This window comes from Pelagibaculum spongiae (assembly GCF_003097315.1).
GTDB classification, from domain to species: domain Bacteria; phylum Pseudomonadota; class Gammaproteobacteria; order Enterobacterales; family Pelagibaculaceae; genus Pelagibaculum; species Pelagibaculum spongiae.
This window is the reverse complement of sequence record NZ_QDDL01000012.1, coordinates 1-57,671: the sequence shown is the minus strand read 5'-3', so window position 1 is coordinate 57,671 and position 57,671 is coordinate 1. Positions and strand designations below refer to the sequence as shown.

Genomic DNA, 57,671 nt, shown 5'->3' with positions numbered 1-57,671 from the left:
AAGAAGTACCAGAGCAGAAGAGGGCATGGCTATGATCTTCTGTTCTACATTGAAGTGAGTGCATTCTCGCTCGGAGAATCTTTGCAGTGTAAATTGCCTTGCATCTGTAGCAAGCTCAACAGCATAGCCAACAATAAACCACTAACTAAAAAAGGGAGTTATAAGAATAGATTACAGGATGTCACATAGCCCCAGTCTCTCCTGGCGTCACACCACTTCCGGCAGGTGTCGCAGCTTGCTGGGCAATCGCATCCATGCGAGCAAGCTTCATTAAGGTATCCAGTACACTAGCCATCTGTCAATGCAATCTAGCTAAACATTTGAAAACAGGCAGTTCTTTGCCCAGTTGCACAAGGCTTTTCCAACTAAAAAGAGGTCTGAAGACCAACGGGGGGTCAAATTATACGCCGAGACCTAAAAGCTAATATTTTTCAATACACTAAAAGCAATTTCGCCGCCTTGTCATTATTTGATATTCAAACCAGTCTGCGATTGGATCCGGTTGCTTGAGTGGCCGGAGCGCGCCATTAGCTACCTGTTCTGACAAGGTAAAACTGTATTGACGTGTTGATGGCACAGTGGCGACAACCTGGTCAGGTCTTCATCGTTGAAGGATTGCCCCTGTTGTTTGAGGTGATCCACCAATGCTTGCATATAAATGGTGTTCCATAGCACCAGGGCATTGGTCACCAGCCCCAGTGCGCCTAACTGATCTTCCTGCCTTCGCGATAGCGTTTTCGGATTCTCCACACTGGCCATAGCAAATAGCTCTTGCTACGGCATGGCGTCCTTCACCTCGATTTAATTGGGTTAATATGCGCCGCCAATAGTCTTCATTATCGATATAATTCAATAAATAAAGGGTTTTATTAATTCTACCCATTTCAATGATTGCCTTGGCCAAACTGGAAGGCCTCAGAATTTTTGCTCAAGATTTGAGCGTTTAGAATTTTTTCGATGACCCCCAGCATTCTGCAACCGGTCATTGAGGGCGCTCTGTTTTTGATCTGCTGCCGGGGTTAGCCTTCCGTTGTGTTTCATCAACAGGATGTTTTCCATGTCAGTTGCCCGCCAACCTCGCCGCTCCCGCAAACAATGGCAAGCATTAATTGCTGCTTTTAAAAAATCTGATTTACCCATCGAGCAATTCTGTCAGCAGCACAATCTTTCAGTGCCACTGTTTAATAAATGGCATCCGTTTTTTACCAGCAATCAAAATGATTCAACTCCCGAGCAATTTGCTTCAGAACAAAATAGCGCGTCCGCATTTATCGATCTGGCATCATTGGCGTAACCGGTCATTGAGGGCACATTATTGAAGTTTTGAGCGCCATATTGGTCAAAACTCTAACCAGCAACACCTTTTTAGATAAGAAATGCCACTGTTCACTGATACACTCTCCAATAACCTTGGGCACAGTAGTATCCAAAGTAGTAATTTTTGCCCTACAATAGATACTATGGTATCCATTACTGACTGATGATCAATGCGCATTCAACTGCTTGATGACACAGATATCCAGCAGGCCTTTGCTGGTCACCTGCGACGCCTACGCGAGCAGGAAAAGATGTCCCGCGAGGCGCTGGCTCAACGCAGCAGTGTGCCAGCTGCGACCATAAAAAAGTTTGAATTGACGGGTCAGATTTCATTTCGGCAATTGCTATTGCTCTGGCAATCACTGGATAACTTGCAACGACTGTTCGATTTAACCGTGGCTGAAAAAACTGGCCAACGCATACCCGCATCTATTGATGAGGTTTTAAACGATGAGCTTTAAGCCGATTCAGAAACTATCTGTGCATCGAACACTCAGCACAGGAGAAAAGGTAGCGGTGGGGACTTTGGCGCAGAACCGTCAAGGGGTATTTTTTCAGTACCATCCAGAATATCTAAGTCAATTTGGTAACTTATCACCCTTTCTACTGCCAGGTAATGATCAACTTCATCTGGCAGATCGCGATATTCACCAAGGCTTACATGGCGTTTTCGCAGACAGTTTGCCTGATGGCTGGGGGTTATTATTACAAGATCGCGTTTTCCGTCAGCACGGCATCTTGCCTGCTCAAGTGACCGCTATGGATCGCTTGGCATTTGTTGGCCAACAAGCCATTGGAGCCCTTAGTTATAGCCCTGTTGTAGATTTCGATACGACGGGCCAAGAAACAACAGACCTCGCCTCACTAGGCTTGCAAGCACAGGCCGTATTTGATGGGCAAACAGATAAAGTGCTTGCAGCACTGGTTGCAGCCGGTAGCTCGGGTGGTGCCAGACCCAAAGCACAAATTTATACCAATGCAGCAGACCCCGGCCAATCTCGAACTCGCTCTATAACCGGTGATGATGGTTGGTTGATCAAATTTACATCGGCTAACCTAGCGCTGGGCCACGAAGAAGGATTATGCGAAGCGGCATATCTTGATCTAGCCGCCCAAGCAGATCTGCAACCACCTCAATGGAAATTATTGGATGCGCCCAAGCAAAGTGGTGCCAAAGCCTGGTTAGCAGTGAAGCGCTTTGACTGGATCAATCAAGGGCCACAAAAAACAGCAGGTAGATTGCATATGCATAGTGCATGCGGCCTGTTAAATGCTGACTTTCGTATGCCAAGTCTCGATTACTCTGATCTGATCAAAGCCAGTCGGCAGTTGTGCAAGTCACCTGCAACTGGGCGGCTCATCTTTCGCCGCGCCATATTTAACCTTTTTGCCGCCAACCAGGACGACCACAGCAAAAACTGGGCTTTCCTTCAAGATGATCAAGGCCGGTGGCAACCAGCCCCTTTTTTTGACGTCACTTATAGCCCACATCCATTTAATCAGCATGCCACTGCATTTTCAGGATTTGGTAAAGCACCACCCTTAAAATCGATTCAAAAACTGGCCTCCAGCGCCGGTTTTTCTAACTGGAAGGCTGCACAGCAAGAGATTCTTCACATTGTTGATACCGTTGCCAATTTCCAAAAAACAGCTCAACAATATGAGGTCAAAAAAAGCACCATAAAATTGATTCATAAAACGCTGGAGAGTCGTCGATCAGAAAATAAAGTGCTGCTGCAGTAATAGGAAGAATACAGTGCCCTGGAAATAAATATCAGGCTGTGCAAACAGCCCAAATTGACCTGAATTTTGAAGCAAAAAGCCCAGCAAAAAATCAGTGACTTGCTGGTCAGGAATCCGTTAAATGAAATCCACTTTTGATATTGATGCTTTGAAACCATATGCAGCGAACATTGATATAGTGCATGACTATGAGCGCATCTCAAGCATACCTGACAGCTGGAAGGAAATACTTAACCATGCAAAGAATGGTAAACCGGATATGGTTGCCAGCTACTGGAAAAAAATCATCCCAGAGCTATCAGGCGTCTACGAATACTTTAAAGATAATTTGATTGATATACAGTTAGTGTCTGTCGAAAAAGGAGAATACAAAAATTATTCTTTAATTTATTGCCTCTGGAGCAAGGATAAAGACGAAGTCCTGTATTACGAAGCACGGAATCCAGCAGCCAGTCTAATCAACGACAGTCTCCGCCCTTATATTGATTATTTACCTGAAAATCTTTTGTCTTTTTACTCATTCCACGATGGATGGCGAGAGGTGGTAACCATGGCCATGGGACTGGAACCCCTGTCAGAAATCCATCCTCTGTCAGATGACGATTGGGGTATATTGGATGAGTTGGAAAATATTAATATTGATTTATCAAGGGCATTTTCGTTTTTCAGCGATGCAACAGGTGACTACCTATGCATTGAGTTCAAACCATCTGAAGATCATGATAGCGCTCATATCTGGTCTGCCCATAATAAGCCCCGAGAAAATGTCAACTTTTGGGGGTACCTGGATGCTTGGACTGTTATTGGCTTTGAATAGGCGCTTTACGATTTAATTTTACTCGTACCACAGATTCCTGGGTGGCACGGTCACAAAACATGTAAACCCAACCTTGTTGTTGCAGCCACCATTCATACCTCAGTTTTACTGACAGTGCTGCTGTATTAGTTCGCACAACTCTGTTTTTAGCTTTTACGCTACCGGAAACAATTGCCGGACAGAATAACAACAAAGCGGCAAAATCGATTTTATTTTATTGAATACAGGTGACTTTTAGGCCTTAGCGTATGATTTGACCCCATTGGGCTTCAAACCCCTAAGTTAACAGAAACTGCTTATAGCCTATAGACCTGCACCAACTCCTTTACTTCATTTGTTTTAAAACAGATACATTCACAATCTATATTTTTTAAAATATAACTTACCATAATAACTCTGATTTTATGTGTTTTAAAATATAGATTCTTGCCTGCAACCACTAAAGCACATAGAATTACTGCATTAATGTATTTTTCATTGCTGTAGACACGATCAGCCAGATTGCAGCCAACAGGGGGTCAGTACAATGACAACGAACAAGCTTGCCGAGATCCCAACAGGGTTGCTTCTGGAAGCCCTAAAAGATCGTATAGAAAACCAGCAGCGCCAACTCGCAACATCAGATAAATTAGCAAATGCCGTACCCATTGAAGAAGCCGCGAAACTCATAAGTGGCCGACGAAATCAGCTGGGCATGTCACAACAGGATGTCAGTGACATCACTGGTGTTTCCTGCACAACCATCAGCAAAGCCGAAAACAGCAGCATGAAAGTTCAGCTGGATAATTTCATTGCCATTGCCAAAGCCACTGGCCTCAAGGTGTGGGTGGCGTAATGAAGAAAAAGCTTCGAGTGGCTGCTGTGTATCACCACAATCAATTGGCTGGCATCTTGCTAGAGACACCCTCAGGTTTCTCATTTCAGTACCAAAAAGCATACCTAGTGGAAGGCAGACCTATCGCATTCCGCTTTCCACTAAGGGAAGTAGCCTTTTTGTATGACTCGCTCCCTCCATTTTTCGACAATCTGGTGAGCGAGGGTTGGTTACGAAAAATTCAATCCTGCTCCCAACATATCGATGAGAAGGATCATTTCGGCCTACTGCTTCGAAATGGTCGCGATTTGATTGGTGCCGTATCCGTTCTGCCAGCCGATGAACCATTGCAAGATATGAGCGTTAATTATGAGTAAATACTGCCAAATCAGCCTAAAACCGCTCACCAGTAGCGCAACAGAGGGGAGCAACGCATCTCCGCTGAAGTCGTTTTGCGATGGGAAAAAAGCCACATTAGATCTGCCTTTTTATCGATCCGATTTTTTTGAAGCCAGTCGAACCTACGCTGCTGGTATGTCAATTTCCGGTGCCCAGGAGAAGCTCTCACTGGTCATTGAGAGCGGTGTATTCAAAAAAACATCACAGAATGGTCGGTACATCCTAAAGCCAAGTCCAGAAGGCATTCCCCATGCTGCAGAAAACGAGCACCTCGTCATGCTTATTAGCAAGCACTTGGGCATAGACACTGCCGATTGCGCCCTAGGCCGATTTAATGATGGTGAGTACGCTTATATCTGCAAACGCTTTGATCGCAACAAAAACGGCAAGCTGGAGCAGGAAGAGCTACTGCAATGCATGGATCTTGCCCCGGACCGCAAATACGACAGCTCCTATGAAGCTGCTGGTAAAGCTTTGCTTGAAGCAACGAACGACAACATCAGCGCTGCTAGTGAGCTCATCAAGCGCGTCATTCTCGCTTACCTGGTTGGTAATAATGACCTGCACTTAAAAAACTTTAGCTTGGTGAGAATCCCAGGCAGCACACATATCCATTATGATCAGCTGTCACCCAACTACGATTTTTTGTGCTGTGACTTCTACCCCGGGCTGGACAGTAACTATCTGGCCATGGATCTGCTGGCTAATGACGACGATGCTGAGCTGGTTAACTTAAGCGAGTACGGTTTTTACACCGGTCACGACTTCATTATCCTTACCGAGCGACTGGGCGTGAACAAAAAGCTGGTGATTAAGTTTATTGGCCTCATCAAAACCCGACTCAAGAAAATATTCGACCTTATTTCAATCAGCTTTTTACCAGAAGACAAAAAAGCTCATCTAAAGAATTTAATTAAACAGCGATTAAAAGCACTGTTAATTATTGATAAAATTAAATAGCCGACTGGCATTATTACTTTTTAATGACAAAGCAGTTAAAGCAATTTTAGTCGATTGAAGTTGCTTTAACTTCAGGGTCTGCAATGGATTCTTTGCGCTAGCTTTTTACCTGCCAAGCCTACCGCCCCTGCCAACACTCTATCTATAAAACCTGAAAAACGGACATCTCTTTGCCCGAAAATGTCAGGCTTTACAAACGTAAAACTTTTGATTAATGATATATTTTGTCGTCAATCTAGCCCACGAAATAAAAGACGACACCAAGAACCTAATCATATCGTAGCAAAAAAACCAAGATACTGGAGACCGCTAAACGTGACTCAAGCATCATCAACGCCAACTCATCCCGCCAGCATAAACTACGGTAAGCATTGGGCCGCTCTAAGAGGTGTAACAATAACCGGACTGATCTCAATGAGAGCACCAAGAGATGTGGACTTCGAAGAATACCGCCTTCGAGCCTTGGCGTGCCTTGAATTACTTGGTGAGGTCAAAGCAGGAGAGATCATTGAGTTACCAGACGGTCGTTATTTTATTCAACGAAACAATCATGCTAACCGTAGCAAAACCCCAGCCGAACAAAAAAAATTCAAACTTTACCAACCGCTGCCATGTTCATAAAAAGAACGGGGGAGCATACAAACATTAATTCTTGCCAAAAAATCATAAAGAATACCCATAATATAAACACCGCAATTAAAGATAAAATCCTTGCTCATAGTAAAAAATTCGTTGTCCTTGAGTAGCGCAAGTGTGGGTAAGCACTTGCCCTAGCCTGTGTTTTACCAAATAACTTACTTGCAAACGCTGCTTTTCAATTCCCTGAATTTTTCGCTTTCGCTGGCTGTGAACTGAAGACGATATGCTTTCATGATTCGATTGAACCTAACAACATACTGGCAGTGAAATGACCGAGCAGGCGGCATCCATTCAAAAGGACCAAGAGCACCTTTTTGCCTGTTCACACGTGCTTTTACAGCGAACAAGTTAGCTTCATCATTGGCGAATGCTATCCGCTTATCTTTGCTCCATTTATCTGCCCCATGATCCCATGCCCACTTCAACGGAACGAGGTGATCGATGTCGAGTTGCTTTGCTTCATAGAAAATCTGGCCCGTGTACGGATCAAGCCATCGCCCTCGACTCACCGTACACCTATTGGAGCCCGTATTTACTGTACCTGTAGATAATTTCATTAGTAGTTCGTGACGAGTGTTCAGACAGTCCTTATCTTCATCAATCCAGCTACCAAAGTAAGAACGCTGATACTTTGAAGAAGTGACGGGCGTGGGTTTTGTTTTTGATCCCTTCGGGAGTCGGCCGCCACGGTCCAGGCACTCTTGCAAATTATCAAAAGCTGTATATTTTTTGGTTCGTTCATAATATCGGCTAGACGTATCGTGACAGATGCCAGATTTACTTTTCTTGACTAGATCGGCTTGAACCCCAGTAGATAGCAGCAGTACAGCTAGTACTAGTGTAATTAGTCGCGTCATTGTTTCTCTCTGTGATTTGTTCCGTATGAAGGGGATGATATGGCTACTTATGGCCTATCCACAAAAATCCTACAGAAATTTTTACATCCCCATAGAAATGGGAATACTAACCATAACTAGAATGTGCTCCATCCAAATTTCGATCCTCAGGCACAAATGATGAAGATCGGCATAGCTACCCTGGCTCTTATTGAGAAACCCTTAGGGTTTCGGCCATGCATGCTCGCAGCTCCAAATTAAGCCACCGTCCTGATCGCGATTCACTTGATCGACATCCCGCATTTCATCCAAATACAACAACTTCACCACCATGCCGCAGTTGCGACAAGCTCGCCGCATGCGAAATCTCCATAGGTCAATAATTAGCATTGATGACATAAAAGCAAATAGATGAAGTGACTTGGAAAAGCGAGGGGCTGTGCCACAATTGAGATCTATTATTGTTTAGTTGGGATGTCTCATGAATAAACTTATTATATTCATATCAATTGGTCTTGCGATGTTTTCTACTGCTTCCAGTGCAGACCAATATGTAAATGGTTACTACAAAAGCAATGGAACATATGTCCCAGGTCATTACCGTTCAAGCCCAAATAATACAGTTAGAGACAACTATTCTTATCGAAACAACACCAATCCATATACGGGGCAAAAAGGCACTAAAAAATACAGAAACAACTCTACATCAGGATATTATAAAGAAAACAGCAGAAAAAATTCTTATTTGAATAGAGGAGGTAGTTACAAATCACCATTAAATGCAAACCCATATTCAAATCAACCCAATAGATATTTATTGCAACCATAGAATTCATGGCAGGCAGGTTTTTTTACAGTCGTTTGTAAGAAGTATTAATGGATTATATTTTTGAATAAAGTAGTTGTCATTGTGGTCATAGCTCTCAGCCTGTTATCTTGTGCGACGGCTATTCCTCAAGCCTACCAGTTAGGGAATGGTGTATTTGAAACTTATTGTAATGGTGTATTAAATAATTGGAGTAATTGCCATAAATCAGCGAACCAAGAATGTGGGGGCTACTACATTGTAATCGACAAAGAACAAATTCTATATCCACCAGAATATTATCCTGTTTTCGAAACAACAATCTACCCTATTGATAGAAGGTTGGTTTTTTCCTGTAATTAAATGCCTTCTAGTCGCTCTAAAAGGCCCAATCCCTATGTGCTTGTTGTACTATCAAGCTATTTCCTCAGCCTTTATCCAGCCGCTTGGCGCTTGAGCTATCCAAGAAAGCACCCGTTTGAATTTTTCTCTCGATAATCTTGCTTGGGAGTGATGATTTTCCGTCGAGGTAGCGCATCGCAGTCCTGGTATCACTCCAGCCAATCCATTCTTTAAGCTCCGCAACCGATGCACCAGAATCAATAATCCAGTTGGCGATCCCACGACGCATGCTGTGAGTGCTGTACTCATCCGGATCAACGCTACCTGACTCCAGTAACTTCTTAAACATTTTATTAATCGAGTTAGGGTGGATGTGTGATTCAGATATTCCTCCCCAACGATTAACCCCTGAAAACAGTGGTAGCTCGCTGTCTCGGAAAGACTTAATATCCACGCCGCTACATCTGGCCTCGACCCAGTCCCTCAGCGCCAACATGGGACATAAGTTAGCCAATGCATTCATTTTTTTCGTCATTCCCAGTCCTTCTTTATCCGTTTTTGATTTCGGAAGAAAAAGCTCGAAATAAGGCTGGTCGCCATCCCAGAAAAACTTTACATCACAGGCTCGAATATTAATAAGTTCATCAGAGCGCAATCCAAACCAAAAAGCCGTCAAAAGCATTGCCTTGTCTCTGAAGCAACTCAGGCTGCGCTGACTCTGATCTTCACCTAACGTTGCTTGGACGGAGTCCAAATGAACACACACCTTTTCAATCACTTTGAGAGGAGCTGGCTTTGCTTGCTTCGGCTTTTTGCCATACTTTCGCCGAATCCCCCTCATGATTTTTCTAACCAATTCGGAATCATTAGGGTTATGTTCAAACCCATTTTCTTTATGCCAGCGGCCAATCAAAACCCTGCGCTGTTCTAAAGTAGACACGCTTAATTGACCAGCATACTTCACCAAGTAATTTTTTAGATCTTCATCGCGACAGGGGAGCCGCCCGCCAAAAACGCTGGTAAAATGTTTAACGGCATTATCAAAAGCCCTTGTGGTATTAGCATTTTCAGAAGCTTCCAGAATTGATGCTTCTTTCGCCAAAATATCAAGTTCTACAGATTTTCCTAACAACTCCGGACCATTATCCTTTTCGACTGTCATAGTGATTTGCCTAGTGCAGTAAATTGCCAACCTGCATAAACTTCTATTATTTTGCGGCTCACTTGGAGCCATCCAGTAACTTGGTGTTTTTCAGTTTGATACCACTGCGCAACTCTATAATTCAGCTTCGTCATTATTCTCACAATTTTCCTATACACTAGGCTCGAAAAAAGAAAAACCTACTCCCCAGCATCAGCTAGCAGCTGGACTAATTCAGTGTTGATGTAGTAATTGCTTTTTCCTTCTTTATTCTTCTGTAAAAACCCCTTTTCACAAAGCAGATTTAAATACCTTGTTGCTGTTACCCTTGATACTGACAGGTCATTTTCAAGATAATCGATTTTTGTATATGGATGACAAAAAATATTATTCAAAAGATCTTGGCTGTATATTTTGGGGAGCTCCGAGCGTAATCGGTGCTTCATGTCCAGCATTAGGCCGCTAATCCGTTTTACCAGAAGCGCTGTTTCTAGTGCAGTTTCCTCGATCGCGGTCAGCATAAACAGTAACCAGCTTTCCCACTCGGATTTATCTCGTACAGCCTGAAGACAATTATAATAGTCGGATTTATGCTTGATGATGTATCGGCTAAGGTACAGGATTGGCAGATCGAGCAACCCCTGCAATACAAGATAAAGAATATTGATAATACGGCCAGTTCTACCATTACCATCGTAAAATGGATGAATGCTCTCGAACTGAAAGTGAATTACGGCCATTTTTATCAGTGGGTCATTATCCGATAGTGCATCATCATTTATGTAGGCTACTAGGTTGCTCATTAAAGTGGATACAGCTTCAGCATTTTGCGGCGGAGTGTAAACAACCTCTCCAGTGACAGCGTTTTTTAACTCTGTCCCTGGCAGCTTTCTCAACCCAGCATTATTCGATTCCATGCTTTGTTGAATATCAAGAATATCTTGCAAGCGAAGTAGCTCACTTTTACGAACTCTATCAAATGCGTAGTTGAGCGCCTTCGCATAACAGGAAACCTCTTTAACTGCAGCATTGTATGGGTTTGAAGATGCATTACTGCGAAACAATTCATCGTGTGTCGTGACAATATTCTCGACTTCAGAGCTATCTTTCGCTTCTTGCAACGTTAGTGTTGAAATCAAAATGTTTTCATTTGGAATTGATCCAGCAACACCTTTCAATTCAGCAAGTCGGCGATGTGTTGCTGCCAGCTTTTTAAGGACAGGTATGCTTTCCAATTGGTTTTCATTGGCAAGCGGTAATTCTGTTGGATGGCATGACACTGGCTTTTCTCTCCAATATATAGAAAGCAGCAAATATCTATACATGATATCAAAACATGCATAGAAAACCGTGATATCTATACATAACGGCACCTACATGCAAAGAAAATAGCACTTTCTTTGCATGTAGGTAAAAACTTGCACCACGACCCACCTCTGATCACCCGCTGAGGCGTGCTCCTCTATCGAACTCTCAATCAAGCGCACACCCGCCTTTGACAACAGCACAGCAGACTCGATAGCACCCTTTTCCCTTCATAAGGCGTGATAATGTTCTATTATCACGCCTTATGAAGGGGGTAGCAAAAGCTTAAAATAAATTAGTTTCTTTATATGTTTCTTGTGACAAGAAACATATAAAGCTATAATCGGTGACAAGATAGTAGTTACACCTTGCTAGGGAGCACACCATGGGCCGACCTTCCGTAATCAGCTATGAAGACGTGGCAGAAGCCGTTCGCATCCTTCAAGGGAAAGGTAAGCCCATCAATCCTTACCAGGTCAGATCTATCCTAGGCAAAGGCTCAGAATCGAAGATTCTTTACTACTTAAAAGGCATGGGGCTTCAGGTGGAATACCAGGATGACGATCCGCTAACCAAGCGCATTGTGAATATCATCCGTCCCGCAATGGTTGAGCTGAATGAGCAATATGAGCAGCAGATTCAGCGCGAAAAAGCAGATTTGGTTGAGCAGCTGACTCTAGAAAGAGAAAAGAACAAATCACTGCAAAGTGAGCTCAAGGAAATAGCAACCAAGTTTGAGAATGAGCATGAGCGTGCGGAAGATGCCCTTGGTCAAGTTACCGAGCTGCAGGCTGAGGTGGATTCAACTCAACAGCAACTGGTTAGCCAACAACAGCGCTCAGAATCACTTGAAGAGAAACTGGCTGCAGCCGTCGCCAGCCAGGACGATCTAAAACAGCAGCTGATTGCTGCTAAAGCAGAACACAAGGAGTTGGTGATCTTGCTCAAAAATGAGCATGCCAGCACGGTTCAGGGATACAAGGAAGCCATTCAACAGTCGAATAGTGCTGTTGACCAGGTGAAAAGTCAGCTTGAAGCCGCTCAAAACGCCAACAAGCAACAAGCTCTAGAAATAAGCGGGCTGAAAGAACAACGTTTCGAAACCAACAAAGAAATCCAGAGCTTCAATACCTTGGTCAGCGAGAAGGATCAGATCATTTCCAGCCAAGCTGTCGAGGTTTCAGAGCTATCTGCTTTGCTCGAAGCTAAGGAATCTGAGCTTCAGAAAACAGTCGAGATCATTTCTGAGCTGGAAAAACCAGATATGGAAATGCAAAAAATTGAAAGCAAAAATACTGGGCTAATAAAAGAAAATGAGAAGCTTTCGGTTGAACTGGCCCTGCTTCAAAAAGTCATTGATAAAATCTCGCTGACTTTCAAATAGCAGTACAAATAAATAAGTAGCCCCTGTAAATATCAGCAACAAGTACAATTGTATAACGATCATTTATGTTTTGTTTTTGAACCATCAGTCCAAAGCTTACATGCATATGCGAATGTAGTTGGGGCTGGCATCAGGTTTTGCCATAATGAAAAGTTAGCCTCTGTGTCATCTTTCAACTATCGATAAAATACTCAGAGCGCCAGCCTACAGATCATAATTCCTTGCTAATCAGTGTTTACACAGAAGCCGCTGCGAGAACACTCCATTCTGAATGCCTAACCACCAATCGAGGATGAACGAGATCATTCCTGAACAGCAGTTACGTTAAAGTTCTTTCCTAGGCACTTTAACTTCTAAAATAGTGTTAATGTAACTCAATAGGGACCTTAAGAAGTGTAGTGATTTAATTGTTGGCCACTACATGTGCACTAACTATATGTGTTGAGTGAGAGGACTATCATGAAGTTGGATCGCTTATCGAGCATTGATGAAATCACGGCAGAGTTGGGCTGTCGCTTGAAGCAAGCCCGGTTAAATAAAAATGCTTCACAAGCCGAAGTAGCCTCGCATTGCGGTTTGTCTCGTAAAACTGTAATGAATGCTGAAAAGGGCCAGGCTTCACTGAAGGCTTTTGTTTCAATCATGCATAGCTTGCAATTAATTGATCAGCTGGAATGCTTTTTACCAGAGCCAGGAATTTCACCGATTCAAATGTTAAAACTCCGTGGCAAGCAGCGTCAGCGCGCTTCCGGACTTCGTCAGCCGGACCAAGAGCCAGATCTGGATTGGTAAATTACTATCCGGTTATTTAGCCCCCATATCAAATGGGTTGTCTGATGCATTTTGCAACAATGATTCAACTAAAGAAGTGACTTCTGACTGCACGTAGCCCCAATAGTCCTGATCATCCAGAGTGCGATGTTTGATATGAGATGGAACAAATCGACTGAGTTCATTGCAAAAAGATCTTTTAACTTGGTCTTCATTTTGTAACTTCAGCAGCTTATCTGACATTGCATGGTCAAAATCGGCTTTCGACTTACCGCGTAGTTCAAGTTTTTGTTCAAGTAATCGCATGGATACTGGCGTACCACGTTGACTGATCCAAGTAAGATCCCAAATATCTCGGGGGACGATACGTTTTGCTCGATATGCCAAAGCAATAAACTTATCTGTCATGATCTCTGCAAGGGATTGAACAGGAATTAATATTCCACTTGTTGGTGCAACAATATTGTAATGATTGATTAACGGTTTTTTTTCAGTTGTCAAAGATGGTAAGGCACAGATATCCAAATGAATATTTAATTTCGGTATATCTGGGCGATTAGCTTTGCGCGCCATACTGATTTTCCAGGTAGCTGTATCTCCTTGCTTTTTTTCTGGCGGACATTTCACAGTCACTTCTGTTTCATATTTTCTTTCAATATACTGCTGTAGCTGTAAATCCAGACCATTTAAATCTGATGGTTTAAAGCTGCTACCTGCCGTGAAATCTAGGTCCTCTGAGAGCCTGACGCTGTTGTAGCATAAGCGAAGCGATGTGCCGCCAATAAATGTTAATGACTGCATCACTCCTTGCTGGATCAGTACATCAAAAATATCATGGTGAAGTATTTCTTTCTCAATAGCTTGCTGCAGACCTGCGTATTGCGGGTTGGATTGAATAATTCGATTTATATGCTGCTCTAGCATTTTATTTCTCCAGCAGATGCAAATTTCTGTTACATGCTTTTAAATCAGCCACCGCTTGCTCGACACTTGCTCTATACATATTGATATCCGGATCGAAATACAGCTCAGTGCTAATTTGATCGAGAGCCTTCCTGGTATGAGTAAATTCAATCGCCCCATAAAATGTCTGAAAAGTTCCGCTACGGCCTTTGGTTATCACCGTTATTTGATCAAATGGCACTTGGGAAATTTCACCAGCATAACTCAGCTGGCTTTCTAAACTGATGTAATTTAACACGCCGCGCCGCAGCTTTTTTAAAGTTTGATAGATAGCGGTTGCGGGGTCTGGTGGAGTAAGCGCACTTTGATAAATGCCTTGAGCTACACGCAGTAATACGCCTTTTTTAACACAGTCAGCAAGGAATTTGGTGAATGCAGCAGAATAAGGCTGCCCGATTAAAAATGCCAATTCCTGGTTGCTATAAACGCCGCCCCCAGCCTGAACAGATTGAGAGATGGCCAACAATAAGCGTTCTGTTTTGGTCATCCAGGTCAACAATTTATAACGAATACTGTAAGAAATTGTAAGTCTGTTGGTGAGTATGTTCAATAGTTTGAGGGAACTGTCATCCCTTTAAAGCTAAGTTTGTGGGTAAATCTACGCTGATTTAAGGCTAAGTTTGTGAAAAATTTGGAAATACACCCATTTCCCACCGCCGGTGGCTGGTGATGGAGTTTGAAGCCCAACGGAGTCAAAACATACGCTAAGATCTAAAAGTTGCCTTCTTTCAGTTAAAATAAAAATCCCCGGGGCAAGCCCTCTCGCCTGTGGCTCGCCTCCTCCGGAGCGGGGTATTTCGATTACAAGTTTAATTTATACGCCGCAAGCGGCGGGGAATTAGACCCAAAGAGATTAAAGGTGCTTTTGCCGCGAAGCCTCTATTTCGTTTTTTAGCAGTCAGTAGCTTAAACTGTCAGATAAATAAGAAAAGCAGTCTAATCTGACACCTTTTACAGATAAAGCCTGGTGTCAGATTGGGGTATACCTCAAATGGTCAGTAATTAAGTATGCTAAATCACTGAATGACAAAAACACCACCATTTCAAGCCATTGAATTTAAGCTGTTTTTTTGGCTTTAGTTTACAATTCCGTTCCGTTGGACTTCAAATCCCGACCTCTGCCTGCCTCGAGCAATGTTTATCTGCTGGCCAACATTGGTGGGTTTAATTTACCGGGCAGACCTCTGCCCGCCCCGAGCAATGCTTATCTGCTGGCCAACATTGGTGGGTTTAATTTACCGGGCAGACCTCTGCCCGCCCCGAGCAATGTTTATCTGCTGGCCAATTTCGCCTTGTACACCAACTGAAAATAAACAACTATCACCATAAAAACAGAAGCTTAAATCTAATGTCATTAGAGTTATTTAAATAAATATATATTTTCGTGTTGCACAATTCATCCTTGAAATTAAAACTTTTAAGGGATTCAACCTGTTTGCATAATTAACTACTGAAAAATACGCTCAATTTTTCACATTAACTTGCTGATTTAAATAAAATTTAATTTAGTTTAAAAAGAACTTGTTTTTATTTCTGTGGCTGGTAAAACTAGAGGAAATAGAGAAAGAATATCAATGTGCTTTATTTTAATTTTTCAGGAGTTGGGAATGATAGTGATTACAGTCAAGCGTGATAATGATAAGGATATTAAATTTACAGGGGAGTTGTTGGCTAGTGTAGCAGCTAGAGAATGTCCAAAATATTCAGATTACAGCCCTCATACTTGGCTTAATTTATATATTAATCAAAGTGGTAGTTATATCTGTGAAAAAATTGAAGAACTGGCCCATGAAGACTATAAGCGTTCTTTCACTGCAACTAGTTGTAATGATCAATCTGAAATCTTTGATTTTTTTGGAAATGACGATCAGGCAAAAATGTTGTACGAAAAAGCTGGGTTGGAGAACGTCGAAAGAATTGCATGAGTAACGTCATATTTCGATTGAAATAACGCTCATTAACGAAGTACTTCATGATTGTCGAGTGCCTGTGCTTACCCAGCTACTTTAGCTGGGTAAGCACAGGCACTCGAGGCAGCGCAGAACACCATCAGCAATTATAGGGCGAACTGCCCAGTAAAAATCCTATATGTGAGTATTGGTTAGTTATCTTGATCCGCCAGATTAAAAGAAAAAACTGATTCTGTTTCATTATGATCCATCACGGTCAAGCAAAGTGGTGCGCGAATTACTGGCTGGTTATCACGGCTGGCTGCAGAGTGATTACTATATGCGGCCTACCATCAATTTGATCACAGTAGTGATTTACTTAGCGAATAATTTAACGTTTTTGGCTAAAGTGCTGCATTGCTTGCTGCATGTTCAGCATATTCCAGTCAGATTTTTTCTTGGGCTCTTCGATAAAGACTCCAAATTTTACCTCAGGCCAAGCCAACTCTAACTCTGCAATGATCTCACCATTATTATCTTGGACTGGATAACCAATTTCTGGAGGTGCAATATTTCGCTTTTGCGCATGATTCAAAATTCCATGAACCGCAGGGTCGGCAAATTCATAAGTTTTGCTCCAATCATTGGGGTTTTCTCTGATGACGCTTTGTTCTCGCCGTAATTGGTTGATCAGCTGTGTATCATGATGTTTAATAAACATATGCTGATGGTGCGGCTCTTTACGATGGCAATCAATACAGAGAACAGCTAAGTTGCTGCGGGAATTGTTGTGCTTGACACCATCTTTATGATGAACATGTAGCAACCGTTTGTGCTGCGAGAGGTTCAAATTACAGCTTTCGCATACATAACTTGCAGATCTACGGACTTCAGCAGAGATTTCTTTCCAGTCTTCACTGTAACCTTTTTCGGCCTGCTGAGCCTGCTTGGGCATAAACTTGAACAATGAGCTGTAACAGGAGAAGAACTCGCCGACATCAAATTCTTGCACAAGGCGATTTCTTTCTGGTACTGCAAGGTTAGCTGATCGCTTGTAATTAAGCTGGTTCAGGCAATTCTTACATACATTGAGCTTTGCTTTTCCTTCCATTTTTCCTTTGAACTGATCGGTTCCAAAAACCTCAAACTCACCACTCAAGTTATTGGTGACATGATAGCGTTCAAAGCGATTCCCTCGACGCATCTCCTGCAAAGTACTGCAATCAGCAATATGGAATCTGTTCCCTTTAGCCGAGTCAGCGAGAATACTAGCAACACGATGCCCATGATCTGAAATAAAAAGCAGTACTTGGCGCCCTTTAACACTCAGTACACCTGCTAGGGTAATATCAAGATCTTTGATATCAATTTCAATACCACTGCTTAGCTCAGCATCAATATCAATCCCATTGTCATGAGAGATATCCATATCTACTGAAACTGTCTTTGCACCCATTCGATGAACATTAGACCAAAGAGCATCCAAGCTTACGTTCAGCTTCATCAGGCTTCTTCCAGAATGCGTTTGATTTGAATATCCGAGTTGGTAATCACACGAAAACTGACTCTACGCGAGCGAACCTTGTCTTCATTTCCCTGTAAACTAAGAACAGGTTTCGACGATGACAAGCCAACAGCCGCTAAGTGGAATTTTATCCATTGACGGAAAGGAGCACTGGAAGGAAGGCGGTAAACATAATCCAAGACCGCACGGGTTCTTCCCTGGGACAACTTCATATTTTTGAAATATGCCTCTTCTTCGCTGGAGCCAATATTCCAGTCACTACTGGTATGGCCTTCAATGCGAACCTCATTGATAGAGCTTTGGAAAGGTTTAAGTACTTCCATATAGCGTGGAAAGAATTCATCCAGCAATGCCTGATAAGTCGGGCTTAAATCAATTTGTCCTGTTTCGAATAACACCTCAGGGGCATTAAAGGTAAATGTCAGCGTATTTTCATCGATGCCGGCATCCCACTGGGACAAGTCCTCTTTGAATTCGCTTGTAAGTGCATCATAAATAGCAACCTGATTTTCCTGGTAGGCAATTGCGATCTGCTTGATTTTGTCTCGTTCAATAAATGCGTTACGCATTAGTGCAATGGATATAAACAAAAAAACCATCATAAGTCCGGCCATTAAATCTGAAACAGATAGCCAGTGATTTTCTTCTTGCTCGTCAGCACCGGTTAGAAGCAACTTGTTCATTACTTCTCCTGGGATGCCAAAGCAAGGTCATGCATTTGCCGAACCAGTTTTTTGTAGTCATTGGTAAATTGACCACTAATGCTAGCTAGTGCACCACCCATGGACTGCATTACTTGTCCGAGTTCATGCTCCAATGCTTGATCAATCATCTTGACCTGTTTCTCTACCGATTCACCAGTGTTAGAAAGTGCCTGCTGGATGCTACCTTCAAGTCCGGCAAAAACTCGATCAGCCTGTTTTTTATGCTCGTGGGCCTGCTCTTCGATGGTATTTGCCAAACGGTTTTGAATATCACTGAGTTCTTTTGAGAGTTGGTTGCTGCTTTCTTTATAGCTTTCATTCAGTTGCTTTCCGCCATCCTGAAGCTCCGCAACTAGGTTTCGCATGGTTGCGTTAATATCTTCCAGAGCAATAGAAAACTGCTCTTTTATCTCCTGACTGGAGTTTGCTGTAGTGGTTGCCGCATCATCTAAAGCACCACGTGTTCGATCGACGGTGTCCCTGTAATTTTCAGCACTTTCTACTACAACCAGCTTTAAAGCTTCAGTGCTGTCTTGCACACCTTTGGCCATTTCCTCGTTAGCCAAGCGGGCACCTGCAATAGCACTATCTATTTGGCTGCGAATTTCTGGCACGGCTTCAACGGCTTTGTCTCTGACTTGCTCGAATGCACCCAAATGACGAGAAAGCTCTTCAATCTGGTGTTGATTAACTTCCATTACTTTACCAAGGTGATCCATCGCTAATGGGATGGCCTGTGCCTGTTCTCTTATGTGGGCAACTGAAATTTCTGTTTGAGAAATTGCTTGAACACCATGACTATATTGATTTCTCATATCAGCTAGCTGCAGTTTGTAGTTTTCTTGCCAGGTTACCAGCTCAATAACTGCCGCATTAAGCTGCTTAAAGTTTTCACCAAATTGCTCCGTGAGGTTTTGGTTAAAATCCTGAATCACAGTTTTTAGAGCTTCAACAACTTGCTCTGTAGCCGATTTGGAAAGCATATCGGCAAAATCTTGCAGCTTGATCCACAAGCGATCTTCAAACTGTTGGAAATTCTGTTGTTGGCTTTGTATCGAGGCTTCAATTTTTGACAGTAATTCTGTTGAAGTTTTCAGGTACTTTTGACTTTGCTTGTTCTGGTCGGCGACATCCGAACGCATTAGCTTGAACTGGCCTATTAGACTGGAGTCGCTATCATCACCAATAGTTTTTTGTAGCTGCTCGACCCCTTTAGCCTGCTGCATCATAACCGCATAAAGGTCGCTTGCCGTTATTTCATCAACATTAGTCGAAGTTCCTTCAACTACCTTCTTGGTTAAAAAACCAGTGGCGACCAGACCTTTATAAAGAATAGATGACAGCATGCCAGATAGGCTGGTAATAAATGCCGTTTTCAAACCTTCCAAAAGAGGGCCAATACTGTTGTCAATATTTGCAGTATCAAACTCCAGCAAACCGGCAACAATCCCCATAAAAGTACCGAGAATGCCTAGTGACGTAAGTAAAGTTGGTGTGTACTGGGTAAATGCATGATGTTTATCTTGTTTCTTCCAAGCAATGGATAAAACAAAAACTATAATAATAAGAATTAAAAAAATGTCCGTCAGGTTTGGTGCACCAACGTTACTTATAATGTTTTCAAGGGGTTGTGATAACACTGTGTATCTCGATATTGATGAAAAAAACAAATATGCCACAATGGCATCAAAGTAAGAATTTTAGATTAATTTAGTCAAATTTTCAGCACCTGCAATGCTATTAAGTAATTTGTAATTATAAGGCAAAGAGGACTGAGTAAAATTCCAACCCTATTGAGATGTGATATTTACAGAAAGAAAGCTAACTAGTTAGAGCTGGCTCCGCTTCGAAGACCAGCAATCCTTCAACAGAGGTGAAGTTATCGCATTTAAGTGCGTATTGATCTTTCAAATACTCTAGCATTTGTGGAGCACTTTTTTGTAGCGTAACAACTTGAGAAGCCGCTAGCTTGGCTTGTTCGGGTAAATGTGCCAGCCACACAGGCTTGTTATACGCAGGAGCCATAAATTTCTCAGAAACATCTTGCTGCCACTGCATGATATCTTGAATGACAATACTACTTTCTTCATGTTGCCCGAGCTGGGAATAAGCGCTTGCAATTGCTAATCCCGAGGTTATTGCGATTTTAAAACAAGTTTCAAAAAATGCTGGCTGCTGATAGGTCCTTTGTACATCATCTAACAGACGCTCTGTTAAGCGTTTATATAAAACATAAGATTCTCTCAAACTTTTGATAGCACTCATGCTTGTAATGGAGTCGTTCACGCGCAGTGCCGCGGCAAGAGTCTGCATATTGGCTTCAAATTTTGTTTCTTGCACCAGAGCCTGGTATTGCTGAATCTCATCAGTATTCGCTAGTAAGTGATCTAGTTTTACATTCATGTTATGAAGCTGAGATTGCATTTTATTTAGCTTGTTAATCACAATTGCAAAACCAATTGCGGATACTGCCAAATTTGCACCTTGCATTAGCATTGTCGCTTGCTGCATTGCCTGAATCCCGTTGAGCAAATGCTGGCTTTGTCCAACGGTTTCACCAACCTTAGCAAGAGCTTGCTGATTGTTTATTGCTACCGCTTTGATTTGTTCAAGAACTTGGGTGGTGGCCTGCTGGCTTTCTGGAAAGCGCAAGTGTTTAACAATTGAGCCTGCTTTTGGCAGTCCTGATGCGACACGAAGTGTACCGCCGCTTAATATTAATTCAGTGCCAATTTTACTTAAAAACTCTAAGGGGATAATTCTTTCAACTGAGATCATAAATCACCAAAAATTTCTGCTGCGACACTATTTGCATTAATACGGGCGCGAATTGCCCCAAGATATGCTGTGCACGGAATGGTCACCGAATAAGCTGTACCAGCCATAGATTGAAAAATACTACCAATCGCAAGCCCCCAGCCAACAACTGGTATTGCTGCCGCGGCTGCGCGACCACCAATAAAGCCTACAGCAGCAGTAATTCCGAGCGCTCTCAATATTTGTGGTATGGCGATTTCTGCTAATGCAAGGTAGATACCAGCAGCTCCTGGTACACCAATTTTGAATAATTGATCCATGGCTACATTTTTCCAGTTAAAAGCCTGCCCTGTAGACTCTTCAAGTTCCGCAAAAAACTGCTCCTTGTCCTGCTCGTTCATCTTCTCAACCGCTTTTTTTACTAAAGTCGTAAGCAGTTCCCACTCAATTGTTTCGATTGAATCATTACTTTTAACCTTGGCTCTAACCTTCTTGGCAGCATCGTAAGCGAGCTCTTTGTATTTAACACCATCGCCTCTGAAAAGATTAACGGCTGAATTGCCCCCCATCAGTTGTAGCTCTCGTCCAATTTTCATACTATTTGTACAGGAACTTTCAATGTTACTGGAAATTTTTTCAGCGATAACTGTCGAGATTAATTTTTTTTCTTTTGTGGTTGCCTGCTCCAGCATTGGAAACAGATCGTGGTCATCCAAAACTGACTGATATTTTTTATGATCGGTGCTCATCGTTATTTTTGTCCGTGACTAAGCTAGAAGATTCCGCTTAATATCAGAACACATTGCCTAAGATTCAAGCTGTCATTAATTATTTCTACTGCTATATCGGTAAAATATGAGTTGAATCAAAATATCACTTGTGTGTGAAGTTCTAAAAAGAGTTTAAACAGAAAAAACTAGCAACTCTATCTTGGATAGCTGTTCCCTGAGTTAGCTCACTAGCGAGCTAGCTTTTCTGATTGGATGAAAAATCACTGGCCTCATTGCTCTCCTGCGTCATAAGTTTCATAAGCTTTGAATTAACAGACAGTTTTTCTCACCCAGAAACTATTTCTTGCAAAATCCCTACATCAACAAGTTGTTTTAAATAAATTGAAGCAGTCTGTCGTTTAGCGAAATTTCGTTCAACCAAGTTGCTATAGTCTGTAGTTTTTTCCATAAGCGTTGTAATCTCAGCGATTTTTTCACAAGTCAATCGTGCAGATTGTTCTACACCTTTGAGCATAAACAGAAGTCAGTTTTTCTCGACAGTAACTTGGTTAAGCAACTGGTAGTATTTTTGTTTATTTTTAAGGGTATAGTGGCTTAAACAAAGGATCGGTAAGGTTAGTAAGTTTTGCTCAACCAGATATAAAACATTCAGGATGCGACCGGCTCGACCGTTACTATCATAAAATGGATGAATCGCTTCAAACTGACAGCCATTTTAATTAGTGGATCTAGGTCATCTTCGCCATGGATAAAGCGCTCCCAATTAGTCAGTAAATCACGAATGACTTGTTCTCCGACGGGAGGAGTATAAATAATGTCACCGGTAGTCTGATTAGCCATGACCGCTCCTAATCCCTTGCGAATATCCATTTCAATGCAGAGTGGTTCTCTCTCTAGTCGGATAAAGCCTTGGTTGAGTGCAGTTCTGTAGCGCAGCGCTTCCTTTGCCTCTAGATCGGCACCTCTACTTTCTTCTGCATACTGAAACAGTTGACCGGTCGTAGTCACAATATTCTCAATTTCTGAACTGTCTTTTGCTTCCAGCAGTGGCAACAAGTTAAGCAGCATGCTCTGGTTAGGAATAAGCTCTCCTGTTTTTTTGAGTTCAGCGAGAGCAGTGCGTGCTGCAATACAGGCTTTCAAAACAACCTTTGTCTCCAGCAGATCTTCGTCTGGTGGGAGGTGGGCTGCTTGGCCCGCCAGTTCATGTTTATTCTTCCTAAAAAAACCGATATAGCGCTTTCAAATCAACTTATGTCGACAGTGTCGACATATCAGAAAATCATATTGATCAAAATGACTGGTTTCAGCACATTGCGCGATGATTATCTCCATGATTGGCCAGTAGAGTTTGTCCGAAAACGGCTGTGCTTTTTCGGACAGAAAATCATTAGAGCTTTTTTTATTAAACCTTAAAAAATAAAGTCTTATGGTTTATTTAGCTAAGTTTGATAGATTCGAGGGTTTGATTGGTTCTAGTTTAAGAACGGTATCAATTAACAGCTCCTAGGAATCAGCACCTAATTTTCTGTAAGCTGCTGATTAAAATAGCTCAAGATTGCACTATTCCCCAGCACTGTAATTAAGATGGTTTTAATTGATTGAAAAATATAGCCTTTAAGCCTTGTCGTATGATTTGACTCCGTTGAGCTTCAGCCTCTCTTTATTAAATTTTCCGTTCGAAAATATACAAAAACATCGGCAACTTCCATCGCCAGTTTGCCTGCAAATAGCAAATTCAAAAGTTGGTCAGCAAGCAGGACGAAACTTGAAGAGGCAGAAACGAATAAGATGAAGCAGAAACGAATAAGATGAGGCAGAAACGAATAAGATGAAGCAGAAACGAATAAGATGAGGCAGAAACGAATAAGATGAGGCAGAAACGAATAAGATGAGGCAGAAACGAATATGATGAGGCAGAGCAGCCGGGGAAAACGTAATTCTGCCACGAAAAACGCAATTCTGCCTGGGAGCGTTCGCGTTTTTTTAGAGGAAACTGCTCGCCGCTCGTCAAATCAGACAGCGACTATACCCTCCACTTCTTAATAAATATAAACCTATAAAACTTATAAGACCTATAAAACTTATAAATAAATATCATATTTTGATTTTAATTTCAACAAGAAATTGGCGCATTAATATGAATGTTGAAGCGATGAATCGGTGCGTTACAGATAGCAGTGCATGTGAATTGATTGAATATTTTCTTAAAAACGTTGTTCGATATGATTACAAAGCAACAAAATATCTACTGGAAGTGAACCAAAGAAAATCTAAATCGTAAAAAATAAAATACTTGAGTATTGCGATCGGTGATCAGACTGCTTTGCAGAAACTGAGTAAGAAATATACTCCTTAGAGCACACCTCTCCGCCCTTTTGGCGTAGGCTTGCCTACGCCGCAGAGCGGGAAAACCACTAGATCAAAGGAACGAGGCTAAATAAGTGCTTGGAGTTCCCGTAGCAGTGACAAACAAGCCTTTAATTGCCCGAGTAGCGGACACATGAAGTAGCGCCCGTTCGTTGAAATCATTGTCTCTTTGTTCCACCGGGTCATTACTGTTTCCATTGCAAAGTGGAATGACGCCGTCACTGACATTGATAATGAACAGATATTTAAATTCCAAGCCTTTGACCCTGTGCATGGTTGCAACTCGTAATCCACTTTTATTGCTATCAGCGTTCTGTCCGGACAAAGAATAGGTTTCAATTCCCAGGTCATTCAGCTGTTTGGCATAGCTATTACGAATATATTTGGTTCGGGCTACCATACAGATATCTTTCAGTTCAATATCTTCTTGCTGTAATAACTGCTGAATGGTTTGCTGAACAAAAGTAACCTCTTCACCACCGGTGCTGAACAGCTTTACCAATGGCTGTTCACCATGAAACAGCGACAAATAATCATGCGACTGATCTGCTTCGCCATCTAGGTTATCTACTTCAACGTTATTTAGAATACTACTGGCAAAGCGGCGGGTTTCTTCTGTGGTGCGATAGTTAATTTTAAGCTTTTGCGAACGGCGACCACGCACGTTGATACCACAATGACTCAATACTACTTTATTACGATAAATTCGCTGATGACCATCGCCAACAATAAACATATCGTTGGCTTTTTCAGGGATGAGTGCTCGTAATAGAGTAAATGCTTGTCGGCCCATGTCTTGAGCTTCATCGACAATAACTGAGCTATAGGGTAGAGATAGATCCCGCTCGCGAAGCAATTTGATAGCATCCATCATGGCATCGGCCACTTCACGAATCCGCTTGCGGTTCATCTGATTGCGATACTCTTCAAAAACTGGCCAGATTTTCGCCCGTTCAATACGGGTAAGCGGTGTACCTCGACCAACCCTGCTGATCTTGAAGTACTCTTGGCGACTTTGCACATCATTTTGCTGCACAACATGATGCCACTCTTCGCGGTAAAACTGATCTTCAAGGTTCAGTTCAACTGGTGCTTGATCCAGTGCAATCTTCCAACATTGCTTACGGATCTGATCCTGATCGTAAACCACTTTAAAATCATAGTTACACCGCGATAAAAAACGGCTCACCCAGCTATCAATATTCACGACTTCAATTTTTGCTAACTCAGCTTCTGAAGCAATTTTTTTCAGACTATGTTCAATATCCAGCGCCAGATTTCGAGTAAAAGTAGTGAATAAAACCTTGCTGCCAGAGGCATTAGGAATTGCTTTAGCTAGTGCCACTGCACGGTGCATGGCCACCACCGTTTTACCTGTACCTGCACCACCCAACACTCGGGTTGGGCCCTTGTTGGATTTATTCACCAAGTTTCGCTGACTTGGATGCAAAAACACTCGCCATTTTTCCAAGGGCGCATTAAGCATTTTCTGCAAATCTAGATCATCAGTTACCAGTTTGAAACTGCGTTGGCTGACAGCACGCTCCAGTGCCGCAGCATAATCTTCGGTATCAACCGCTTCATCAGTGCTTTGGTTGTATTGATTTAACAGCTCATCGTAGCTGTCACCTGCAGCAAGAAAAAATAGTGGTTCATAAGATTCAGGCGGCAAGCGGTACTCAAGTTTGTCTAGTTCTCTATCACTAGTAAGTGACATAACAGTATCAATAAAAGCATCTGGCACACCAAGAGCCAGAATCTGCTCACAGCTGTAATCAGCAAACAACGGTGTAACTTCTGCCGCCACAACAGGCTGGGGTTTTGCGATTTGTTCTGGCTCAATATGCTGAGGTGGTGGTGTTTCACTGGCTTGTTGGTAGCTGACATCAACAATTTGAATAGCACCTGTAGAGCGGTGAATTACACATTCATGACGCTCAGCCCAGCCATAGGCCTCATCATGATGATCCACCCACATCAACATGAAGATATTGCCTTGTTTTGGCTTAAGAACGATGCCTCGATAGGCATAGTCAATACGTACTGAGAAAACATCTTTACTTCTGGCCTGGATAATTTTTTCATAATTAATCGCAGAACTAGTCGGGTTTTGACGAAATTTACTAATAAATTCCTGAACCTTTTTTTGTTGTTTTTTCGGTATTTTTGCAAATGCGGATAAAAAATCAGCAGCAATTGCAACTTTTGGCATTTCAACAGCAGTCATTATTTACCCCACAAGTTCTTTTAATTTGGATAACGTGGTGGAATTAATCTCACCTTCAACACATTGCCAACCTAAATGGTTGAAAATTTTCTCGGCATCCAATAGCAGATTTTCAACCAGTGCAACTTTTTGCTCCGGCCAGGCAAGTTCGGCTTCAAATACCAAAACGCCCTTCTCATTCATTAATGGATAACCAATTTCCGGAACCGGCAGCTTGCTGGCTAGCAACTGTTGCAAGTGCTCTGATTCCAATAATTCCAGCTCGATAATTTCTTGCCACCTCGGATCCTCTGCCACTTGTAATGTGCCAGATGCTAAAACCAAAGATCTAACCTCACTTCCTTCAGTAAATGCATCAGCCTGTTCAGTGGCTGGCTGCTGCGGATGAGCAGATTCTGAACGTAATGTTTTATAAGAGGTAAAGCTGAAATCAGGTAAAAACTGGCAGATATTCACCAGTTTCCAAAAACCATTAAGTGCCCGTTGGAAACCTTCGTCTTCAACATATCGATCATCAAAACTGACATGCAATCGCATAGAGCGCAGCAAATATTCATAGTTTGACTGATTCTTCACCATGTTGGTCAGTACATGCATCAGCGGGGCTTCTGGCATCACCGCAGCAATCTCAACAATTTGATTTTTTGTAGAGGTCCGCACGGCATCTAGTAAACCGCCGAAAAAGCAGTCCTGACCAGGGCATAGTTCCTGGTAGCGATCCGACGAGGCGTTTTCACGCATTTCATATCCAAAGCGGTGTTTTACCGAATCATCTCGTGATTTCATTAATGCGAGCCAGTAAAAACAGCTAGCAAAGCCTGCTTGCTGGTAAGTTCTGGTCATAGAATCTGGTTGGTGCAACCAGTTTTTTAACAGCATCCAGTTATTTTTATTTTCATAACTGTCGCGCAGTATGGCGTAATTGCCACCTAGCACTTGATGCTGCTTACAGATCTCGTCTTTTTGCTGAATTTCAGAGCGATGCTGAGTAAGAAACTCCACAAAATGGCTATTTTCTGTATTGGCTAAATCATCCCAGCCCAAATTCCAGACCTGATAGCGACCACTGTTCAAGATAGCGGTGCGCTTACGGACGTCATCATCAACAATATCTCTGTGATATTGATAACCATCCAGATAAACCGCCACTGGCTTGCAGTTCATATTACGATTTGCCGGATAGAGCACAAAATCGGCTTCGGTATTTACATGCACACCGTCACTGGCACCTAGGTGGACATGCTGCAACATTTCCCAGGCAATAGTGTCATTGTGTTTAGAAGAAATACTCCAGCCGGCCTTGCCACGCACATAATCCTTATTAACTACAAATTCTTGATTCGATTTGCTCAAGCTATCGATAAACAGATCTTCCAGCTCAGAGTCAGACAGTGACTTAACAGAAATATCTGAAAGGGAATTAATCTGTTTTAACTGACCACCACCATCAAGAATCGATTTCAGTAAATTACTCGCTCGTTCGCGGGAGATAGCGCGCATACGTCCACGCTCCCGGTAAGCGTAAACGCACTTGTAACAGCCGTCCTTGCCATCAAGAACACACTCACAGGCATTTAAATGCTGCAAGGTCATATCCAGTAAACGCAGCAGATTTTCCGGTGTTTGCATAAGTTCTTTTAAGGCACCAGTACCACCAGGAATTGAATCATAAATCACCAGGTAGTAGCGATGGCTAGCACCAGCATCTTCCGGTTCGCGATATACCGTTCCCTTCAGATGATCCACGCTGCCTTTGAAATACAGCTTCATTCCAAGCTGCAAAGCCGCACTCAATGAGGCTTCGGTTACCTCACCAGTAATCCTATTACTGACCGGTAAAAGTATACGAATTGCCTCTGATTCCAGATGACGGTACAGATACAGGCAAGATTCAAACTCTGCTTCTAGTTCTGAATTACGATATTTACATGAAATATCATGTTCGAATTTATCGAATTTATAGGGTTTGCGGACTTTCCCGCAGTCTTTACACACGTCAAAACCGCTTTTTTTCTTTTTCTCACCTGCCACTTCAAAGGTTTCAGCATCATCAATAGCACTGCCAAAGTTAATGTCGCGTAGCGCAACCCTATTTAAATATTCAAAACCAAAAGGTACATCTTGGTTTTCAACCTGATAGGCATAATTAATATGCTCAGGCTCAAAGCTCACCAGCATCTGACGCTGGAAAAACGATGGCTGGCGCATGTCAGAATCATCAGAAATTCTGCTGTCGCGACTGCTGGAACGAGCATAGACTTGACGCAACATCAGCATTTGCATCTTACGATCTGGATCACTCCAAGAGGGATGGCCACACTTAGGGCAGTCAGCAAGATGATCCGTATCCAATTGAACACTATGATTGCAGTGGCTACAGATACGCCAGGTTTCGATTTCAGAGACTTTTAAATCAATCTGATCGATTTCTACTTTGTGGCCACCAGCGTAGAAATGATTTGAAGGCGCAAGCTCAGAAATAGCAGTGGCTGCAGGGCGTTCATATTCGAAAGTTTGGGTATTGAATTTCTGCTCAAAATTTTCGGTATCTTTTGTTTTTTCATGGCGTTCATTCTTGCGCCAGAGTACAGAGCGCAGCGTAATACCTGCTTCCGGGAAAGCATAATTGGGCAACAAACCTTCATCGGTCATAAAATTGAGTGTGTGCTTGGCATTAATTTGCCGTACCAATTTTAATAATGCATCACGCTCTTTGGTCAAATCATCCAGATCTCTCTCATAATTCAGATCTTTTTCTGGCGATTGATTTAACTTGTCAATTTGCCGCTTCAGTTTATCTGCACGGCTCTTTAATGACTTACGATCTTTAACCAATAGCTGCAATGATTGCTGGATCTTTCCTGCCAAACTGTATTGCTGATCATTACCCAAAATAAAAGTACGCAAGTTCTCTTTTGATCCATCGGATAACTGATCAAAAATACCGGTAAACTGATCGAACAAAGATTCTTTTTGGCTTTCAACAAAATTTAGAAAGTTATAAGGATACTGGTCTTGTTTATTCGCTTCAGTCGCATTCAGCATATGCTTAACCATTTTGCTGATAGCTTCAGGGCCAACACCACTCTTGATCCAGCGATCCATACAAAAAGCGGTCAGCTGACGTTGTAAAATGGCCGAAGCATCGAGGAATACTCCCGGTGCAGCCACACTACCCGCCATCATTTCTAGAGGGTCTTGGTAAAAATACAGATCATGAGGATTACCGCCCGCCACGGTCATATTAAAAGCATTGCCGTCCTTTCGTCCTGCACGACCAATACGCTGCAAATAATTAGCTTGTGCCGGCGGAACTGAGCACAGTAATACCGATGATAAATCACCAATATCAATACCCATTTCTAGAGTTGGCGTGGCAGAGAGTAAATTGATATCCCATGGCTGCTGATTTTGGATAAACGAGTTTTCGGTAGCTTCCCGCTCTTTTCGTTCCAGCAAACCGGTGTGCTCAGCAGCATTAACCCGGTGCACCTGAGCCTGTGCCCACTCTTTTTGTAATGGTGCTAATTTTTGGGTCATTGCCCCAAAACACTGATCTCGCTGACAAGGCATACCTTGGTAATAATCCAGAGCCTTTTTTGCTACTACTTGAGTCTCGTTACACTGATCACAACCAATAACATCTACTTGTTGGCGAATGAACATGGCATTTGGATCGATCGCCCAAACTTTTTCGTCCTTAGCATCGAAATCATTTACCACCCCACACCGCTTTAACTGGCGCATAGCGCTGCTGTAAATGGTGGTGGTATGGTTACTAATTAATAAGTTTTGTTCTTTTTCAAAACATTTAACTACCCATTGCTGATGCCAACTGGGGCGGTTTTTTGAACCAAGTAAATTGTCGAAATTGGGGGTTTTTCCAAAACACAAAAATGCTGGTGTTCGGGTTTTCTTACCCCAATTTGGCATAAAGCGTGAGGTAAAGAGATTAACCTTGGTTAGCCGGTAAGTTTCACCACCATCTTCTATATAAGCTTTTAATGCATCGTGATAAACCGCACCTTTATGACGCATTTGTTGCAGCAGACCAAGTAAAAAGTGCTGCACATCTTGGTCGTTGACACCACAGTACTCTGCGCCCAGCTCCTCAGTGAGCTCTGCATGTAAGCGAGAAGCGATTTTAAAGAAATCATCATCACAGAAATCAATCGCCAGCTCATGACTACGTTCCAGAGTACGGCCAAACTGTGAACGCATTCCCAGCTCGCTAATGACCTCCCAGCTCAAACGGAGCCCCACTAGTTGTGCCAGGTTGCTTTCCCTGCCCAGCTTGCCATTACCTTCATGGTCAATCAGCTTACGGTAGTCATCTAACCACTCCATATTGGGCGCAATAAAATTCGCCACAAAATGTTCATCGCTACCTGACTGCAGCTGACCGTGTTTTATTACATGATCCGTTAATTCTGCCGCACTAATGCCGTCATGCTGGCTGGCAACATTCCCGATATGACCACGAACCATTAAAGGCCAGGTCCGTGCGGTAAAAAAGCCCGCTCTATGGGCTGCATCCTGTACCGAATCAGAAAATGCAATCAGTTTTTTATTGTCGTTAAACCGACTGGCATAGATCTGGTTGATCGCTACGCTGGATAAAGTAGCCGCCCGGGCACCCATTACTGACAGGCCATTATTGCTATGGCAACAAGGGCAGCGGTTTTTAAATTGCGGTCCATGTTTTTCAGAATCACTAATTAAATCCGGAATAAAGATCCGTACTAATTTAATTTGTTCACACTGGTTACAGTGGCTGGCGCCATCTCCATTTAATTGCAAACACTGGCAGCATAATTTCATCACCCGAGCTTTTTCAGGTGCTTTGGTATCATCAGCTAGCGGAAATAGAATTCGGATATTATGATTTCTAGCAAAAAACATCCGGTAAAAAGCATCAATATCGGTTTCGGGGGTATCTTGAATGCCGTTGAAAAAAGTGCCCCACCCCGTTACATGGCAGTCACGGCAATTAATTACCGGTAAATAGTGCTGCTCTAGGTCATGGGCCAGATCATCGACAAAATTCAGTTCAGGCTGCAATGCAACGCTGGCTACCAAGCGACGTAGTTCACGTAGCCATAATTGATGACGAACTTGTAGTAAAGGCAATACCGGACGGGGATTGCCTTTGGCAACACGTTCTTGCTGGCTGGAAGGTGTTTCAGCTATTGGGCTTCTGGCAACCGATACCAGACTGACAAAGCTGTCAATCACCTGCTCAGCTTGATACTCATTTATTGCTAGCGCCGGGCTGACCTCGGCCACTAATGAACTAATATTTCTCAGCTGGCTATCGAGCATTTGCAGCAAACTTTCGAAAAAGCTGTGGTTTTTAATTGCTTGACCCAAAGCAATCCGATCAGCACATCCCTGATCACTTTCCAGATTATTATCCAGCGTCAGTTTTAGTTCAGGAAACCACAGCGCAATCTGTCGGTTCAGATAGGCCACTTCATTTTTTTCTATTCCAGTAACCGTCTGATAATCTAGTCTTTGTAGCTGATCTATTCCTGGGTAGGCAAAGTAACAAGTTTGCTGTCCCAATAAATATTCACTGTAGTGATAACGGTCTTCTTTAATGACTGCATTTTCATCAAACTGGCTGTCGAAAATATTGCCGGCAAAATCCAGCAATGGTTGAAGTTGATCACCCACAGTAGCCGAGGTACCAACACAGGCAAAGCTGTCATCTTCAACACTTAGGTGATATTTCAGGCGGCGAATTAAACACGCTAAGTCAGATCCTTGGGCACCATCAAAAGTATGTAGTTCATCCACCACCAGATACTGCAAAGTGCCAGGCTGATTATGCTGCCATAGGCTCTGATCTTCAGGCCGCATCAGCAAATAATCGAGCATTTTATAGTTGGTAAGTAAAATATCTGGTGGTTCTTTCCGCAGAGCTTCCTTATCAGTAATCACTTGTTTGGCGGTCATTTGGCTACTATTTTCATCCGATGAATCACCACCGACAAATAGTCCAACACTCACTTTGCCCGTTAGCGCTGGGTTTTCAGCAATTACCTTAGCAAAGCGTTTTGCTTGGTCAGTAGCCAAAGCATTCATCGGATAGATGATGATCGCCTTGACTCCCTTACTATGACCATGCTGACTATTGCTTTCAGCGCAGGCATTCACGATTGGGTACAGAAAACACTCAGTTTTACCCGAGCCGGTACCGGTAGCAACCAGTGTTGATTGTGGTGGTCGCTGACCTAACCTCTGATAGGCTTGTGCCTGATGGGCATAGGGTGGAAAAGGTAAATTAAAATGCTTAAAAAATTGTAGTGATAAATCACTTTGACGAAATGGCAACTGAATCGACAGATAAGGCCCTTTAACCAGATTTTTTTTATTATTTAAAAATGTATCCATCATTGAATAATCTGGCTGGTTAAAGCACGGGCTATTCATAGTAAACGCTGACTTTACATATTTCTGCAGGCCGCTAATGACCTGTTGACTCAGTACTGAGGGTAACACGCTAATCCCCTGTTTTTATTTGATTGATCCCAGGTGCTGCCCGGAAATATTCTGAGATAGCGATATCTCAACCTAACATCAGGCGGCCATACCAACAATTACTGCTTTGGCGGGAGAATGATTCCTCAAAAGCGTTAAGCAGCGCTTTTGAGGTAATGCCACCAATGTGAATTTAATTCAGTATTTTTCCTGATAACCTCGTCAGGAATTGACGAGGCTCAGCCATAGGAAGGTAATTTATGCTTACCCTCCCATTTTTATTTACTAGTCTTTGAGCCTCTGCTCAAAATTGGCCCAGACTTCCTCGTAATCCAGCTCTCGGCTGCATTTATCAAACGGGGCGATATATTCAATGGTGCGCTCTACTTCACCGCCGGGCAGAGTGTTATCGATAAAGGTTTTACTGACGCTACCGCGCTGTAGATCGCAGATGTTTTCCCAACCAATTTTGCCATGGGTTTCAAACCATGGTTGCTCTTCAGAACCCTCTCCTTTGGTTTTATCAGCAAGCACACCATCGATGACTGATATGCTATAACTGCCGTTTTTCTTAAACTTTCGGTCAAGCCCAACCCCCACCAAACCTTTGGAAGCGGTAAAGACAATTCGTCCATTGCGGTCATACCAGGTATCGGCTTCATACTGGCGCATTACCGGGAACTGAACCCGATAAATGGTTTTGAGCTCTTCCAGCGTCATTTCCAATGCCATAGCCACCAGCACATCAATCTCAACCAATGCTTGGCGACGCGCATAGTCAGAGCGTAACGCACAATTACGCTGCCATTTGGGCGTTATGTCTTTAAGAAGCTGATTAGAAAGACGAAAATCTTTTTTTAACCAGTAGTTATTAAAAGGTAGGTGCTCAAATAGACTTTCCCAAAGTTCTTTGTAATCAATAGTTAATGTTGTGAGTAATAAAAATCGCCTTACGATCTCTTTAGCATATTTGCTGTTTTCAATTAGAGGAAAGTCATCTAGCATTTGATGGAGGTTAGCTTTGCCCGTTGATTTACACATAAAATCAAATGGTAAAGAAGCTGCTGCTGCTGCCACAGTAGTTAATAAAAAATTATCTTTGAAAACGTAAGTACGTACTGCGTTAGTATGCGACGTCCCTTTTAAAGAGATCATTCCTATCAAAGTTCTTTCTTGAGTTGGATTTAACATACCTCTTAGCGCTAACCGATAATAATCCGTTACCGGCCTTGGGTTGGGTTTATCTTCAGGTTTGCTACCAGCGGCTTGCCATTGTTGTAGGTCTGCATCATCGATCCATGGCACTTTTGGCGTACGCTTTAGATACTCAGCAGCATCACAAGCTGGTACATAGTTGGTACGTGGCAAATAATCATCAGGCAGATGGGTTAAGTCCAAGACATCGTAATCACTATTTAACTTACAAGAGGCTCTGGGCGTTTTATTAAATGGATTGCCAACGAAAAAATGAGGTCCAGATAATACCATTTGGCTAGTTTTTCTGCTGAAACCTGTTTTTCTTTCAATAGTTTCATCTTTTTGAGCATTAGTTTCATGCCACATTTCTAAAGACAAATAGGTGCCAGATAAATTAGCTAGCTTATGTGGCTGCTTTGCAAATTTTCGCAGTACTGATATTAATTGTTTTGTATGCAAGGAAGGCAAGCGAGCAGCTTCAAGCTTTGTGCCTTCTACATCATACAACGCTGCAAATAGTGAAAGAGTTTCATTGTCAATAGTGATACAGCGTTCTGTATGGCCTTTAGTTTCCCACTTATTATCTTCACACTTTATGGTTGGAACCATACCATGACAACTTGTATGGCATTGGTCGATTGTATCTACTGCAAAAATGTTAGAAATATGTAAAAATTCAATATATTCACGATCATATGAGTAAATATTAGAGCTAAATTTTGCATGGTGGTCCACCTCTGCAAATAAGCTCAGCTCATTTTGCAGTTGGAAATGTGCTCTTAAGCGAGGGTATATTTTTTCTCGAAAAGTACCACCTTTAGGATCGTCATAAATTCCTTCTGGGTGCAGGAAACCACTCACTCCCTGCTGGTTTCCAATCATCCAGGATTGCGGCAAAAAGCATTTATATAAATTGGTTTGAATGCCTTTTAAATCTGGATAGTTTACTGCGCCATTCAAGAAGTTTTTAGTTGCGGCATCACCTTGATACTCTTGCAGATAAGCGGCCTGCAAGTTAGGAATGTTCTCAAAAGTCTCTGCACGAAGATTATTTAGTTTGGACGCACTGAGTTTGCGAATGACAAATGATGGTTCATAGTCGCCCAGTATGCCACCTTCTTCCCATTCAACCTTTAGCCATGGCGGGTTACCAAGAATCAAATCAAAACCGCCCTGGTCATGGAAAATATCAGCAAACTCCAGCTCCCAATGGAAGTATTTATACTGGCCTGCCAGCTGATTGATAATTTTAAGCTGTGGTATTGCCTGCGTCAGTACCAAGCTGGGTAGACCTTTTTCAAATAAAGCCTGGCCTTTGATGTGATTGGCAGAAGCTGCTGCAGTTTCATTGAACTGAGATGCTGGAGCGTCAGCTTGCTGTTCGCTCGGGCTCTGCTCGGCCAATTTGCCAAATGCCAGTATTTCCAACTGGCTCAGCCAGGCTTCACGATTGGGCAGTAACCCGGCCTGATCAATCGGCCAGAACCAAAGCGCACACCAATAATTCATAATGGTTTTTAGCTGCAGATAGGCTGGGCTATTGGCCTGTTGCAGCTGGCTGTCTTTGCTGCTGGTGTCACTGGCATAGCTTGAGACGGTGGATTCTGGCCAAACCTGCAGATTATCCGTCGTTTGCTGGCGGAACTGGCGGCTTTGTTTAACCCAAGCTTGCCATAACAAATCGATTTGTTGTGACAGCTGTTGCAAACGCTGCTTTTCCAGCTGATTAAAGCTTTTGCAAAAATCCTTGCGCCAGCTGGTAATGGTTTTTATCTGCTCTGCCTTAAGGCCTTTGACCACCTTGTCTTTATAATCTGCCATGGCACTGTCTGGCAGCAAAAAGTGATACACCTGCTGTGCTGGTTGCTGGTCAAATGCCAGAGGTTTTGGCGGCAGGTTAAGCCAGCTGGGATCTTTGGCTTTTTTATACTCAAGATCACCGGTTGAGAACACCTGGCGCCGGGCACCAATCAGTGAGTTACCGTTAAACAACTGAAAACCGAACCAGGGGACAAAAGCTTCATCGCTAATGGCATTCAACCATAACGATACTTCAGCCAGTTCTACCGCCACCGGGTTTAAATCGACGCCGAATACATTGTTATCGGCAATAAACATTTTTACCCGCTGTAATTCCCGAGTGTAATCTTCCTGAGGAATTCGCTGATCTTGGGCTTGTTGTTTCAACTCCAGATATTTTTCTGCCAACTGGTTAATGGCTTCATTCAAGAACGCCGCGCTACCCATCGCTGGCTCGCAAACCTTGAGTTGTAAAATACGCTCGGCTTGCGCGGCGGCACTGGCTTTATCATCAGATTGTTCCAATGGCTGCAGCTGAGTTTGATATAACTCTTTCAGCGCGTATTTGACCAGAGATTTGGTCAATACTTCCGGGGTGTAGTAAGAGGCCGATTTCTGACGGTCACGCCCGGCCATCCGATAGATAAAGCGACCTTTGGCATGTTTAACTAGCGCGCCTTTGTTAGGGCCACTTTGGTAAAACACTTTTTCATTTTCATTGTATTCCGGCAACTGCTCAGCGGTGACAAAATAACCGGTATCCAGTTCGCTGGGTTTTTCATCGGCTTTTTTTACTTCAAACAGATCTTTCTTGGCAAAAAAACCACGGTATGACAGCAGTGCTTCATACACTGCCCCCAATTGGTTAATACCCAGCTGAGCATAGGAAATACGTCCGCGACGCTGGCCACGGCCAGATTTTTCCCGGCTTAGCGACATCAATTCGATAATCCGCTGCAGCACCTGGTTGGGAAATACAATATTGCGCAAATAAGCCATACCACTGTCGTCAAACAGGTGACTTTCCAACTTGCGCATGGAAAAGCTGTTAATTAGCGTGCCGTGTTGTTGTTGGAACATCTCATCTTGTGGAGTGTGTTCCTGGCCAGAAAAGCCCTGGCTGACCAGCTTGAATAGCATTTGCAAACTGTCATGCAGGTAGCGGCCATTGCGCGACTCGTCACTGGTGAGATCGATCATCTCTAGTTCACGCAACGATTCCAGGCTGTAGCCCTTGAGGTAGATTTCAGAGTCAATCGGCGCATAACGCAGTTCCGGCCGTGCTTCGACATAAAACAAAAACAACAACCGATACATATAGCGCAGACTTTCCCGCGACAACTGATCAGGGTTGATATTTTTGCCGCCATCGTAGGTAAAGCCTTTTTCCAACAGTTGCCTGGAGGCTTCATTACCCAACAATTCGATAGATTCACGCAGTGCGTATTTCAGGTCTTCTGATACGGAGAAAGCATGTTTATGAGAAGATTCATCCAGCGTGTCTAGCAGGCTACTGCCCTGTTGCGGGCAGATTGAGTCTTTGTGCAGCAGTGCTGCCATTGCCTTTAGCGTATTCGCTTCACGACGGCCAAGAATTTCTTCAATATCGAATCGCAGCAAACGGTTTTGTGCCCATTTGGTGCGATCAAGCAATAAACACTGGCGATTACCTAGCAGTAAAACCCAACGTGGTGGCTCGATGGCGCTAAATATTTTTTTCGACAGGATTTCCTGCCAGTTTAATGAGTGTTTTTGGCCTTTGTCATTACTGGAAAATACCCCGCGTGATTCTTCACTAATATTTTTTAACTGTTCTGGTAATAAAGGCAGAGATAAAGGATCAGCGCAATCGTCGTTAGAGAGATCATGGGCTTCAACCACCCATAAAAGCGGTGCATTATGGGCATCATTGAAAGCTGCCAGCACTGGCAACTCACCCTGATCAAGTGGGACGGTTACCGGTTTAAATTGCTCATTGGCAGGAGAAAAATCCATTGCGGCCAATATGGGCTGCCAGCGTAAACGTTGATTGGCCAATCGCCGAACGGGATCAGTTTCTTTGCGATGCTGATTGAGTAGCTTAAAAAAACCACCGGAAGCACTACTTAATCTAGTGACCGGCGAACGATAACCGGCAGGTGGATTGCCACCCTTATCACGCTCTTGGCGTTCTGCTTCTCGGGCATTATTTTCCTGTTCCAGCCATTGTCCTAGCAGATCCTTGAGGTCATTAACAAAAATTTCACTCAAGTAATGGTGGGAATAAAAATCGTTTTCGTTGCTAATTCCTACCAGTGCCATAACTAATATCCTTCTGAGCCGGTTAATACCGCCACCAGCTGAATATACGGCTGGTCTTCGGTGGTCATAGTGTCTTGTATCCATTGCTGGTATTCATCAAATACCTGCTCAATTTCTCGCTGGCGCTGTTCTTTACGTCCTTCTACCAAGTGCTGTGCTTGCTTGTTATCGGCAAAATTCAACTCCAGCTGACTTATCTGTTTGGATTTTAATTTGGATAACTTTGTTAATTGCTGCTCTAGCTGTTGGCTTAATTCTTTATCAACTTCATTGCGCCGGGTTTTCATCCATGGCTCAGCCATAGCAATTGCTGTTGGTAGTAAATCTTGCTGGCGCTCATGATTGCGCGCTCCGCCTTGGTTAGTGATGACGTCAATATGAAACGGATGCTGCTCTACGAACTCTTCAAATGGTTTGATTTCGGATAGATTTCCTCGATCAAAACTAACCACTAACCACGGGTTAACGACTGGGTGAGATTTACGATTAGGGAATAAGCCACTGAGAATAAAATGATCTTCTTCTGCTTGGAATATTTTCGTGATACGTAAAACAGGTGCTTGGTGACGGCCAAAAGCACATAACATTTTATCGTTTAGCCATTGTGCAACAGGATTGATTGGCCATAAATACTGGATCTTTGGCCATGCTGTTTGTTCACTACGGCAGTTTATGATTTCCTGATTAACCAGTTCCGTTTTATGGCTAAAGCGCAACATATGATGGTTGTCTTTATTGGGCTGAATTTCAGGTGGTAAAAACTTAAAACGCTGGCGTAAGTCTTGTGGTGCATATAGCGACAGGACTTGTTGGCTGCTATCAACCTCATAATTCAGCGTTTGGTTAAGTGATTTTAGATATTTTAATGCCTGTTGGCTGTAATCCATATCGTTTTTGAATAGAGACATTTCCTGAACAGCTTCCTGAGGTTCAGGTTGATGTGCTGTATTGGCAAATAGTGCGGCTAATGGATCTTGCTCAGTGGTATTTTGAGTGTTGTTTTCAAATAGCGCATTTAATACTGCTGCTGGGTCCTGATGGCCATCGTTACTCATCACATCAGCAACTTGCTGCTCTTCTTCTTCGATGCTGTAACGCCGAGTAAATTCTGAGCTATCGCCAATATTCTTTTGTGCTTGTTCGTCTTTTTCAATCAAGACTTCCAACACTCGCATGTCACCTTTAATTTTGCCATTGTCACTTTTGGTGAGCAGATAGCGAATTTGAGGCTGTTGCTGTTGGCCATAGCGATCGATACGACCGTTACGTTGCTGAAAAGCCATCAACGACCAGGGCACATCGAAATGGATCATCTTATGGCTTTGATGATGCAAGTTAATACCTTCTGAAGCGACATCTGAGCACACTAGCAAACGAATAGGGGCACTTTCTTTGCCAAAGTCCTCAACAATCTGCATGATTTCAGTATCTGGCATGCCGCCGTGCATGGCTTGGATGGACTTATCTGAAAGCTTTAAATCATCTTTTAAGTTTTGGAATAAAAAATTTAATGTTTTAATACTTTCGGTAAAAATTACTAATCGATCACTTGAATTATTCTTTTTCCAAGAAAAATCTTTTTTAATAGTATTTAATAGCGAGTGATATTTACTAAAACTATTTTTATCGATATTTTTTAATGCACCGGCAAATGATTCCAGTTCATTAATATCGCACTGTAACTCCGAATCATCTCGGCGTTGTAAATTTTTGATGCGATTTTCGACTGTCGATAAACATGCCATAGGACTGGAAAAGAGTGCTTTTTCAAGAGTAACCTTGAATAGGCGACTGGTATTACGCTGACTGTCCATTGCTGCCAGTTCCAGATCAACCAGACGGCGATAAGCTTCCTCTTCTTCCAGACTGGCTTCACTGTGGATAGGTTCGATGTGGCGCTCGGGAAAGGCTTGTTTCATCTGATCTTTAACATCTTTTTTGAAACGTCGAACTACCAGATTTTTGTCTTTGAAATCGTCATACTGATAATCAGATGGATTAGCTATTGCCGTTGCATCTAGCATGTTTACCAGACTGGCAAAACTTTCTGCTTTTCCATCATGCGGTGTTGCAGAAAGCATCACTAACGTATCACTACGGCGGGCTAATAGCCTAGCTAGCTTACTACGCTGCGAGCCTGTACCCCGCTCTGCCACATTATGCGCTTCGTCGATGACGATAATGTCCCAATAAGCATTCTCTAGATAATGGCGGTATTCGACATCTTGTTTGATGGTATCAATTGAAACAATGGACTTATCGTAATAATGAAATGGGTTGTGATTGGTCGGTACCCTATTACGAATTTTCTGAATGCCAGTTGAATCAAGACGGGTCAAAGGAATAGCGAAACGAGACCAAAGCTCTTTCTGAAATTGAGTCAACATAGACTTTACGGTAAGCACTAAGATGCGTTTGCCTTTACCGCGACGAATTAATTCAGATACTAGAATGCCCGCTTCTAGAGTTTTTCCCAGGCCAACTGCATCAGCAATTAAAATTCTTTGTCGAGGCTGTTGGAGTGCTATTTTTACTGGATCGAGCTGGAATGGTAGTGGGTCCATCGCTGCTTTGTGACCAAGATGAACTCGCTGATCAGTAGGTAAACGCTGGCGCAGCATGCTCTCGATATACAGGCGCGAAGTTAGATAAGCTGAAGACTCATCTTCTACTAGTTGAGTTTGTGCAGGATCGAGAACATCGATCTGTTGCTCCAGATTAGTTAAAAATCTGCCCTGCTTACCATTTACAAGCTCTGAAATACCTTCGCAAGTCAAAAGATATCCACCATCTGATGTGGGATCGACCTTCTGGATCACCCATTCAGTATCTCTAACGACTACCCGCATACCCGGGGCATAATTGGTTTGCTTATTCGCCATGCTGATACTCATATCATCCGGCTTTGAGCGCCGAAATTTTCGTTAAATAATTGATGGTGGGGTGTTTTTAAATTCAGTTATGACCAAGCTGCGTTATGAATTGCACGAACTTAGGGTTAACTGTTGATAGAATTGACTGCCTAACTAATGCATTAGAAAAATAGGCAGTCATCCCTAGAATCCGCAGAAGTGCCACCACCTGCAAAACAGACAGCTATCTTAGCAGAAGCCACTAAATACGATATAGAACCAAAGCAGTAAAAAAACCGCCAAAGGCGTTAAAAGCAGTGACTTGATAAATGGCATTGGTTCATAGCGGTATAAATAATCTGGTAGTGGTGCCAACCCCCCCCCTGAATCAGTTGAAAAAATTCAATAAAAAATTGACTGACACGATAGCTAATAAGCCAAAAATCAGCAATATTTCATTGATTATTGCGACATAGCCCTATCAAATCATACAAAAAATGAATGTAAAACTCATGTATTCGGAAAAACAAATAGCTTGTTGGCTAGCAACAGACAATCGATTGGAGAACAGGTCTACGTAGCTGGTTATTCAAAGAAAAAAATTCTTTCTCTGCATCCTCTATTGAAGCTACCACTTTAACGACAGTTTTTCAGGAAGGCATTAAGGCACTTGAGGCTGGAAATTTTGAAAAAGCGGCAGAGTATTTTGAAATTTCAAGCAAGGGCGGGAACCTCGATGCTGAGTTTAATTTGGGATTAATGCATTTCAATGGATTGCATTTTGAAAAATCTCAAGCGGCAGCATTTGACCTAATTTTAAGAACGGCAGATAAGGGGCACCCCAGAGGTAAGTCCACAGCAGGAAAAATGCTTATCTCGGGTGATGGTGTGGAGAAAAATGAAGTAATGGGGATTGGTTATATTCTTGCATCTTTGTCTAATGATCATGATGGCCTGATTAGAGAACCTGAGCAGCAAGAAAGCACACGAAAGTTGATTGATAAATGGATTCAAGAGTTTGGAGTAGCGCCGGGGAGCATTTTATTTGCGCTAGATAGACTTTCCCAAAAAGACCAAGAGCTAATACGTCAAGCTAGAGCAGCTGTAAGAACAGAGGAAATTCAAGATTGTGTAAGTGCTGCGATCTCAGGATATGGAATATCAATTATGTTGGCAGGTCACTATCGATTATATTGCGATCTGACAAACAAAATTGCAGCGATAATTAGAGTTAGATCACAAGATATTCATGCAGTATTGCAAGTAGAATTTGATCTAGAGAAAAAACAAGAACAACGGACTGCAACATTTCATGTCGCTGCACTGTCAGGGCAGAGAACAGCTGAAGTAACTTCGGTTATTGCCAACCCAAAAAATATGTATTCTAGAATTGATACTCATGTAGCCAACAGCTACCCAGGAATTGAAAAAGCAGAGGTTACAAAGAAACTCAGCCAAGATGTTCGGTCTAGCTTACTTGCACATGATAAAATTGCTATTAACGAACTAGCGACGTTGTGCGGGCTGTTAGTCAGCGAAAAATCGTTACAAGAAAGTAAGAATATAATTGTTTTAAGAAAAGACAATATAGATATTTTGCAAAGTACAGAGGGTAGATTAAAGCAGATTGAAAACCTTGCTTCTGACGATTCTTCTGCCCGCTACCGGCTAATCATAGATTGGTTAAAATAATGGAAGTTCATTCGCCTGCGACAAGCTCATGTTGCAGGTGAGTACTAGCAGAACGTACCATTTCTCATTTACAGCTGAATGCTCAAATACCATTTTGGGCGCTGGACTACTTCCCAACGATTAAACAAGAATTGACCGGCGGGTATAACAAATTAGCAAGAGCTTTAGCAATCCATAGTTCGGCTGAAAATCGCAGCGAGCAGTAAAAGCCAACCCCTGCTCGCATACGAAATACGCAGATCCTATCATCGCTTGCCGCGACTAACCTCTAAAAGCAATGGGGCCACGCTACGATGAGTGTAAATTCTTGGTAGCATGCTACTTCAAGCATAAACAACATTTCGATTTTCATTATATAACGGACCTGAATTCAAGTCTTAAGCGATTAAGCTACTAGCTTGCCTGCTTATTTCCATACATTTGGTAGATGATGAATATGGCTACAACAATAATCAATGGCGGGAAAGCGATACATACAGCAACAGTCAATACAATGATACCGATACCAATAGCTATACCCAGAAGGTTTCCTAACAAAGAAATCAACATACTGATCAGCCCTTTAATCAAAGGGATTGCCACAAAAAAAATAATCAATAACACAACTACAAGACCAACAATGTACAACATTTTTTACTCGCTATGACTTAAGTTTAAATTACACGATCTGATTTTTTATGAGTGCCTACTGTAGCTTCAGTAACAGGACTCTACCTAACATGCTAAAAAGTATGGTAATACATCGATTTTTGGCGTGTCTCTGGTCGTGAATGCTGCTTTACTTACACACATATGGCTAAAAATGAATTACATATGCACTATTAAAGTTCATAATCATTTATGATAAATAATGTTACATGACCGAAGGCTTGTTTTATATAAGTTAAGTCAGTCAAAGGTTGCATAGCGAGGCTTTCATGATGTTATACGAGAGAGGCAATACTAAGTAAATATTGCTTGTTGTTTTGTAACCATTCAGCATAAATCATATGGCTTACGCTAGTTTACTATTTTGTTTCCGTGACTTACTCGACATTATAAATACGGCATCTTTATTGTTTTTATTGCAAGATAGCGATCTTCTGTTTTACAGCGCTGACACCTCATTTTGACCATCGATAAGATTAACATCACACAGACTTTAGATGATGCAAGGCTGGCGCTAAAGCAAGATCAGTTGATCTCAGCGTCGACCCGCGCCGTCTTTCAAATCATGTTGCTGGTGGTTGAGTTGATGGCAAATAATTAGGACTTAACAGTCGCAATAGCAGCATTCCTCCCTCTCAAGATATCAATCGCAAAAAGTCCGCTACAAGCAAACGCACAATCACCGGTAAAAAACCAGGCGGACAACCCGGCCATATTGGAAGCACGCTTGAGCCGGTTGATCATCCTGATGAAGTCGTCACGCTGCCTTTAGACAAGCGCAGCTTGCTTAAAGGGGAGTGCTGGGAATCGGTGGGTTATGAAGCTCGGCAAGTAATCGAGCCCAGATTATGAGAAATCAGCGGGGTCAACAACGCACGGCGACCTTTCCTGCTGATGCAAAGCGACCGATTCAATATGGGCATTCAGTCATTGCGCATGCAGTGTATCTATCGATGTACCAATTGATTCCTTACGAACGATTACAAAATCAATTTCAAGATATGTTTGGTGTTGATCTGAGTATGGGCACGTTGGTTAACTTTAATCAGCAGCTTGCTGAGCGCTTACATCGTGTTTTTAAGCCATTAGCAATTGAGCAAATTGCTTTAGCGGATGTGGCGTGTGCTGATGAGACTGGCGTCAATATCAATGCATCCCGCCACTGGGTTCACGGCATCTCCAGTACGCATTGGGCGCTATTAACACCCCATAAACAGAGAGGCGGATATTGGCGTGTTACCTCCCTTCAAAGGTGTATTGGTGCATGACCATTGGAGTGCTTATTTGCAATTTGAATGTCAGCATCAGTATTGCAATGCTCATTATCTTAGAGAATTGATTCGTGCCCATGAGCAAGATGATTGTCGATGGGCAAAACTGATGCATGCGCTACTTCTTAAAATCAATCAAGCGGTCACCGATGCGGGTGGTGAACTCTCAGAATCGGCCATCAAAGGGTATCGAAAGCGCTACCGTAGCTTGATTAAGCGGGGTGAGAAAGAAAGCCCGGTAAGACCAAGTGAAGCAGGCAAACGAGGTCGTCCCAAGCAAAGTAAAGCGAGAAATCTTCTGGATCGTTTACGCATTTATGAAGATGACACGTTGCGCTTTATGACCGATGCAAAGGTTCCCTTCACCAATAATCAAGGGGAGCGAGAGATACGAATGCTCAAGGTGCAGCAAAAGATATCGGGTTGTTTCCGATCGGCAGGGAGCGCAGAAAACTATCGTTTATTTAGATCCTATTTAAGCAGTTGTTTAAAGCATGGCGTGTCTGCATCTGAAGGCATTAATTTGCTGGCGAGAAATGAATGGCCTGAATTTATTAAGCAGCATCTGCAGTAATTAGCTTATTGAGCTGAATGGTTACGTTGTTTTTAATTGCCCTAAGCATGCGGCTGTATTTTGTTAGCAATATACTTGGGGTATGGCGAATAATATGATGTACTAGGATAGATAATAGTTAAAAAATAAAATGCATATCCAATTAAGAATTTTTTTCACGCCATAGCTAACATCAACTGCGATTGTGATATGTGGAATAGCAGCGATCGAGTTGGCGGCAACTGCTGAAGCAACACCAGCACTCGCACTCGCAGTAGTTGAAAAAAATGTTATAGGAATTTTCTCCCCGCTTTTCATTTGTGCGTTCAATTCGCTCGTTAGCACCATAAGCGTCTACTAAATGCTGCGCCCGCACGATATCGGAGTCAGCAAGTCTGTATCTTATGCCGGCTGCAATTATGTTCACTTAATCTCTCTGCTGTACTTCTACCATCAACAAATAACTATTTTCAATGAATCTTTGGCTGGCAATCAATATTTTTCAACGCTACTTAGGTTGTTCAAACTTGCCTCTCGATTATCTTTCTGCTGCTGAAAACACCTTAAAAAGGTTACTTTGGATAAACAGTCCAGTCAATAAATTATTTATATTTCTATATAAAATTAACTTAAACATGAGTTTGTAAATAATTCGTGTAATTTTATGAAAATCGGACAACTGGTTATTTACTGAAGAGAGAAGAGTATATATATTATTTGTACTCAATTAATCATCTGATACTTATATCCTTAGCGGATCACTTTATGTGATGCACAAAATTTCTTTTAGGATCTCTCCAAGTCAACGTTTAAGTCGTATCTAGTTAAAATATTTATATAGCGAACGTTCCGTTTGTCGTCTTTTTGTTTTCATTAATAATCCTAGATTCTATTTATGTAATTTATTGTTTTAATTCAAGCAAGCTATTCATTTGATCAATTGTGTATTTTATTTTCATAAAGTGATCCTAGAAAATAAACCGACAAACGGAAAAAACCCTTAATTATAATGCAATTGAAATAAAGATGACGCTTGCTTTCATTTTTTGATCTGGCAATATTTAAAAGCAGTTCAAGGCACCAAAGCACATATCATTTAATGCATGGTGTTTAAATTATTCCACATGACTAGGAGTTATCAATGGAAGTGATCACAGTGTATCGTGATGATGATCTCGACATTAAATTTACTGGAGAATTACTAGCTAGTGTAAAAAGCTGCCTCGATCGACAAAGTTCATCTTTTTCAGGGAGTGTCGGAAGGTGGAGCACACTAACGCTCTATAAAACTCAGGCTGGTAAATATGTCGGTAAAAAAATGGATGAATCACAATGGATAGGAGAAAAAACAAATTTCAGTGCTGCTGTTTTTGATGACCAATCTGAAATATTTAATTTTTTTGGAAGTGGCTGGCTGGCTGGCAAAAGAGCTTTACCACGATGCTGAAATTGAGCATGTTGAAGAAGTTGAATAGCTTACAGCTAAACGCTTAAATTAAAACGAAAATATATCTAAAATGATGTATGCTAGCGATGTGATGCCTATAGTTTTCTTTGACTGACTATAGCAAGCTTCAACTTATTAATTCTATCGGCTGTAATATTTAGAATCTATAGCCGAAAAGTATTCGTACCATTTTCACCTTCTTCGGGAATTTTATATTCTAACAGCAACTCCTTGATGATTTTTTCACCAATAATTCTACCCGGTTTACGCTATTGATCTCGCTGATATGCTGGTAATCTGCCGCGTCATCTACTAACTGTTCAAATATCTCGACAAGCAATGGATCTGCGTCCGGATACTTTTTCCTCAGATAGGTAATGTGAATTAATTAAATCAGGTTTTATTATTCGTCGCTAGATTTTAGCGCTACACTGTTATCCAGATCTGCAACGCTTCTATTAAATTCAACAAACTCGGTAGCCTGATTCTCATACTTTTCTATGGCATTCGAGAGAATGTCGATGAGTGGGCGATTAAGATCATACTCATTAATCAGCTGATCCATCAGTTCTAGTGCCATATCGTACTGCTGCTCACTCCAAATAAACTCTGTTTGAGCAAATAGCAAAATAGCCCTGTTTTTAACATCTGAAAAGTCCATTATTTTTCCCCTTAACATACCGATCTTGGAAATAAGCCTTTTAATTCAAGATGTCGGCACAAATAAGCATATTATGTCAATTTCATGAGTGAGTATACTTGCCGGTCTATTTGTCTCCGACAGGTTAAAAATCCATTAAATTCCTAACTCCGTTGCGGAAGCGACTGACAATTCATCTGCATGAGCTTTCCGGGGATCCATGCCCTGCAACAATTCCTGCTCGGAAAATGGCAGCTTCTTACGAGGCGTTTTATCTGGGTTCGCTTTGATAATAATTTGCTGGCCAATAATCTCGATAGTGATCGGGCTATTTATTTCAAGGTGAACTGCGGCGAGTAACTTGCTGGGCAATCTTACAGCTGCACTGTTGCCCCAGCGTTTAATTTCACTTTTCATCATATTGTTTTCTCAAGTTTGGCTAGTTGCTAATTTCGCATTGATCAATGTAGATCTCGAAGCCTCTAACTTATTTAAACGTGCCCGCTTTAGCCTGCGATCAATTTTTAACGTGATATCTGGTGTGTGTTACTTTGTTGAAAAATCATGGTGCCAACAAAATATTAGGGGGAGGATGCATGCAAAATTGCCTTGTGGCTTTTTGATATAAAAAGTTGGAAAAATATACATTATAGGTCACTACTGTCCGGTCATTGAATAGCAAGCCTCAGCTCGTGCTGTAGCGAGGCTTGCACCGGAGGTTCTGTTTCCGGCGGCTTCGTGATCAAATCTATCAAACATCGCCTGCTGGTCAGGTTCAAACTGATAAGCTTGGCAATCCCTTGTAAGGATCTCTTGCTCGTACTTCCAATTTGAGCCAGTCGCAGCAATAAATAACCAATCATTGCTACCAGAATCTGAATCTTCACCGCATTTTCCGAGCGACCTACAAACCGTTTTATTTTTAGGTTTTGTTTGATCCATTTAAAAAATAATTCAACTTGCCAGCGTGATTTATATAGCGCAGCAATCTCTTGTGCCTCACACTTTAAATCATTGCTAATAAATGTCAGTTCCTTGCCATCTTCTTCTCGGATAATCGTTATTCGACGAAGGTTCTGTGGACACTTTTTGCCTGCAAGACCACTTAATTTAATCACTTGATCATGAAGAAGGTTGGGCTGATTGACGGCTCTTTCTTCAATGATTTCATATTTAGCATTGCTTTTCATTCGCCCTACAAATCGGGTGTTTTGCTGGCAAAGCATATAATACCAAGCGTAATCATTGTACGCTTGATCATTCACATCTAACAGCATCAAAAGCGTTCTTAGCCACTTTCTTTCAATGAACAGGTCTTTCTGTAGAAAATATATAAAACGTCTTCTAAACGCAGCTCAAGAAAGTCATCAGACTGCGTTAGCAGCCTGGCAGGACTTGAATGAGCAGAGCAAACGATAGTGCGCCCCAGTTTATATGCTAGTTATATGTTAGAAAATTGAATCAAGTGAGTCTCATCAGAGACGAATGTTTGTTATTTATAAATAACTACATAGTAGTTATATAGTTATGTCGACAAAATCAAAGCTTAAAGTTAGGAAATTTCCTAACTTTAAGCTTAGTTTTAGGAGACCAAAGCTTAGTTTGAGGAAACTAAAGCTTAGTTTGAGGAAAAATCAAAAACCAAATAGCTTAAAGTTAGGAAATCATCCAACTTTTAAGCTTAAAGTTAGGAAATTTACTTAACCGGATATTATTCAGCATTGCCAAGACAATTGGCCGCAACTGTTCAATCGACCAAGAGCCCTGCAAGGAAGCTGACATCGGCAATACCACGCTAGGTGCTTTGGGCGTAATGACTTTGCCTTTACGCTTGAGGATCGGAATATGATATTCCAGAATTTCATGCGCTGAGCGCCGCTGTGCCAGTCGATGGGTTGTGCGGCTGCCAATGATTTCATATTCATCAGCATGAGGGCCTTTTAGTTCGTCGGGCTGAACATGAATGACTGTGACAGGCACCGATTCATCAAAGCGCAAGCCACTATCGCTCACTTCATCGCCAGTACGTTGCTTTTTGGCTTTACCGCGCTGGTAGGTAATCGTTTGCTTTTTTTCGTCTGATGGGCCTGACGTAGACTCTGCTTCCCAGCCGCTTAAACTGTCCTGATACAGGTTTTCAATCAGGCGTTTTTCAGATTTTTCACCAAAAAATTGTTTCTTGAGCCAATCGATGTTTTGCTGCAGCGTGCGAACGCTTTCCTGTAATTCCTGATTATTATGTTCCAGATGACGATTGTTTTCATCCAATACATAAACACGCGCCACCAATTGTTCTGGAGACGCACTTTTTTTACCTGAATACCTTCAAGAATTAATTGAAGATCTGTTGGCGTCATCTGATGACAGAATCCTGTTTTTTGCTGAGGATTAAACTGTCCTTGTTCTAGCCTTTTACTCCACAAACAAAAGCCATCACGATCAAAGTAAAGGATACGAATTTGCGTCTTACGACGATTAATAAACACAAAGTAATCACCGCTGACAGGTGACTGTTTCATTTGTTGTCGCGCCAATGCCGTCAGCCCGTTGAATGACTTTCGCATATCCACCGGTTCAGCATACAACCAGATTTTTTGTTGGGCAGGAAACGCCAACATTACTGCTGGCTCAACTTGAGTTCGACGCCATTGCCCAGGGATAACACAATATTCCAGCCAGGCAGTCGCTGGTTGGCCAATGCAGACAGGTCAGAGTTTTTAAACGAATGAATTAGTGCTTGCCACTGTTTGCGGGAACGACGAGGTTGACGGGCTGCAGACATGGAAAAAACCTTTGTTAATAAAAACCAACATCAGGCTACTACTGGCGGGAGGTCAAAAACAGAACGCCTTCAAATGACCGGTTACCCATTAATCACAGGTTGACAAAGCGTTCTGGTGATTATTTTTTATACAGGGAGTCTGGGACGATATTCCACGGTAGTAAATCGTCAAATGCCTGATGGTCTGCCAATCTTTTTGGAAGCTCTGTCAATACCTGCGTTAACCAGTTGTACTGATTATGCCCACAAGCTTTCGCGGTTTCTGTCAAACTGTAAAGCACCGCACTGCTTTGCGCGCCAGCTTCGGTGTCGCTAAACAGCCAGTTTTTCAGCTAATTACAAACGGACGGATCGTATTTTCTGCGGTGTTATTATCAATTTCTAAATGCCCGTCTTCGCAATAACGAATCAGGTATTTCCAGTTTTTATTTAAATAGCTTAGCGCCATAGCCACTTTATCAGGTTTGTCGCTTTTACTTTTACCTTGAACCTTTTCCGCTTCTTTAAATTTGCAACGTGCATGCGATATACAGCGCAGCGTTTCGATAACATCACTGAGATTAAATGGCAATCATCACAAGTGATTATTACGAAAAATCAAATTGCGGCTCAATGCGCATTTAAAAAATATTGATTACCAGTAACTTAGAAGATTAACTAAAAGTTAGCTGCAATGGCTAGATCACAAGAAAAAACTATTCGCTGTATAGCTAATGGTGTAGTAATTTAACTGGATGGAATTAAAAAATGCAGTAGATTTGCTAGGCTCTACTATAAAAAACTAATTTATGAATAAAGTATTTTAATTTTTATTCATCATTTCAGTAAGTTGATCAGCCATTCCTTTACCAAAAGGCCCTTCAGCTTGTTCTGCAAGTTTTTTTGACTCTTCTGATAATAAAGATTTGTCTGTATCAATAATGATAGGTTCTAGAGAAATTTTTGAACGCTTTCGTTTCTGTGTTTTGGGTTTTAATTTACCAATTTCTTTTAAGTCTTGAGTTAACATTTGTAATCCAATTTCATTTTGAAACAAAATACCTTCTTTTGACCAGTGTAGTAGGCGAGGTTTGGTAAATTGTTGATCAGCAGACAAATAATTAGCTTTTATATGCCGCATTCGAATTGAATCTGGATGATTTTTTAAATCTCGATCGAGATAAATATGCAGCTTAGATTTAGATAGGGTTGAAGATAAACCTGAGCCTGCAACGCTGTTAATTATTTCCTTGCCCCTGGCAACTTCTTTGGTTGGATGGTGCACAACCAATAGTGCTACGTCAGCTTCCTTTGCCAACTTTTCCAATGCAGTTTTAATGTAGTAATCGTCCTTTACTTCATCAGCTGAACCTGTCGCATCACGCAATGTATCTATAACGACCAAATCATAGTTACGTGCTTTTTCGATCAATTGCTGAAGAGCTAAATAAGCTTTTGTTTCTTCGGTAGAATTTTGCAAATGTCCAGCACAGCAAATAGCTTCTTCCTCACCATAAAATGCAACATATTTTTCGAGGTGTATTTTTATTTCTATTGAGAATGCAGCCAAGTGTTGCTTTATGCGTGGGAGAATTCCAGGCACTGTGTCTTCGATTGGCCAAATCAGGGTTTTTAGAGGGGGCTGATCAGATTCAATTAATCCCAATAATTGACTATTAGGTTGCGCTAGTTCATAAGCAATTGACATACAGAAAAAACTTTTCCCTGTGTCTGGCGGAGCAATCACAAAACCGACTGCACCGCGATACAGCCCTTTAAGAATAGTTTCACGACTACTTTGTAGTGCGACTTCTACATCTGTTTCTGAAAAGCGAATTATATTCTGTTTATCTTGTATCTCTGATATCACTACTTAAGCCCTTTATTATCTTCACCTAAATATACGAGCATAACGTCTGCCTTTCCGTTTTCCCGGATTCTTTCTTGTAATAGTAAATTAAAGTCTTTAAGCAATATCTCTTTTTTTTCAATTACTTCACTAAGAGTATTATTGATATGTCGTGACAAATGTTGCTTGGAAATTCTGACTTTATTTGAGTAATAGTTTCTGATTAGATCCGTCAGATATTTACCATGTAAATACTCGCGTTTATGCGCATCAAGCCATTTGGCAAAATCAGTGACACTGTGCTTGCCAGTTAACTGTGGATAAACTTTCAAGAACCGATTGCGGCTGATAGCACCTTCTTGCCGTAGTGAGGCTGTGAAATTTTTATCAACTCCAACAATTAAATGAGTAATTGTGTCATTACGGATTGAACGCTTGTTCTTGACTACTGATGGAACCAGCAAAGGGATAAATTTGCTATCAACAAGCTGAATGCGAGAATGATACTTTGGCAAAGTTTTCCCATCTTTCTCATAGTCAAGCATTAGCAACATTTGAGAAAGTCGTGTCAAACGTTTAATGACAGTTTTTTTATTAGCTTTCTGATTTTTCAGATTGAGAAATTCAAATAGCCGCCCGAAGTCACATAAAAAATAATCATAAATGCCGGTGAAGATTTTTGTATCAAGCATGTTGAAATATTGTTGGGGAAGTTTATCAAGATCAATATCCAACTGAGCTAGTTCGATAGCTTGGCGCAATGTCAAACCGGATAGATCTTTATACATCCCGCCAACACTCACTAGAGCTTCTAATAAATGACGATCATCGGCTAGACAGACCGCGCTGTAAACATCTAATCGGACCGCATCAAATTCGCGTTGGCTGGAGCCCTTATTCCAATAATGTTTTTCAATTTTGGTGCTCAGTAAAGGCTTTTCTGCAAGCAACTGCTTCTCGAGCATGTCTTGGTCTGATGAAATTCGATTGATTAGATCACGGGGAATGCGACCAGGCAGGAAAATACAATCCATAAGCGTTGTTGTTGCAGGTGTTTCAGCGAAAGCTTTATTGACTACTTCAGCTGGATAATAGCCACTTAGCAGATCTGCTTGTTCAGTCATTTATATTCTCAGGCGTACAGTACTATTTAAGCATATAGCTTAACTTTAGGAAAAGCGAGTTACGCATTCCTACAATTAAGCTTAGATTTTGAAATCAAGAATTTCATTTCCTGATTTTAAGCTTAATTTTAGGAACTTGTTATACTTAATTTTTACTTTTCCTAAAATTAAGCTACCTATGAAATGTATTCTCTCATGAGAGAATGACTGCTTAGATAAGCTGACTATGAGTTTTGAGGGGCTGGTAATTCTCTTTGTTATCTTGGAAAATCCAGAGCATGTGACCAAGATGCGATGTTGCCTGAATAGTCAAAGATTAGTAATGAGAAATTAAGAGATTGGCGTCATACAACTAGAATGGTTTGGTATTGAATCGATAATATGCATTGGTTAGGTCATTTTCTCATTAGAGTGCTTCCCCCCTCCCCTCTTCCAAATGTACTTTTAATGATGGTAATTGGATTTGCTCGAAATATTGCTTTCGGTTGTATATAGGTAAGGGTGTGGAAATAAATAGTCTTTCTGTGCCCTCTCGTAAGTCATCCCTGAGCCTGGCGAAGCGTGAAATTTTGTTGGCAAGTTGCTATTCGCTTCGCTCATGAGGGATATCTGCTAAAAAAATATTAAATTTGTGTCTCAGGACACAATTGGAAATTTGATTTTCTGGTGTATGTCGGTAATCGATAGCCATATTGAGGTCTGCGGGTTACCTCGTACCTGTTGATATAAAATTTGTAACTCTCTCATGAGAGAATAGAAATACAATGGTCTTACAGGTAACAAGTTTTTGTGTTACACCTAACGTAAATTAAAGTATTAAATTTTCCCTAAAATCTCTTGGTCATGGGCACTTCGGAGACGCAATGCGAATTTACAACTGGAAATAGCTGTAACGTTAAAACGTTACAGCTAACGGAATAAAAGAAAGTTACTTCCCATTTCACGCATGATGAATAAATAAACTGTGTGATTTTGATGTTAAGAATTCTCTCATGAGAGAATTAATGGCAATGATGCAACATCGCAATTTCAATCAAAAATAATCATTCAGGGTGATTTTCTAGTTTAGGAGCAAAATGAGGCAGCACTCTTTTTCAGTGCTATCGCATCCCAACGAAAACTTGCGGCCATGTGTATCATGAAGTAAGTCATCCACCTCACATCAAACTAAGCGATTAATCCTAATGATTTCGGCATGAGCTTAATTTTATCTGTGTCCTGAGACACATGGTCGCAAGCTTACTATTTCTTAATTCTATGTCTAGTAGCCGTAAAGTGATTCCTTTGCATAGATTTTGTACTGTTTGGCCAGTAGCTAACAGTAGATTTGGCTGCTGGATAAAAAGCTATTACATCATCTAGCTCGCACCAGTTTCAATCGGGAGTGAAAGTATTCATCAAGATGTCTTTTGCTAAACAATAACGAAATTCTCTCATGAGAGAATTTTTCTCAATTATGTTGTTTTTGCTTCAACTCAAATTCGGCTATTGATTTTTTTCTTGTTACTCTTGCATAGCATCAAAAAATGAACCTATAATAATTGCGATATAAAATAATTAATGAAGCTAAATTTGGGGAGCATGAACTGATGGCAGGTAAAGTTTTGGCAGTTGCAAATGAGAAAGGAGGCGTTGGCAAAACGACTTGCTCAGTACAACTTGCACTAGAGTTGGCAGAGCTAGGCTTTAAAGTCTGCTTAGTTGATAATGATCCTTCGGGGGATGCGACAACCGCTTTGTGCGGCAATAAAGTGCCGACAGTAATTTGCCAAGGCAACCGTCCTGAAGCCACAGCCAATACAATTAAGCTCTATTCGAAAGACAGTGAGTTTGAGCCGCTGGAAATATCGAAAAATCTTTCTTTGCTTGGTGCTACAGATGCACTTTCGCTGTTGAAAGGTGCAGATATGGAACCAGCCTACGATTTCTGTGACTCGCTGGATATGCTCCGAGAAGCGTATGATTTTGTTCTAATTGACTGCCCCCCATCGTTTGGATTGTTATTTACTGCTGCAATGCTCGGCTGTATTTCTGGCGGAGTTGTTGTTCCTGTAATTCCTGATGACTTATCTTTTAAAGCAGCGAAAAAGGTTAAAAACAGGATAGATCAAATGAATGATCGTATGCATCTTGGTTTGCAAATTGTTGGCGTTTTGGCAAATAAAGTAGTCAATAATCCAATGCCGCAATCTGTTAAGCACTATTTAAGTAAATTGAAAGAAGAGTTTGGTGATATTGCTTTAGATACTCATATTAATCAAACGGTTAAAATATCAGATGCAATTGCGCTGCAAGAAAAAGTCAGCAATTATGCGAAGAAAAGCTCTAAGCCAGCCAAACAAATCACTGCAGTAACTAAAGAAATTCTGACTAAGCTGGAGAGCTAATTCATGACTTCATTCATCAAACGAAAAGAAGCGAAAGACCAAGCTCAAAAAGAGAAAAGTGACAAAAAAATCGAGCGCCAAGTAACAAATCTTGACGACTTTTTGTTAGATCAGCCGAATATGGCTGGAGTTGTAAATATTTATGACCGTCACTTGATTAAAAAGCCATTTAATAAATTCTATGTTGATGATCAGGTTAGAAAAAAAATTGATCCACAAGAGCTCGAAGAGCGGGCTGCATCAATGCGTGCTAATGGTCAGTTGCAGGCAATTATTGTCTATCCTGCCGATGAAGAGGGCCCAAATCGCGGCAAGCACAAAATTGATAAGGGCGAATGTCGTTGGCGGGCATCTCAGTTAATTGAAGGGTTTGAATTGGAAGCGGTTGTTGACCCGCTGGCACCGAAGCGCAACCGACAAAAGAGAATTGTTGGTCAGATTATTGAAAATGATCAGCGGGCCGATCTGCAACCTTTGGAGCTGGCACTGGCCTTGTCTGAGCTGATTGCTCAAGGTTTGAATCAAGAAGAAATTGCTGAAGAACTAGGTTGGATTACGCGCTCAAAAAAACCAAACATTAATAAAGTCAGTCGGATTTTAAGCATTAATAAATTGCCTGAAGAGGGTAAAAATCTAGCTGAAGATGGCGTCGTAACTGATCTGATTACTCTGGAATTTTTGCGCAAGATTTCTGAAATTAACAACAAAAAATTTATGTTGTTGTGTGATCTAGCACGAGAAGGAGAGGGGATTAGTCGCAAGCGAGTCGAACAAGAATATAAGCAGTGTAAAAATGTTTCTGAAACGGGTAATGCTGAAATTACTGTAAGCACTCAAGTTGAAAAGAGCGAAGTTAATCAGCCAACTGAAACTTTCGGTACGCAACGAAAATCGGTAGAAGTTACAAACCAACAATCTGCGACAGCTACTGATAGGCAATCATCGCTCTCTCATGAGGGAAGTATCGATACTTCATCAAAGAGACAACCTTCGAAAATCCAAGCTAGAGATCATGCTACTCAAGCAGCTACTAAAATAATTCCGGAGCTTCCACTATTAGAAGTGGAATGGCGGGAGATGCAGCGTGCGCAACTGCTACTAGACCGCCAACCAGAAGCATCTGGCATGGTTTGGATTAAGCTATTAAAGAGTGGTGATATTATTTCTGCTGAATTAGATGATATTAAAATCAAATCAGTCAAAATTGCTGGAAAATAGTAGGTGGCTGAATTGACTTCCGATATTAAAAGAAAATATTCAATTATTACGGCGATCGCTATTGGAAATATGCCAACACTTTTAGATATTTCTGAAATTACAAAAATACCAGGATCATCTTTAAAGCGTCAAATCTCTCAACTGCGTTCAGATTATGATATGGATATACGCTTTATTGTTGATAGTAATACAAAAGGTCGCAGCGGATATTATCATATTTCTCATTGGGGTGTGTTTGACCGCACAGAATTTTTAGTGCGTTTTTCCAATGTTTTGGATCAGTAATGAAATATTGCCTCGCTGATAATATCGATCAAGCATTACAAAACCTACAAGCTCCAATTAAAGCAGGTATCAGTGATATGCAAATTGCTGAGACATTATTTTTCTTGTCACAACAGAAATTCAGTTCATTGCAGTTGGCGCAAATTACTGGAATTAAAGACTATAAAATTCGACATTATATCCGCATTGCCAGAAAACTAGTTCCAGAGGTTAAATTGCTGCTATATAAAGGTAAAATAACTTTTTCTATGGCGCGTGTACTTGCCTCAATTAAAGATGAAGAGCAAGAAGATCAAGCGCGTAAAGCATTGCGTTTAGGCACCAGTGTTCAGAGATTTCGAGACAAGGTAAAGAAGGGACCTGAATTTGAAAATCAAAAGGATAAAGAATATTTTACTTCTCTTGCAGCAAAACTTTCAGAACAAGCAGGTTTTCCAATTAAAATAATTCCAGATAAAAATAATAAAAATTCAGGAATATTTTCAATTCAATTTTCTGATCTTACAGGTTTTGATGCGATCTGCCATCGAATGAAATTGAATATAGAAGACTTATAGCTAGTTAGCAGAACAAGTCGTATATCAAGAATGACAACAGCGGTATTTTTCAAGGTAGTTGTCCCTTTTTAGATTAATTTATACCCGCCCTTTCTCTTTCTGGATTTAAAGCGACTTCATTTATATGGCTCCAATCCCTGATTGCGCCTGGCCATCGCTCTGGATGT

52 protein-coding genes and 3 pseudogenes are annotated in these 57,671 nt (G+C 41.7%); 24 read left to right on the top strand and 31 right to left on the bottom strand.

What is annotated here, in order from left to right; genetic code table 11:
• Positions 1-439: 439 nt before the first annotated feature.
• Positions 440-925: pseudogene (locus DC094_RS19475) on the bottom strand (Tn3 family transposase); the annotation flags it as partial.
• A gap of 132 nt (positions 926-1,057) precedes the next feature.
• Between DC094_RS19475 and tnpA the strand changes: the two are divergent.
• The 8 genes from tnpA (at position 1,058) to DC094_RS19430 (ending at position 6,671) form a co-directional block, all read left to right on the top strand.
• Positions 1,058-1,294, top strand: a complete 237-nt coding sequence (tnpA, locus tag DC094_RS19470; protein WP_116688803.1) for an IS66 family insertion sequence element accessory protein TnpA — start codon at positions 1,058-1,060, stop codon at positions 1,292-1,294.
• A gap of 193 nt (positions 1,295-1,487) precedes the next feature.
• Positions 1,488-1,778 carry a helix-turn-helix domain-containing protein gene (locus DC094_RS19465; RefSeq protein ID WP_116688802.1) on the top strand — a complete coding sequence of 97 codons (291 nt, stop codon included), beginning with the start codon at positions 1,488-1,490 and terminating at the stop codon, positions 1,776-1,778.
• The gene (locus DC094_RS19460; protein ID WP_116688801.1) at positions 1,768-3,060 is read left to right on the top strand and encodes a type II toxin-antitoxin system HipA family toxin; all 1,293 of its coding nucleotides are present in this window, start codon (positions 1,768-1,770) and stop codon (positions 3,058-3,060) included. Before DC094_RS19465 ends, DC094_RS19460 begins: the two co-directional genes overlap by 11 nt.
• Positions 3,061-3,181: 121 nt before the next feature.
• A complete protein-coding gene (locus tag DC094_RS19455) occupies positions 3,182-3,877 on the top strand; it encodes a hypothetical protein (protein ID WP_116688800.1) in 696 nt (231 codons plus the stop codon).
• Positions 3,878-4,403: 526 nt separating this feature from the next.
• A complete protein-coding gene (locus DC094_RS19445) occupies positions 4,404-4,712 on the top strand; it encodes a helix-turn-helix domain-containing protein (RefSeq protein WP_116688798.1) in 309 nt (102 codons plus the stop codon).
• A complete protein-coding gene (locus DC094_RS19440) occupies positions 4,712-5,068 on the top strand; it encodes a HipA N-terminal domain-containing protein (protein ID WP_116688797.1) in 357 nt (118 codons plus the stop codon). The genes DC094_RS19445 and DC094_RS19440 overlap by 1 nt, the downstream gene beginning before the upstream one ends.
• Complete coding sequence (locus tag DC094_RS19435) at positions 5,061-6,050, top strand: type II toxin-antitoxin system HipA family toxin (RefSeq protein WP_116688796.1); 990 nt, start codon at positions 5,061-5,063, stop codon at positions 6,048-6,050. Before DC094_RS19440 ends, DC094_RS19435 begins: the two co-directional genes overlap by 8 nt.
• A gap of 315 nt (positions 6,051-6,365) precedes the next feature.
• Positions 6,366-6,671 carry a hypothetical protein gene (locus tag DC094_RS19430; RefSeq protein WP_116688795.1) on the top strand — a complete coding sequence of 102 codons (306 nt, stop codon included), beginning with the start codon at positions 6,366-6,368 and terminating at the stop codon, positions 6,669-6,671.
• Between the two features lie 173 nt (positions 6,672-6,844).
• Here the strand turns inward: DC094_RS19430 and DC094_RS19425 are convergent, their stop codons facing one another.
• Complete coding sequence (locus DC094_RS19425; protein WP_116688794.1) at positions 6,845-7,546, bottom strand: HNH endonuclease family protein; 702 nt, start codon at positions 7,544-7,546, stop codon at positions 6,845-6,847.
• 201 nt (positions 7,547-7,747) lie between these two features.
• Positions 7,748-7,885, bottom strand: a complete 138-nt coding sequence (locus DC094_RS22210; protein WP_158527403.1) for a hypothetical protein — start codon at positions 7,883-7,885, stop codon at positions 7,748-7,750.
• 121 nt (positions 7,886-8,006) lie between these two features.
• Between DC094_RS22210 and DC094_RS21930 the strand changes: the two genes are divergently transcribed.
• Both DC094_RS21930 and DC094_RS21925 read left to right on the top strand, forming a co-directional pair.
• Complete coding sequence (locus tag DC094_RS21930) at positions 8,007-8,354, top strand: hypothetical protein (protein WP_133245633.1); 348 nt, start codon at positions 8,007-8,009, stop codon at positions 8,352-8,354.
• Positions 8,355-8,414: 60 nt separating this feature from the next.
• Entirely contained in the window at positions 8,415-8,693 is a 279-nt protein-coding gene (locus DC094_RS21925) for a hypothetical protein (RefSeq protein ID WP_133245632.1), read from the top strand.
• 64 nt (positions 8,694-8,757) lie between these two features.
• Here DC094_RS21925 and DC094_RS19415 read toward each other — a convergent pair whose 3' ends face one another.
• Positions 8,758-9,834: a site-specific integrase gene (locus DC094_RS19415; RefSeq protein WP_158527402.1), complete on the bottom strand. Its 1,077-nt coding sequence runs from the start codon at positions 9,832-9,834 to the stop codon at positions 8,758-8,760.
• 179 nt (positions 9,835-10,013) lie between these two features.
• On the bottom strand, positions 10,014-11,138 hold the full coding sequence (locus DC094_RS19410; protein ID WP_116688791.1) for a Fic family protein: 1,125 nt from the start codon (positions 11,136-11,138) through the stop codon (positions 10,014-10,016).
• Between the two features lie 365 nt (positions 11,139-11,503).
• On the opposite strand from DC094_RS19410, the gene DC094_RS19405 reads away from it, so the two are divergent.
• Both DC094_RS19405 and DC094_RS19400 read left to right on the top strand, forming a co-directional pair.
• Positions 11,504-12,502, top strand: coding sequence for a coiled-coil domain-containing protein (locus DC094_RS19405; protein ID WP_116688790.1), 999 nt, complete (start codon positions 11,504-11,506; stop codon positions 12,500-12,502).
• 459 nt (positions 12,503-12,961) lie between these two features.
• Positions 12,962-13,294 (top strand): transcriptional regulator, encoded by a 333-nt coding sequence (locus DC094_RS19400; protein ID WP_116688789.1) that lies wholly within the window; start codon positions 12,962-12,964, stop codon positions 13,292-13,294.
• A gap of 12 nt (positions 13,295-13,306) precedes the next feature.
• Here the strand turns inward: DC094_RS19400 and DC094_RS19395 are convergent, their stop codons facing one another.
• Both DC094_RS19395 and abiEi read right to left on the bottom strand, forming a co-directional pair.
• A complete protein-coding gene (locus DC094_RS19395; protein WP_116688788.1) occupies positions 13,307-14,197 on the bottom strand; it encodes a nucleotidyl transferase AbiEii/AbiGii toxin family protein in 891 nt (296 codons plus the stop codon).
• A gap of 1 nt (position 14,198) precedes the next feature.
• Positions 14,199-14,723 (bottom strand): type IV toxin-antitoxin system AbiEi family antitoxin, encoded by a 525-nt coding sequence (gene abiEi / locus DC094_RS19390; protein ID WP_116688787.1) that lies wholly within the window; start codon positions 14,721-14,723, stop codon positions 14,199-14,201.
• Positions 14,724-15,306: 583 nt separating this feature from the next.
• Between abiEi and DC094_RS19385 the strand changes: the two genes are divergently transcribed.
• The 3 genes from DC094_RS19385 (at position 15,307) to DC094_RS22960 (ending at position 16,636) form a co-directional block, all read left to right on the top strand.
• Entirely contained in the window at positions 15,307-15,543 is a 237-nt protein-coding gene (locus tag DC094_RS19385; RefSeq protein ID WP_116688786.1) for a hypothetical protein, read from the top strand.
• Between the two features lie 300 nt (positions 15,544-15,843).
• Entirely contained in the window at positions 15,844-16,161 is a 318-nt protein-coding gene (locus tag DC094_RS19380; RefSeq protein ID WP_116688785.1) for a hypothetical protein, read from the top strand.
• A 211-nt stretch (positions 16,162-16,372) separates the two neighbouring features.
• On the top strand, positions 16,373-16,636 hold the full coding sequence (locus DC094_RS22960) for an IS66 family transposase (RefSeq protein ID WP_116688784.1): 264 nt from the start codon (positions 16,373-16,375) through the stop codon (positions 16,634-16,636).
• On the opposite strand, the gene DC094_RS19370 is transcribed toward DC094_RS22960, so the two are convergent.
• The 12 genes from DC094_RS19370 to DC094_RS19320 all read right to left on the bottom strand — a co-directional run bounded on the left by DC094_RS19370 (position 16,517) and on the right by DC094_RS19320 (position 41,102).
• A complete protein-coding gene (locus DC094_RS19370; RefSeq protein ID WP_116688783.1) occupies positions 16,517-17,629 on the bottom strand; it encodes an HNH endonuclease in 1,113 nt (370 codons plus the stop codon). The genes DC094_RS22960 and DC094_RS19370 overlap by 120 nt on opposite strands.
• Positions 17,629-18,333, bottom strand: a complete 705-nt coding sequence (locus DC094_RS19365) for an OmpA family protein (protein ID WP_116688782.1) — start codon at positions 18,331-18,333, stop codon at positions 17,629-17,631. The genes DC094_RS19370 and DC094_RS19365 overlap by 1 nt, the downstream gene beginning before the upstream one ends.
• Positions 18,333-19,994: a coiled-coil domain-containing protein gene (locus DC094_RS19360; protein ID WP_133245631.1), complete on the bottom strand. Its 1,662-nt coding sequence runs from the start codon at positions 19,992-19,994 to the stop codon at positions 18,333-18,335. The genes DC094_RS19365 and DC094_RS19360 overlap by 1 nt, the downstream gene beginning before the upstream one ends.
• A gap of 181 nt (positions 19,995-20,175) precedes the next feature.
• Positions 20,176-21,132, bottom strand: a complete 957-nt coding sequence (locus DC094_RS19355; protein ID WP_116688780.1) for a hypothetical protein — start codon at positions 21,130-21,132, stop codon at positions 20,176-20,178.
• Complete coding sequence (locus DC094_RS19350) at positions 21,129-21,860, bottom strand: YaaW family protein (protein WP_116688779.1); 732 nt, start codon at positions 21,858-21,860, stop codon at positions 21,129-21,131. Before DC094_RS19350 ends, DC094_RS19355 begins: the two co-directional genes overlap by 4 nt.
• 307 nt (positions 21,861-22,167) lie before the next feature.
• The gene (locus tag DC094_RS22955; protein WP_339374136.1) at positions 22,168-22,290 is read right to left on the bottom strand and encodes a hypothetical protein; all 123 of its coding nucleotides are present in this window, start codon (positions 22,288-22,290) and stop codon (positions 22,168-22,170) included.
• Positions 22,291-22,365: 75 nt separating this feature from the next.
• The gene (locus DC094_RS22775; protein ID WP_304598354.1) at positions 22,366-22,536 is read right to left on the bottom strand and encodes a hypothetical protein; all 171 of its coding nucleotides are present in this window, start codon (positions 22,534-22,536) and stop codon (positions 22,366-22,368) included.
• A complete protein-coding gene (locus tag DC094_RS22770; protein WP_304598353.1) occupies positions 22,491-22,985 on the bottom strand; it encodes a Fic family protein in 495 nt (164 codons plus the stop codon). Before DC094_RS22770 ends, DC094_RS22775 begins: the two co-directional genes overlap by 46 nt.
• 1,279 nt (positions 22,986-24,264) lie before the next feature.
• A complete protein-coding gene (locus tag DC094_RS19335; RefSeq protein ID WP_116688777.1) occupies positions 24,265-26,439 on the bottom strand; it encodes a UvrD-helicase domain-containing protein in 2,175 nt (724 codons plus the stop codon).
• A gap of 3 nt (positions 26,440-26,442) precedes the next feature.
• Positions 26,443-32,943 (bottom strand): DEAD/DEAH box helicase, encoded by a 6,501-nt coding sequence (locus DC094_RS19330; RefSeq protein ID WP_116688776.1) that lies wholly within the window; start codon positions 32,941-32,943, stop codon positions 26,443-26,445.
• A gap of 264 nt (positions 32,944-33,207) precedes the next feature.
• Complete coding sequence (locus tag DC094_RS19325; RefSeq protein ID WP_116688775.1) at positions 33,208-38,220, bottom strand: Eco57I restriction-modification methylase domain-containing protein; 5,013 nt, start codon at positions 38,218-38,220, stop codon at positions 33,208-33,210.
• Between the two features lie 2 nt (positions 38,221-38,222).
• A complete protein-coding gene (locus DC094_RS19320; protein WP_241504095.1) occupies positions 38,223-41,102 on the bottom strand; it encodes a DEAD/DEAH box helicase in 2,880 nt (959 codons plus the stop codon).
• Between the two features lie 720 nt (positions 41,103-41,822).
• On the opposite strand from DC094_RS19320, the gene DC094_RS19315 reads away from it, so the two are divergent.
• Entirely contained in the window at positions 41,823-42,764 is a 942-nt protein-coding gene (locus tag DC094_RS19315; RefSeq protein WP_133245630.1) for an SEL1-like repeat protein, read from the top strand.
• Positions 42,765-43,157: 393 nt separating this feature from the next.
• On the opposite strand, the gene DC094_RS19310 is transcribed toward DC094_RS19315, so the two are convergent.
• Positions 43,158-43,394 carry a hypothetical protein gene (locus DC094_RS19310; protein WP_116688773.1) on the bottom strand — a complete coding sequence of 79 codons (237 nt, stop codon included), beginning with the start codon at positions 43,392-43,394 and terminating at the stop codon, positions 43,158-43,160.
• Positions 43,395-44,021: 627 nt separating this feature from the next.
• Between DC094_RS19310 and DC094_RS22950 the strand changes: the two are divergent.
• The 3 genes and pseudogenes from DC094_RS22950 to DC094_RS22450 form a co-directional block, all read left to right on the top strand.
• A pseudogene (locus DC094_RS22950) lies at positions 44,022-44,264 on the top strand (IS66 family transposase); the annotation flags it as partial.
• A complete protein-coding gene (locus tag DC094_RS22740) occupies positions 44,261-44,680 on the top strand; it encodes an IS66 family transposase (protein WP_206605710.1) in 420 nt (139 codons plus the stop codon). The pseudogene DC094_RS22950 and the gene DC094_RS22740, both read left to right, overlap by 4 nt.
• Positions 44,646-45,257, top strand: a complete 612-nt coding sequence (locus DC094_RS22450) for an IS66 family transposase (RefSeq protein WP_206605709.1) — start codon at positions 44,646-44,648, stop codon at positions 45,255-45,257. The genes DC094_RS22740 and DC094_RS22450 overlap by 35 nt, the downstream gene beginning before the upstream one ends.
• A gap of 102 nt (positions 45,258-45,359) precedes the next feature.
• Here DC094_RS22450 and DC094_RS19300 read toward each other — a convergent pair whose 3' ends face one another.
• Positions 45,360-45,554: a hypothetical protein gene (locus DC094_RS19300; protein WP_133245629.1), complete on the bottom strand. Its 195-nt coding sequence runs from the start codon at positions 45,552-45,554 to the stop codon at positions 45,360-45,362.
• An 823-nt stretch (positions 45,555-46,377) separates the two neighbouring features.
• Here DC094_RS19300 and DC094_RS21920 point away from each other — a divergent pair.
• Entirely contained in the window at positions 46,378-46,683 is a 306-nt protein-coding gene (locus DC094_RS21920) for a hypothetical protein (RefSeq protein WP_133245628.1), read from the top strand.
• A gap of 403 nt (positions 46,684-47,086) precedes the next feature.
• Here the strand turns inward: DC094_RS21920 and DC094_RS19295 are convergent, their stop codons facing one another.
• The 10 genes and pseudogenes from DC094_RS19295 to DC094_RS19255 form a co-directional block, all read right to left on the bottom strand.
• Complete coding sequence (locus DC094_RS19295) at positions 47,087-47,344, bottom strand: hypothetical protein (RefSeq protein ID WP_116688771.1); 258 nt, start codon at positions 47,342-47,344, stop codon at positions 47,087-47,089.
• 135 nt (positions 47,345-47,479) lie between these two features.
• Complete coding sequence (locus tag DC094_RS19290) at positions 47,480-47,740, bottom strand: AbrB/MazE/SpoVT family DNA-binding domain-containing protein (RefSeq protein WP_116688770.1); 261 nt, start codon at positions 47,738-47,740, stop codon at positions 47,480-47,482.
• A gap of 251 nt (positions 47,741-47,991) precedes the next feature.
• Entirely contained in the window at positions 47,992-48,630 is a 639-nt protein-coding gene (locus DC094_RS19285; protein ID WP_255420952.1) for an IS4 family transposase, read from the bottom strand.
• 349 nt (positions 48,631-48,979) lie between these two features.
• On the bottom strand, positions 48,980-49,609 hold the full coding sequence (locus DC094_RS22645; protein ID WP_241504094.1) for a hypothetical protein: 630 nt from the start codon (positions 49,607-49,609) through the stop codon (positions 48,980-48,982).
• 26 nt (positions 49,610-49,635) lie between these two features.
• A pseudogene (gene tnpB / locus DC094_RS22945) lies at positions 49,636-49,941 on the bottom strand (IS66 family insertion sequence element accessory protein TnpB); the annotation flags it as partial.
• Positions 49,941-50,105 carry a hypothetical protein gene (locus DC094_RS22290; protein WP_170114606.1) on the bottom strand — a complete coding sequence of 55 codons (165 nt, stop codon included), beginning with the start codon at positions 50,103-50,105 and terminating at the stop codon, positions 49,941-49,943. The pseudogene tnpB and the gene DC094_RS22290, both read right to left, overlap by 1 nt.
• Positions 50,106-50,224: 119 nt before the next feature.
• Positions 50,225-50,386 (bottom strand): transposase domain-containing protein, encoded by a 162-nt coding sequence (locus DC094_RS22940; protein WP_369406229.1) that lies wholly within the window; start codon positions 50,384-50,386, stop codon positions 50,225-50,227.
• Between the two features lie 47 nt (positions 50,387-50,433).
• Positions 50,434-50,676 (bottom strand): IS66 family transposase, encoded by a 243-nt coding sequence (locus DC094_RS19265; protein WP_116688765.1) that lies wholly within the window; start codon positions 50,674-50,676, stop codon positions 50,434-50,436.
• 231 nt (positions 50,677-50,907) lie between these two features.
• Complete coding sequence (locus DC094_RS19260) at positions 50,908-51,954, bottom strand: AAA family ATPase (RefSeq protein WP_206605708.1); 1,047 nt, start codon at positions 51,952-51,954, stop codon at positions 50,908-50,910.
• Positions 51,954-52,898 carry a hypothetical protein gene (locus DC094_RS19255; RefSeq protein ID WP_206605707.1) on the bottom strand — a complete coding sequence of 315 codons (945 nt, stop codon included), beginning with the start codon at positions 52,896-52,898 and terminating at the stop codon, positions 51,954-51,956. Before DC094_RS19255 ends, DC094_RS19260 begins: the two co-directional genes overlap by 1 nt.
• A 1,748-nt stretch (positions 52,899-54,646) precedes the next feature.
• On the opposite strand from DC094_RS19255, the gene DC094_RS19250 reads away from it, so the two are divergent.
• The 4 genes from DC094_RS19250 to DC094_RS19235 are packed head-to-tail and all read left to right on the top strand — an operon-like array spanning position 54,647 to position 57,504.
• Positions 54,647-55,444, top strand: a complete 798-nt coding sequence (locus tag DC094_RS19250) for a ParA family protein (RefSeq protein ID WP_116688763.1) — start codon at positions 54,647-54,649, stop codon at positions 55,442-55,444.
• Between the two features lie 3 nt (positions 55,445-55,447).
• Positions 55,448-56,662, top strand: a complete 1,215-nt coding sequence (locus tag DC094_RS19245; protein ID WP_116688762.1) for a ParB/RepB/Spo0J family partition protein — start codon at positions 55,448-55,450, stop codon at positions 56,660-56,662.
• A gap of 3 nt (positions 56,663-56,665) precedes the next feature.
• The gene (locus tag DC094_RS19240; protein ID WP_116688761.1) at positions 56,666-56,947 is read left to right on the top strand and encodes a helix-turn-helix domain-containing protein; all 282 of its coding nucleotides are present in this window, start codon (positions 56,666-56,668) and stop codon (positions 56,945-56,947) included.
• Positions 56,947-57,504 (top strand): ParB-like helix-turn-helix domain-containing protein, encoded by a 558-nt coding sequence (locus tag DC094_RS19235; RefSeq protein ID WP_116688760.1) that lies wholly within the window; start codon positions 56,947-56,949, stop codon positions 57,502-57,504. The genes DC094_RS19240 and DC094_RS19235 overlap by 1 nt, the downstream gene beginning before the upstream one ends.
• Positions 57,505-57,671: the final 167 nt, after the last annotated feature.

Coding starts and splice junctions, on each gene's coding strand:
- DC094_RS19300 (WP_133245629.1), bottom strand. CDS start 45,554: ATGAAAAGCGGGGAGAAAATTCCTATAACATTTTTTTCAACTACTGCG.
- DC094_RS19445 (WP_116688798.1), top strand. CDS start 4,404: ATGACAACGAACAAGCTTGCCGAGATCCCAACAGGGTTGCTTCTGGAA.
- DC094_RS19365 (WP_116688782.1), bottom strand. CDS start 18,333: ATGAACAAGTTGCTTCTAACCGGTGCTGACGAGCAAGAAGAAAATCAC.
- DC094_RS19355 (WP_116688780.1), bottom strand. CDS start 21,132: ATGATCTCAGTTGAAAGAATTATCCCCTTAGAGTTTTTAAGTAAAATT.
- DC094_RS19440 (WP_116688797.1), top strand. CDS start 4,712: ATGAAGAAAAAGCTTCGAGTGGCTGCTGTGTATCACCACAATCAATTG.
- DC094_RS19310 (WP_116688773.1), bottom strand. CDS start 43,394: ATGTTGTACATTGTTGGTCTTGTAGTTGTGTTATTGATTATTTTTTTT.
- abiEi (WP_116688787.1), bottom strand. CDS start 14,723: ATGACCAAAACAGAACGCTTATTGTTGGCCATCTCTCAATCTGTTCAG.
- DC094_RS19320 (WP_241504095.1), bottom strand. CDS start 41,102: ATGGCGAATAAGCAAACCAATTATGCCCCGGGTATGCGGGTAGTCGTT.
- DC094_RS19335 (WP_116688777.1), bottom strand. CDS start 26,439: ATGACTGCTGTTGAAATGCCAAAAGTTGCAATTGCTGCTGATTTTTTA.
- DC094_RS21920 (WP_133245628.1), top strand. CDS start 46,378: ATGGAAGTGATCACAGTGTATCGTGATGATGATCTCGACATTAAATTT.
- DC094_RS19400 (WP_116688789.1), top strand. CDS start 12,962: ATGAAGTTGGATCGCTTATCGAGCATTGATGAAATCACGGCAGAGTTG.
- DC094_RS19245 (WP_116688762.1), top strand. CDS start 55,448: ATGACTTCATTCATCAAACGAAAAGAAGCGAAAGACCAAGCTCAAAAA.
- DC094_RS19295 (WP_116688771.1), bottom strand. CDS start 47,344: ATGGACTTTTCAGATGTTAAAAACAGGGCTATTTTGCTATTTGCTCAA.
- DC094_RS19405 (WP_116688790.1), top strand. CDS start 11,504: ATGGGCCGACCTTCCGTAATCAGCTATGAAGACGTGGCAGAAGCCGTT.
- DC094_RS19435 (WP_116688796.1), top strand. CDS start 5,061: ATGAGTAAATACTGCCAAATCAGCCTAAAACCGCTCACCAGTAGCGCA.
- DC094_RS21930 (WP_133245633.1), top strand. CDS start 8,007: ATGAATAAACTTATTATATTCATATCAATTGGTCTTGCGATGTTTTCT.
- DC094_RS19255 (WP_206605707.1), bottom strand. CDS start 52,898: ATGCTCGAGAAGCAGTTGCTTGCAGAAAAGCCTTTACTGAGCACCAAA.
- DC094_RS19410 (WP_116688791.1), bottom strand. CDS start 11,138: ATGTATAGATATTTGCTGCTTTCTATATATTGGAGAGAAAAGCCAGTG.
- DC094_RS19465 (WP_116688802.1), top strand. CDS start 1,488: ATGCGCATTCAACTGCTTGATGACACAGATATCCAGCAGGCCTTTGCT.
- DC094_RS19290 (WP_116688770.1), bottom strand. CDS start 47,740: ATGAAAAGTGAAATTAAACGCTGGGGCAACAGTGCAGCTGTAAGATTG.
- DC094_RS19460 (WP_116688801.1), top strand. CDS start 1,768: ATGAGCTTTAAGCCGATTCAGAAACTATCTGTGCATCGAACACTCAGC.
- DC094_RS19235 (WP_116688760.1), top strand. CDS start 56,947: ATGAAATATTGCCTCGCTGATAATATCGATCAAGCATTACAAAACCTA.
- DC094_RS19250 (WP_116688763.1), top strand. CDS start 54,647: ATGGCAGGTAAAGTTTTGGCAGTTGCAAATGAGAAAGGAGGCGTTGGC.
- DC094_RS19415 (WP_158527402.1), bottom strand. CDS start 9,834: ATGACAGTCGAAAAGGATAATGGTCCGGAGTTGTTAGGAAAATCTGTA.
- DC094_RS22740 (WP_206605710.1), top strand. CDS start 44,261: ATGAGAAATCAGCGGGGTCAACAACGCACGGCGACCTTTCCTGCTGAT.
- DC094_RS19395 (WP_116688788.1), bottom strand. CDS start 14,197: ATGCTAGAGCAGCATATAAATCGAATTATTCAATCCAACCCGCAATAC.
- DC094_RS19370 (WP_116688783.1), bottom strand. CDS start 17,629: ATGAAGCTGAACGTAAGCTTGGATGCTCTTTGGTCTAATGTTCATCGA.
- DC094_RS22955 (WP_339374136.1), bottom strand. CDS start 22,290: ATGGAAAAAACTACAGACTATAGCAACTTGGTTGAACGAAATTTCGCT.
- DC094_RS19380 (WP_116688785.1), top strand. CDS start 15,844: ATGATAGTGATTACAGTCAAGCGTGATAATGATAAGGATATTAAATTT.
- tnpA (WP_116688803.1), top strand. CDS start 1,058: ATGTCAGTTGCCCGCCAACCTCGCCGCTCCCGCAAACAATGGCAAGCA.
- DC094_RS19455 (WP_116688800.1), top strand. CDS start 3,182: ATGAAATCCACTTTTGATATTGATGCTTTGAAACCATATGCAGCGAAC.
- DC094_RS22290 (WP_170114606.1), bottom strand. CDS start 50,105: ATGTCTGCAGCCCGTCAACCTCGTCGTTCCCGCAAACAGTGGCAAGCA.
- DC094_RS19325 (WP_116688775.1), bottom strand. CDS start 38,220: ATGGCACTGGTAGGAATTAGCAACGAAAACGATTTTTATTCCCACCAT.
- DC094_RS19425 (WP_116688794.1), bottom strand. CDS start 7,546: ATGACGCGACTAATTACACTAGTACTAGCTGTACTGCTGCTATCTACT.
- DC094_RS22210 (WP_158527403.1), bottom strand. CDS start 7,885: ATGCGGCGAGCTTGTCGCAACTGCGGCATGGTGGTGAAGTTGTTGTAT.
- DC094_RS19350 (WP_116688779.1), bottom strand. CDS start 21,860: ATGAGCACCGATCATAAAAAATATCAGTCAGTTTTGGATGACCACGAT.